The sequence below is a fragment of the Marinobacter sp. B-21 genome (genome assembly GCF_056857895.1).
Genome location: NZ_JBSXNZ010000054.1, coordinates 1 through 55,771 on the forward strand (window position 1 = coordinate 1; position 55,771 = coordinate 55,771).

55 protein-coding genes, 1 other RNA gene, 1 pseudogene and 1 riboswitch (1 of these 58 cut by a window edge) are annotated in these 55,771 nt (G+C 59.5%); of the genes and pseudogenes, 36 read left to right on the top strand and 21 right to left on the bottom strand.

Annotated elements, in window-relative coordinates:
- The first annotated feature begins 364 nt into the window (after nt 1-364).
- Complete coding sequence (locus AC13C0_RS04750) at nt 365-976, top strand: TetR family transcriptional regulator (RefSeq protein ID WP_341580729.1); 612 nt, start codon at nt 365-367, stop codon at nt 974-976.
- Here AC13C0_RS04750 and AC13C0_RS04755 read toward each other — a convergent pair.
- Together AC13C0_RS04755 and glnT are read right to left on the bottom strand one after the other, a co-directional pair.
- On the bottom strand, nt 959-1,858 hold the full coding sequence (locus AC13C0_RS04755) for a bifunctional transcriptional activator/DNA repair enzyme AdaA (RefSeq protein WP_117618491.1): 900 nt from the start codon (nt 1,856-1,858) through the stop codon (nt 959-961). The two genes, AC13C0_RS04750 and AC13C0_RS04755, sit on opposite strands and share 18 nt — an antisense overlap.
- 91 nt (nt 1,859-1,949) lie before the next feature.
- Nucleotides 1,950-3,308: a type III glutamate--ammonia ligase gene (gene glnT / locus AC13C0_RS04760; RefSeq protein ID WP_117618492.1), complete on the bottom strand. Its 1,359-nt coding sequence runs from the start codon at nt 3,306-3,308 to the stop codon at nt 1,950-1,952.
- Between the two features lie 421 nt (nt 3,309-3,729).
- A riboswitch (guanidine-I (ykkC/yxkD leader) is annotated at nt 3,730-3,843 on the top strand.
- Between the two features lie 66 nt (nt 3,844-3,909).
- Between glnT and AC13C0_RS04765 the strand changes: the two genes are divergently transcribed.
- Nucleotides 3,910-4,725 (top strand): ABC transporter permease, encoded by an 816-nt coding sequence (locus AC13C0_RS04765; RefSeq protein WP_117618493.1) that lies wholly within the window; start codon nt 3,910-3,912, stop codon nt 4,723-4,725.
- A complete protein-coding gene (locus AC13C0_RS04770; protein WP_341580730.1) occupies nt 4,725-5,510 on the top strand; it encodes an ABC transporter ATP-binding protein in 786 nt (261 codons plus the stop codon). The genes AC13C0_RS04765 and AC13C0_RS04770 overlap by 1 nt, the downstream gene beginning before the upstream one ends.
- A gap of 72 nt (nt 5,511-5,582) precedes the next feature.
- Here the strand turns inward: AC13C0_RS04770 and AC13C0_RS04775 are convergent, their stop codons facing one another.
- From AC13C0_RS04775 to pedF, 3 genes are all read right to left on the bottom strand, one after another.
- Nucleotides 5,583-7,358, bottom strand: a complete 1,776-nt coding sequence (locus tag AC13C0_RS04775) for a PQQ-dependent methanol/ethanol family dehydrogenase (RefSeq protein ID WP_341580731.1) — start codon at nt 7,356-7,358, stop codon at nt 5,583-5,585.
- 193 nt (nt 7,359-7,551) lie between these two features.
- A complete protein-coding gene (locus AC13C0_RS04780; RefSeq protein WP_117618495.1) occupies nt 7,552-8,508 on the bottom strand; it encodes a substrate-binding periplasmic protein in 957 nt (318 codons plus the stop codon).
- 75 nt (nt 8,509-8,583) lie between these two features.
- Nucleotides 8,584-9,012, bottom strand: coding sequence for a cytochrome c-550 PedF (pedF, locus tag AC13C0_RS04785; protein WP_341580732.1), 429 nt, complete (start codon nt 9,010-9,012; stop codon nt 8,584-8,586).
- Nucleotides 9,013-9,328: 316 nt separating this feature from the next.
- Here pedF and AC13C0_RS04790 point away from each other — a divergent pair, with 316 nt between their 5' ends.
- The 4 genes from AC13C0_RS04790 to AC13C0_RS04805 are packed head-to-tail and all read left to right on the top strand — an operon-like array spanning nt 9,329 to nt 13,001.
- Nucleotides 9,329-10,453, top strand: coding sequence for an ABC transporter substrate-binding protein (locus AC13C0_RS04790; RefSeq protein ID WP_341582796.1), 1,125 nt, complete (start codon nt 9,329-9,331; stop codon nt 10,451-10,453).
- A gap of 42 nt (nt 10,454-10,495) precedes the next feature.
- Nucleotides 10,496-11,473, top strand: coding sequence for a YVTN family beta-propeller repeat protein (locus tag AC13C0_RS04795; RefSeq protein ID WP_117618498.1), 978 nt, complete (start codon nt 10,496-10,498; stop codon nt 11,471-11,473).
- Entirely contained in the window at nt 11,470-12,192 is a 723-nt protein-coding gene (locus AC13C0_RS04800; protein WP_117618499.1) for an ABC transporter ATP-binding protein, read from the top strand. Before AC13C0_RS04795 ends, AC13C0_RS04800 begins: the two co-directional genes overlap by 4 nt.
- Before the next feature lie 2 nt (nt 12,193-12,194).
- On the top strand, nt 12,195-13,001 hold the full coding sequence (locus AC13C0_RS04805; protein ID WP_117618500.1) for an ABC transporter permease: 807 nt from the start codon (nt 12,195-12,197) through the stop codon (nt 12,999-13,001).
- A gap of 15 nt (nt 13,002-13,016) precedes the next feature.
- On the opposite strand, the gene AC13C0_RS04810 is transcribed toward AC13C0_RS04805, so the two are convergent.
- Genes AC13C0_RS04810 through AC13C0_RS04820 form a run of 3 tightly spaced genes read right to left on the bottom strand, consistent with a single transcriptional unit; the run spans nt 13,017 to nt 15,380 of the window.
- On the bottom strand, nt 13,017-13,691 hold the full coding sequence (locus tag AC13C0_RS04810; protein ID WP_117618501.1) for an ATP-binding cassette domain-containing protein: 675 nt from the start codon (nt 13,689-13,691) through the stop codon (nt 13,017-13,019).
- Nucleotides 13,684-14,460, bottom strand: coding sequence for an ABC transporter permease (locus tag AC13C0_RS04815; RefSeq protein ID WP_482954025.1), 777 nt, complete (start codon nt 14,458-14,460; stop codon nt 13,684-13,686). The genes AC13C0_RS04810 and AC13C0_RS04815 overlap by 8 nt, the downstream gene beginning before the upstream one ends.
- Nucleotides 14,457-15,380 carry an ABC transporter substrate-binding protein gene (locus tag AC13C0_RS04820; RefSeq protein ID WP_205422332.1) on the bottom strand — a complete coding sequence of 308 codons (924 nt, stop codon included), beginning with the start codon at nt 15,378-15,380 and terminating at the stop codon, nt 14,457-14,459. Before AC13C0_RS04820 ends, AC13C0_RS04815 begins: the two co-directional genes overlap by 4 nt.
- A 367-nt stretch (nt 15,381-15,747) precedes the next feature.
- Between AC13C0_RS04820 and AC13C0_RS04825 the strand changes: the two genes are divergently transcribed.
- Entirely contained in the window at nt 15,748-16,425 is a 678-nt protein-coding gene (locus AC13C0_RS04825) for a response regulator (RefSeq protein WP_227539531.1), read from the top strand.
- 68 nt (nt 16,426-16,493) lie between these two features.
- Here AC13C0_RS04825 and AC13C0_RS04830 read toward each other — a convergent pair whose 3' ends face one another.
- The 4 genes from AC13C0_RS04830 to AC13C0_RS04845 all read right to left on the bottom strand — a co-directional run bounded on the left by AC13C0_RS04830 (nt 16,494) and on the right by AC13C0_RS04845 (nt 22,873).
- Entirely contained in the window at nt 16,494-18,758 is a 2,265-nt protein-coding gene (locus AC13C0_RS04830) for a hybrid sensor histidine kinase/response regulator (protein ID WP_482954039.1), read from the bottom strand.
- Nucleotides 18,733-19,902 carry a nitric oxide-sensing protein NosP gene (gene nosP, locus AC13C0_RS04835; RefSeq protein WP_376788090.1) on the bottom strand — a complete coding sequence of 390 codons (1,170 nt, stop codon included), beginning with the start codon at nt 19,900-19,902 and terminating at the stop codon, nt 18,733-18,735. The genes AC13C0_RS04830 and nosP overlap by 26 nt, the downstream gene beginning before the upstream one ends.
- Nucleotides 19,903-20,142: 240 nt before the next feature.
- Nucleotides 20,143-21,255 (bottom strand): porin, encoded by a 1,113-nt coding sequence (locus AC13C0_RS04840; RefSeq protein ID WP_341580734.1) that lies wholly within the window; start codon nt 21,253-21,255, stop codon nt 20,143-20,145.
- Nucleotides 21,256-21,427: 172 nt separating this feature from the next.
- Nucleotides 21,428-22,873 (bottom strand): WS/DGAT domain-containing protein, encoded by a 1,446-nt coding sequence (locus AC13C0_RS04845; RefSeq protein ID WP_341580735.1) that lies wholly within the window; start codon nt 22,871-22,873, stop codon nt 21,428-21,430.
- A gap of 368 nt (nt 22,874-23,241) precedes the next feature.
- Here AC13C0_RS04845 and AC13C0_RS04850 point away from each other — a divergent pair, with 368 nt between their 5' ends.
- Both AC13C0_RS04850 and AC13C0_RS04855 read left to right on the top strand, forming a co-directional pair.
- Nucleotides 23,242-24,165, top strand: a complete 924-nt coding sequence (locus AC13C0_RS04850; RefSeq protein ID WP_117618518.1) for an alpha/beta hydrolase — start codon at nt 23,242-23,244, stop codon at nt 24,163-24,165.
- A 91-nt stretch (nt 24,166-24,256) separates the two neighbouring features.
- Nucleotides 24,257-25,006 (top strand): DUF8198 family protein, encoded by a 750-nt coding sequence (locus AC13C0_RS04855; RefSeq protein ID WP_117618519.1) that lies wholly within the window; start codon nt 24,257-24,259, stop codon nt 25,004-25,006.
- 20 nt (nt 25,007-25,026) lie between these two features.
- Here the strand turns inward: AC13C0_RS04855 and AC13C0_RS04860 are convergent, their stop codons facing one another.
- Complete coding sequence (locus AC13C0_RS04860) at nt 25,027-25,305, bottom strand: polyhydroxyalkanoic acid system family protein (RefSeq protein ID WP_117618520.1); 279 nt, start codon at nt 25,303-25,305, stop codon at nt 25,027-25,029.
- Nucleotides 25,306-25,430: 125 nt separating this feature from the next.
- Here AC13C0_RS04860 and ubiE point away from each other — a divergent pair, with 125 nt between their 5' ends.
- The 9 genes and pseudogenes from ubiE to AC13C0_RS04905 all read left to right on the top strand — a co-directional run bounded on the left by ubiE (nt 25,431) and on the right by AC13C0_RS04905 (nt 31,496).
- Complete coding sequence (ubiE, locus tag AC13C0_RS04865; protein WP_482954026.1) at nt 25,431-26,222, top strand: bifunctional demethylmenaquinone methyltransferase/2-methoxy-6-polyprenyl-1,4-benzoquinol methylase UbiE; 792 nt, start codon at nt 25,431-25,433, stop codon at nt 26,220-26,222.
- A complete protein-coding gene (locus AC13C0_RS04870; RefSeq protein ID WP_117618522.1) occupies nt 26,222-26,863 on the top strand; it encodes a ubiquinone biosynthesis accessory factor UbiJ in 642 nt (213 codons plus the stop codon). Before ubiE ends, AC13C0_RS04870 begins: the two co-directional genes overlap by 1 nt.
- Nucleotides 26,860-28,503: a ubiquinone biosynthesis regulatory protein kinase UbiB gene (gene ubiB, locus AC13C0_RS04875; protein ID WP_117618523.1), complete on the top strand. Its 1,644-nt coding sequence runs from the start codon at nt 26,860-26,862 to the stop codon at nt 28,501-28,503. The genes AC13C0_RS04870 and ubiB overlap by 4 nt, the downstream gene beginning before the upstream one ends.
- 27 nt (nt 28,504-28,530) lie before the next feature.
- Nucleotides 28,531-28,947 (top strand): phosphoribosyl-AMP cyclohydrolase, encoded by a 417-nt coding sequence (gene hisI / locus AC13C0_RS04880; protein ID WP_117618524.1) that lies wholly within the window; start codon nt 28,531-28,533, stop codon nt 28,945-28,947.
- 12 nt (nt 28,948-28,959) lie between these two features.
- The gene (locus tag AC13C0_RS04885) at nt 28,960-29,289 is read left to right on the top strand and encodes a phosphoribosyl-ATP diphosphatase (RefSeq protein WP_117618525.1); all 330 of its coding nucleotides are present in this window, start codon (nt 28,960-28,962) and stop codon (nt 29,287-29,289) included.
- A gap of 89 nt (nt 29,290-29,378) precedes the next feature.
- Entirely contained in the window at nt 29,379-29,612 is a 234-nt protein-coding gene (gene tatA, locus AC13C0_RS04890) for a twin-arginine translocase TatA/TatE family subunit (RefSeq protein ID WP_117618526.1), read from the top strand.
- Nucleotides 29,613-29,623: 11 nt separating this feature from the next.
- Nucleotides 29,624-29,906: pseudogene (gene tatB, locus AC13C0_RS04895) on the top strand (Sec-independent protein translocase protein TatB); the annotation flags it as partial.
- An 88-nt stretch (nt 29,907-29,994) separates the two neighbouring features.
- Nucleotides 29,995-30,780 carry a twin-arginine translocase subunit TatC gene (tatC, locus tag AC13C0_RS04900; protein ID WP_117618528.1) on the top strand — a complete coding sequence of 262 codons (786 nt, stop codon included), beginning with the start codon at nt 29,995-29,997 and terminating at the stop codon, nt 30,778-30,780.
- Nucleotides 30,777-31,496 (top strand): 16S rRNA (uracil(1498)-N(3))-methyltransferase, encoded by a 720-nt coding sequence (locus AC13C0_RS04905; protein WP_117618529.1) that lies wholly within the window; start codon nt 30,777-30,779, stop codon nt 31,494-31,496. Before tatC ends, AC13C0_RS04905 begins: the two co-directional genes overlap by 4 nt.
- Nucleotides 31,497-31,502: 6 nt before the next feature.
- Here AC13C0_RS04905 and AC13C0_RS04910 read toward each other — a convergent pair whose 3' ends face one another.
- The 5 genes from AC13C0_RS04910 to AC13C0_RS04930 are packed head-to-tail and all read right to left on the bottom strand — an operon-like array spanning nt 31,503 to nt 36,893.
- The gene (locus AC13C0_RS04910; RefSeq protein ID WP_341580737.1) at nt 31,503-32,417 is read right to left on the bottom strand and encodes a DUF808 domain-containing protein; all 915 of its coding nucleotides are present in this window, start codon (nt 32,415-32,417) and stop codon (nt 31,503-31,505) included.
- Nucleotides 32,418-32,441: 24 nt separating this feature from the next.
- Entirely contained in the window at nt 32,442-33,665 is a 1,224-nt protein-coding gene (locus tag AC13C0_RS04915; protein WP_341580738.1) for an FAD-dependent monooxygenase, read from the bottom strand.
- On the bottom strand, nt 33,658-34,941 hold the full coding sequence (gene ubiH / locus AC13C0_RS04920; protein WP_117618532.1) for a 2-octaprenyl-6-methoxyphenyl hydroxylase: 1,284 nt from the start codon (nt 34,939-34,941) through the stop codon (nt 33,658-33,660). Before ubiH ends, AC13C0_RS04915 begins: the two co-directional genes overlap by 8 nt.
- Nucleotides 34,942-34,947: 6 nt before the next feature.
- Nucleotides 34,948-36,267 carry a Xaa-Pro aminopeptidase gene (pepP, locus tag AC13C0_RS04925; RefSeq protein WP_341580739.1) on the bottom strand — a complete coding sequence of 440 codons (1,320 nt, stop codon included), beginning with the start codon at nt 36,265-36,267 and terminating at the stop codon, nt 34,948-34,950.
- Nucleotides 36,268-36,293: 26 nt separating this feature from the next.
- The gene (locus AC13C0_RS04930; RefSeq protein WP_341580740.1) at nt 36,294-36,893 is read right to left on the bottom strand and encodes a UPF0149 family protein; all 600 of its coding nucleotides are present in this window, start codon (nt 36,891-36,893) and stop codon (nt 36,294-36,296) included.
- A 260-nt stretch (nt 36,894-37,153) separates the two neighbouring features.
- Here AC13C0_RS04930 and AC13C0_RS04935 point away from each other — a divergent pair, with 260 nt between their 5' ends.
- From AC13C0_RS04935 to AC13C0_RS04950, 4 genes are all read left to right on the top strand, one after another.
- Nucleotides 37,154-37,360, top strand: a complete 207-nt coding sequence (locus tag AC13C0_RS04935; RefSeq protein ID WP_117618535.1) for a TIGR02449 family protein — start codon at nt 37,154-37,156, stop codon at nt 37,358-37,360.
- Complete coding sequence (locus tag AC13C0_RS04940) at nt 37,360-37,656, top strand: cell division protein ZapA (protein WP_117618536.1); 297 nt, start codon at nt 37,360-37,362, stop codon at nt 37,654-37,656. The genes AC13C0_RS04935 and AC13C0_RS04940 overlap by 1 nt, the downstream gene beginning before the upstream one ends.
- A 63-nt stretch (nt 37,657-37,719) precedes the next feature.
- Nucleotides 37,720-37,901: non-coding RNA, 6S RNA (gene ssrS / locus AC13C0_RS04945), on the top strand.
- A gap of 4 nt (nt 37,902-37,905) precedes the next feature.
- On the top strand, nt 37,906-38,541 hold the full coding sequence (locus AC13C0_RS04950; RefSeq protein ID WP_117618537.1) for a 5-formyltetrahydrofolate cyclo-ligase: 636 nt from the start codon (nt 37,906-37,908) through the stop codon (nt 38,539-38,541).
- Here the strand turns inward: AC13C0_RS04950 and AC13C0_RS04955 are convergent.
- Nucleotides 38,523-38,684 (bottom strand): hypothetical protein, encoded by a 162-nt coding sequence (locus AC13C0_RS04955; protein ID WP_162893715.1) that lies wholly within the window; start codon nt 38,682-38,684, stop codon nt 38,523-38,525. The genes AC13C0_RS04950 and AC13C0_RS04955 overlap by 19 nt on opposite strands.
- Nucleotides 38,685-38,953: 269 nt before the next feature.
- On the bottom strand, nt 38,954-40,489 hold the full coding sequence (gene ilvA / locus AC13C0_RS04960) for a threonine ammonia-lyase, biosynthetic (RefSeq protein ID WP_117618538.1): 1,536 nt from the start codon (nt 40,487-40,489) through the stop codon (nt 38,954-38,956).
- 151 nt (nt 40,490-40,640) lie between these two features.
- On the opposite strand from ilvA, the gene rpiA reads away from it, so the two are divergent.
- From rpiA to ppa, 3 genes are all read left to right on the top strand, one after another.
- Entirely contained in the window at nt 40,641-41,321 is a 681-nt protein-coding gene (rpiA, locus tag AC13C0_RS04965) for a ribose-5-phosphate isomerase RpiA (protein ID WP_117618539.1), read from the top strand.
- Nucleotides 41,322-41,466: 145 nt separating this feature from the next.
- The gene (locus tag AC13C0_RS04970) at nt 41,467-42,606 is read left to right on the top strand and encodes an acyl-CoA dehydrogenase family protein (protein ID WP_117618540.1); all 1,140 of its coding nucleotides are present in this window, start codon (nt 41,467-41,469) and stop codon (nt 42,604-42,606) included.
- Nucleotides 42,607-43,108: 502 nt separating this feature from the next.
- Nucleotides 43,109-43,636, top strand: coding sequence for an inorganic diphosphatase (gene ppa, locus AC13C0_RS04975; protein ID WP_117618542.1), 528 nt, complete (start codon nt 43,109-43,111; stop codon nt 43,634-43,636).
- An 80-nt stretch (nt 43,637-43,716) separates the two neighbouring features.
- Here the strand turns inward: ppa and AC13C0_RS04980 are convergent, their stop codons facing one another.
- The gene (locus AC13C0_RS04980; protein WP_482954027.1) at nt 43,717-44,769 is read right to left on the bottom strand and encodes a DUF2333 family protein; all 1,053 of its coding nucleotides are present in this window, start codon (nt 44,767-44,769) and stop codon (nt 43,717-43,719) included.
- A 360-nt stretch (nt 44,770-45,129) separates the two neighbouring features.
- Here AC13C0_RS04980 and AC13C0_RS04985 point away from each other — a divergent pair, with 360 nt between their 5' ends.
- The 10 genes from AC13C0_RS04985 to purD form a co-directional block, all read left to right on the top strand.
- Nucleotides 45,130-46,740: a diguanylate cyclase gene (locus tag AC13C0_RS04985; RefSeq protein ID WP_117618545.1), complete on the top strand. Its 1,611-nt coding sequence runs from the start codon at nt 45,130-45,132 to the stop codon at nt 46,738-46,740.
- Nucleotides 46,741-47,023: 283 nt separating this feature from the next.
- Nucleotides 47,024-47,464 (top strand): type II 3-dehydroquinate dehydratase, encoded by a 441-nt coding sequence (aroQ, locus tag AC13C0_RS04990; protein ID WP_117618546.1) that lies wholly within the window; start codon nt 47,024-47,026, stop codon nt 47,462-47,464.
- 27 nt (nt 47,465-47,491) lie between these two features.
- Nucleotides 47,492-47,953, top strand: coding sequence for an acetyl-CoA carboxylase biotin carboxyl carrier protein (gene accB, locus AC13C0_RS04995; protein WP_482954028.1), 462 nt, complete (start codon nt 47,492-47,494; stop codon nt 47,951-47,953).
- An 18-nt stretch (nt 47,954-47,971) separates the two neighbouring features.
- A complete protein-coding gene (gene accC, locus AC13C0_RS05000) occupies nt 47,972-49,318 on the top strand; it encodes an acetyl-CoA carboxylase biotin carboxylase subunit (RefSeq protein WP_117618548.1) in 1,347 nt (448 codons plus the stop codon).
- Between the two features lie 2 nt (nt 49,319-49,320).
- Complete coding sequence (gene prmA / locus AC13C0_RS05005) at nt 49,321-50,217, top strand: 50S ribosomal protein L11 methyltransferase (RefSeq protein ID WP_482954029.1); 897 nt, start codon at nt 49,321-49,323, stop codon at nt 50,215-50,217.
- A 61-nt stretch (nt 50,218-50,278) separates the two neighbouring features.
- Entirely contained in the window at nt 50,279-51,502 is a 1,224-nt protein-coding gene (locus tag AC13C0_RS05010; protein ID WP_117618550.1) for a DUF3426 domain-containing protein, read from the top strand.
- 224 nt (nt 51,503-51,726) lie between these two features.
- Entirely contained in the window at nt 51,727-52,725 is a 999-nt protein-coding gene (gene dusB, locus AC13C0_RS05015; protein ID WP_117618551.1) for a tRNA dihydrouridine synthase DusB, read from the top strand.
- A complete protein-coding gene (fis, locus tag AC13C0_RS05020; RefSeq protein WP_117618552.1) occupies nt 52,722-53,039 on the top strand; it encodes a DNA-binding transcriptional regulator Fis in 318 nt (105 codons plus the stop codon). Before dusB ends, fis begins: the two co-directional genes overlap by 4 nt.
- Before the next feature lie 78 nt (nt 53,040-53,117).
- Complete coding sequence (gene purH, locus AC13C0_RS05025) at nt 53,118-54,698, top strand: bifunctional phosphoribosylaminoimidazolecarboxamide formyltransferase/IMP cyclohydrolase (RefSeq protein ID WP_117618553.1); 1,581 nt, start codon at nt 53,118-53,120, stop codon at nt 54,696-54,698.
- 122 nt (nt 54,699-54,820) lie between these two features.
- A protein-coding gene (purD, locus tag AC13C0_RS05030; protein ID WP_117618554.1) for a phosphoribosylamine--glycine ligase crosses the window boundary here: on the top strand, nt 54,821-55,771 show its 5' portion. 336 nt of this gene lie beyond the right edge of the window; 951 of the gene's 1,287 nt are visible here — the first part of the coding sequence; it begins with the start codon at nt 54,821-54,823; its stop codon lies beyond the right edge, outside the window.

A 55,771-nucleotide genomic window follows, 5' to 3' on the forward strand; every position in this document is an offset into this window, starting at 1 on the left:
GGAGGAAAGCGCAGTTGAGTTGGGATAGAATTGGACATGGGCGAACCTTGTTTAGCTTCTTCCGAAGCGTTATTGGTGTAACTCCCATTATATCAATGGGTTGAGCAAGGTTCGCCTTTTTTTATGAATAATTCGGGCTAAGTCCGGTCATTGCTTGCCTTGATGGACAGCTGAGGGCACGATTACTCGTGCCCTTTTTTGTGAGCTTGGGAGCACGGTTGGGGGCGGATGGCCTCTCCAAAACACGCTCCTTCGGCCCATCCCTGGGGCGCTTGGGCTCCGCCATCCATGGCTCCGCACAGTTTTGGAGAGGCCATCCGCCCCCAACCCCGAGCACCCGAGTAAACCGGAGAAAAAACCACCTATGCGTCGTACCAAGGAAGATGCCGAAAAAACCCGCCAGACCGTTCTTGAAGCGGCATTAAAACTGTTCAGTCGGGATGGCTACTCACTGACCACATTAAGCCGGATTGCAAAGGAAGCGGGCTGCAGTCGTGGGCCGATTTACTGGCATTTTGAGAACAAGGACGATCTGTACGAAGCGGTGCTGGCCTATTCTCAGGAACCGCTGGAAGCACTCGTCGCAGAATGTTCAGCCATGCGCGATACCCCCATTGCGGCGATGGACCATTTTATCGAGCGCTGGCTGGGGTTGTTGGCTAACGACAGAAAGTACCGGCAGTCGTTTGAAATCCTGCTGAACAAGACCGAACTCACCGATGCCATGAGCCGCACTCTGAAACGGGAGCGGGCATTGACCGCGTCGATTATTGCCATGTTTCGGGATCTGGTTGGCCAGGCCGTTCAGCTTGGTCTGATCAAAACGGAGGAAGATCCGGAAGATCTGGGGCTGTTGAGTTATACCTACCTGATGGGTATCACCCAGACCTGGCTGTTCGCGCCGAAGCTGTTTTCATTGAAACAGGAGGCGGCATTTTTCCGACGGCAATTCTGGGTGTTACTCGGCCGTGACTGAACGCTCCTTCTCAAGCAACTGCTGTTTGCGGTCGAGGCCCCAGCGATAGCCTCCGAGCGAGCCGTCGCTTCTCAACACCCGGTGGCAGGGTATCAATATCGCGATGCGATTCCTGCCGCAGGCGGAGGCCACTGCCCGAACCGCTTTGGGTTCCCCAAGGCGCCTTGCCAGTTCTGTGTAGCTCACCACCTCGCCTTCCCGAACGCTTAACAACAGCTTCCAGACTCTTGTCTGGAAGGCAGTGCCACGAATATCGAGAGGCACGTCAGGGCGGGGTTTGTTTTGGCAGAGGTGTTCATCAAGCGCGACCATCCAGGCATCCAGTTCCGGAGACTCACTGGCCCCTGACGGGGCGAGCCGGGCTTTCGGGAATTCCTTCTGCAGTTGCTCGTGCAAGGTCTCTTCATCGTCGCCAAATTCGGCAAAGCACACACCCTTGTCGGTGGCGGCCATCATCAGCAGGCCAAGTGCAGTTTGCCTGCTGGCATAGGCGATCATTTCACCTTCGCCGCCTTTTCCATAACGCGACGGCGGCATGCCCACCTGCCGGTCCGGTGCGCCATACACCCGGCTGACCGAGCCAAAGCCGGCATCGTAGATGGCATCGGTGACGGCCTGGCCAGTTCGCAGCGCCTGTTTGAACGCGCGCATCCGGAGGGCATCCTGATAGGCCTTTGGCGATAACCCGAAGGTCTCCTTGAACGACCGTTGAAGATGGGAAGCTGACAGCCCGGCAATCTCAGCGAGATCGGCCAGCCTGAGCGGCTCATCGGGACGGCTTTCGATGTATCTGGCCAGGGCCACCATCCGGTCTGCAACCGGGGTTGCGGCTTCGGGTTCTCCAGAAGCAGGGGGCAGCGGATGGTGCTGTGATCTGGGCATGGTTCAGGTCCTGTTTATCCGTCTCTCCACTCGCCCACACTATGCCGTTATCCATCGGTCGCTGCCATCCGTTTCTTGCTGCCCTGGGGGGTCAGAACATCTTCAGGTAACGGTCGACCTCCCAGGACGACACGTGGTTCTGGTAGCTCTCCCATTCGCCTTTCTTGTAATCGACGAAACTCCTGAACATGGCTTCGCCGAAGACGTCCTTCGCCAGCGGATCGGCCTCGAACGCCTCGACGGCTTCACCGAGGTGACGAGGCAGGTACTCAATACCCTGGGCAGCAATGTCGGCATCGCTGTAGTTGTACATGTTTTCATGGTGTGGCTCGCCGGCATCCAGGCCCTCGCGAAGTCCTTCCAGCCCGGCCGCCAGGATCAGGGCGCTGCCGAGGTAAGGGTTGCAGGCAATGTCTGCAGCGCGACATTCAATGCGACCGCCCATGCTGGGAATGCGAATCATGTTGGTACGGTTGTTGGAGCCATAACACATGAACACCGGCGCCCAGGTGGAGCCGGACATGCTGCCCTGGCGAACCAGACGCTTGTAGCTGTTCACCGTAGGGGCGATCACCGCGCTGATAGCCGCGCCGTGTTTCAACACGCCGGCAATGAAATGGTAAGCAATCTTACTGATGCCACAGTTGTGCAGGTCATCATCCCTGGGCTCGAACAGGTTCTCACCGGTTTTGATGTCGGCCAGGGACATATTGTAGTGGGCACCACTGCCGGTGCGGTCAGCAAACGGCTTCGGCATAAAGCTCGCGAAAGCGCCGTGTTTGCGGGCGATTTCGTTGGCCATCATGCGGAAGAACACCAGACGGTCCGCCATGGTCAGGCCATCGGCGTATTTGAAGTCAGTTTCAAACTGACCGTTGGCGTCCTCATGGTCGAAGGAGTACACGTCCCAGCCCAGTTCGTTCATGGCGTCCACCAACTCGTCGATGATGGGCAGATTGTCCATCAGGGCGCGGGGGTCGTAGCAGGGCTTACCCAGGTTGTCCCGGTCACTCAAAGGGGCAAAGCCGCCGTCTTCGGTGTCACGAAACAGGAAGAACTCGGTTTCAATCCCAAGGTTGAAGCGGTAACCCATATCGGCGGCTGCGCTGAGCTGGCGCCGGAAGATGTTGCGTGAACAGGCTTCGAACGGCTCACCATTGAGGTACAGATTGCCCGGAAACCAGGCCAGCCGGCGATTCCATGGGCAGATGGCCAGCCCGTTCGGATCCGGCATGGAAGCGACTTCATCGTCGGAGATGTCCTGGGGCACGCCGTCCAGAGCCGCACCGGTGTACAGCTCGGAGCCCTCCATCATCTGCCCCAGGTGGGCAACGGGAACGAACTTGCCTTTGGTGACACCATGAATATCAACGTAGCTGGCGATAGCGTACTTCACGCCCGCCTCGGTGAGTTTTTCTTTCAGGGTCTTGGTGTTGGTCAGTTCTGTCATCGTTTTCCTCTCTTCAGCCCGGCGACGCGGACAGTCGGTTTGTCTTCTGGCACGTTTTTTCCTTTGATCTAACCATTCAACTTACATGCCAGTATGTATGTAAGTTGGATTATGCGCCGCTCAAACAGAGCCAGAAAAGACGGAATCTGAGGACAAAGTTATGGATTTACAGTGGATTAAAGCCGACTTCGAGGCCGGCCCGGTCCCTGCTGGAGCGAGCAGGCTCATGACAGTGCACCCCGAACCGCCCCGCACCATATTGGCGCATACTTGCTGCCAAATTCGCCCCGACTCCCCCGTTATTGCCCGCTTGATGTATCTGGCACGCCATCTGCACTGTTAAGAACAGACGGTTTTCAAAACCCCGATCCGTTCACAGCACTGTGCACAACATCGCAGACAGAGCGGCGAACACGAAAGACAAATGGGTGACTAGGGTTCCGGTCCGGGCAGGCACGCAACAGCTACCCGGATGGCTGGTCCGAGAGTTACCGACCTCTGGGAGGTTACACGGCGGGACAAAAGCCCGGGAGACCGAATCGCAAGGGATGCTGTTGCCCGCGATAACCTTGCCGTGTTGTGTGACCAGAGGAGACAACCTATGCGACTGATCAACCGCCATCCCGGACGGGCCTCGGCCACCCTGCTGGGCCTGCTGCCCTTCCTGCTGATCATGCTGATCTATAGCCTGGCCTCCCAGGAGCGCCTGGCGGAAAACCCCAACGACAAACTGCTGCCCGGCCTGGAACAGATGACCGCTGCCGTGGATCGGATGGCCTTTCAGGAGGATCGCCGCAGTGGCGACTACCTGATGTGGCAGGACACCACCGCCAGCCTCGGACGGCTGGCGCTCGGCGTTGGCATTGCCGCGTTGCTGGCCCTGGTGGTGGGCATTCTCAATGGCGTTCTGCCTCTGGTAAGGGCCAACCTCGCCCCTCTGGTTTCGGCGCTTTCGATGGTGCCGCCTCTGGCCATACTGCCCATACTGTTTATCGTGTTCGGCCTCGGAGAACTCTCGAAAGTCATGCTGATTGTCATCGGCACCGCGCCGATCATGATGCGGGATGTGGCGCAGCGGGTTCGGGAGCTGCCGGGCGAACAGCGGATCAAGATCCAGACCCTGGGCGCCAATTCCTGGCAGGTGATCACCCGGATGGCCCTGCCTCAGGTATTGCCCCGCCTGATCGACGCCGTGCGCCTTAGCCTTGGCCCGGCCTGGCTGTTCCTGATCGCGGCGGAGGCGATTGCGTCTACCGAAGGCCTCGGTTACCGGATCTTCCTGGTGCGGCGCTATCTGGCCATGGATGTGATCCTGCCCTATGTCATCTGGATCACGATTCTCGCCATTGTTATTGATCAGTGTCTGCGTTTAACCAACCGCAGGCTGTTCCCTTGGTACAACGCAGGAGGCCACTGATGAGCTTTATTACCGTCAACAATCTCTGGAAAGAGTATGGTGACCAGGTGGTCCTGGAAAACCTGAACCTGACCGTGAAACAGGGCGAATTCTGCACTCTCGTAGGCGCCTCCGGTTGTGGCAAGTCCACCTTCCTGAAAATGTTGTTGGGCCAGGAAACCCAGACCCGGGGTGAGCTATTGCTGGAGGGTGAGGCCTTCCCGGGAGAGCCGGACCGCAACCGGGGTATCGTGTTCCAGCGCTACTCGGTGTTCCCGCACCTGACCGTTCGCCAGAACGTACTGTTGGGTCTGGAGCTGGAGCAGAAGCCCTGGCTGGGCAAGCTGTTCGGCAGCGCCCGGCGTGAGGCTCTTGAAAGAGTGGATGCCATGCTGGAATCCGTAGGCCTGACGCCCTCGGCGGACAAATGGCCTCACGAACTCTCTGGCGGCATGCAACAGCGACTGGCCATTGCCCAGTCCCTGATTATGCGCCCTCGCGTGCTGTTGCTGGATGAGCCCTTCGGTGCCCTGGACCCCGGTATTCGCGGGGACATGCACGACCTGCTGCTGAGGTTGTGGCGGGAGACCGGCACTACCATTTTCATGGTCACCCACGATCTTCAGGAAGGCTTCTATCTGGGTACCCGGCTGCTGGTGTTCGATAAGATCCGCAACGACCCCCACGACCCGCAGGCGTTTGGCGCCACAATCACCTATGATCTTCCGATCGGTCAGACCGACCGCAAACTGTTTGACGACATCAACGAATCGGTTATCCAAACCGCACGGCATCAGGCGGCCTGAACGTGTGAACACAAAAGGGGCCGCCCGCGGGCAGCCCCTTTCAGACCGGCAGAACACCGGCGCTTTCCAGGATCAGTTGCTGGCAACGCGATCCTTTGGCAGCTTGAACGTCCAGACCATACCGCCCTGGTTGAAGTGCTTCACCACCCTGGCGACTTCACCACCCCAGAGCGGAACCGCACCACCCCAGCCGGAGGCCACGGAGACATACTGCTCGCCGTCCATGGTCCAGGTCACCGGGGTACCGACCACACCGGAACCGGTATTGAATTTATACAGCTCCTCGCCAGTCCTGGCATCAAAGGCCTTCAGATAACCCTCCGGGGTGCCGGTGAAGACCAGGTTGCCAGCGGTCGTCATGACACCACCCCACAGAGGTGCGGTGTTCTGGTAGCGCCACACTTCCCTGCCGGTTTTCGGATCCATGGCGCGGAGTACGCCGATGTAATCATCATTCGCCGGTTTGATGGTGAAGCCAGCACCCAGGAACGCCGCACCCCTCTTGTAGGAGACTGGCTCATTCCAGATGTCCATGGACCACTCGTTGGAAGGCACATAGAACAGGCCGGTCTCCTGGCTGTAGGCCATGGGCATCCAGTTCTTGCCGCCCAGGAACGCGGGCTGTGCAACCACGACTTCACCCTTGGTTCCTTCCATGGCGGAAGGGTCGCCAGGCCGTCCTCCCTCTTTATAGATCGGGCGGCCGGTCTTCGGATCAAGGCCTTCCGCCCAGGTGATCTTGTCGACGAACGGGAAGCCACGGATGAAATCGCCGTTCTCACGGTTCAATACATAGAAGAACCCGTTACGATCCGCGGTTGCCGCCGCTTTCACGGTCTTGCCGTTTTCCTGGTAGTCGAAGGAGATCAGCTCGTTGACACCGTCATAGTCCCAGCCGTCGTGGGGCGTGGTCTGGAAGTGCCACTTGATGCTGCCGTCATCCGGATCGATCGCCAGACGGGAAGACGAGAACAGGTTGTCACCCGGGCGCAGGTGCGAGTTCCAGGGCGCCGGGTTGCCGGTGCCGAAGAACAGGGAGTCGGTGTCCGGATCGTAGGTGCCGCCCAGCCAGGTGGCCGCGCCGCCGTGTTTCCACATATCGCCGGGCCAGGTTATGCCGGCCTTACCGCCGGAAATGCCGTTCTCGATGGCCTTGCCATCCTTGTAGACATAGCCCATGTGACCTTCAACGGTCGGACGAGTCCACAGTAAATCACCGGTATTCGGGTCGTAGGCTTCCACCTTGCCGACAATACCGAACTCACCGCCGGAAACACCGGTGATCAGTTTGCCTTTCACCACGATGGGGGCGGCGGTAATGGCGTAGCCGGCCTGGTAATCTGCCACCTTCTTGATCCACATCGGCTTGCCGGTGTCCTTGTTCAGGGCAACGAGTTTGGCATCCAGAGTGCCGAAGATAACCTTGTCGCCATACAGGGCGACACCCCGGTTAACCACATCACAACAGGGCATGATGCCATCCGGCAGGCGGGCGTCGTACTGCCAGATTTCCTCCCCGGTCCTGGCGTCGATGGCGTAGACACGGGAATAGGAGGCGGTTACGTACATCACGCCGTCCTTGACCATCGGCTGCGATTCCTGGCCACGCATTTTCTCGCTGCCGAACGAGAAACCCCATACCGGCTGCAAATACTGGATGTTGCTGGTATTCAGATCGTCCAGGGTGCTGAAGCGCTGGCCCTGGGTGCCCATACCGTAACTGACAATGTCGCCCGGCGTTTTATGATCATTGATGATGTCTTCGTCGGTGACCGCATAGGCCCCGTACGACACCGCCAGCGCCAGGGTGCTGGCGGCAATGCGAATCCCGAACTTGTTCGATCTCATGGTTGCGCTCTCCAATTCTCTTGTTTTCGGTTCTTTTGTGTTCGTTTCAGGGCGAACCGGGAACGTTTCCCGCCTCTGGTACGATTCTTCGCCTTGGCGGGAAAGCCAGCAATTGCCCCCCGGAACAGGTTTTCTCATCACTTGGTCGTACTACCTGAAAGAAATCGCTCGCCGGGGTTGGCGGGCTGCGGGATCAGAGTTCGCCCTCGGCCCGGGCGATGGCCTGCTGATCCAGAAACTCCCGGTAGTAGTCGGGCACGCTGTAGCGCAGTTCCTGGCTGGCAAACAGTTCGTTCAGCTCGCCACTCTTGACCAGCTTGTCGACAATGGCTTCCAGGGCATACCCCAACTGCCGATGGGTGTGTTTGATGGCCATACCCACATCCCACACCTGTTTGCCTATGCCGGGAAAACCATTACCCGCGGCTTTGAAACCAGCGTTTTCGGGTCTGGCCAGCTCATGATCGATTTCTGCCCGCATGCCCATCACGGCGCTGACCTCGCCCTCCCGCATGGCGCTGAACGCATCACGCACGTTGGGGTAATGCCGGACCTGCTCACGCATTCGCCCGCGCAGTCCGGAGGAAAGGTAGAAGTCCGGAAGGGTATCGATCTCCACGCCGATCGGGTGATACTGGAAAACAGCTACGGTTTCCACTGAGTCCAGCTTTTCCGGGTTAAAGGCGATCTGCCAGGTTTCCTGCTGGTAGGGACCGAACAGAACCACCTGCTCGTTGATGTATTCACCCGTGGAATCCTGCATGTAGGCATACTCCTTATCGTAAGGAACCCGCAGCATGACATCGGCCAGCCGTTGTTTGGCCAGGTAATGGCCCTTCCAGACGTTGTTACGCAGGTCGTCCCCCAGATTTTCATCCGGAGTGATCCAGTGCACTTTGAATTCGACACCCATTGCTCCGGCAATCCGTCGCCCGAGCTCGACATCAATCCCTCTGGGCTCGCCATCAACGTCATAGGAGTAGGGGGGGAAGTTTTCGTAGACACCCACTTTCAGGTAGCCGGACGCGAGGATGATGTCGTAGGTTCTCTGCGCCGGCCGGTTCAGGAGCTTGTCGCCGTCGTCAACCTCCTGGGCCAGAGCAATCTGTGTGAGAAGCAGCAAAGCCAGAATTCCAGACAGTAGTTTCATTGTTATCTCCCAACGACAACAGGCCGGCGCAGGGCCGGCCTGGGTTCAGGCATGGATAAGACGAAAGCGTTGCCATTACTCCGGCTTCGGCAGTGATTCCACATAGCTGCGAATGGCCCACATGGCGTTCTGGTCGAGGGTTTTCTTCCAGGAGGGCATACCCCGGGCAGTTCCATTACGAACACGGCCAATGAAGTACTCGTCATCCCATTCGGTGAGCTCGCGAAGATCCGGCGTCAGGCCACCCGACATAGCGCGGATACCGTGACAGCCGGCGCAGTTGCCCGCGTAGGCACTCTCGCCGATTTCAACGGCCTGGGCATTGAACTCGCCGTATTCATTGCCCTCACGGAACGGATTCTCGGTCCGCACTTCGTCACCGAGCTCCGGCAGGTTGCCCGTATCCACTTCCTGCGGTGTGACGTTGCCGTGCGCAAAGACCAGACCGGCCAGACCAAGCATGGCCGAAGCCATTAATGCTTTCAGTGAAAAGGACGTTGCCATTGGTGTTACCTCTCTTATTGGATTCCCCATGGTTGGCGATTGGATTTGTCGGATGCCAACTTGCTGACTTTCAGTCTAGGAACCCCCACGCCCGATCCGAATGCCACTTTGGAGTTTTTGACCTAGTTCCTTGGTAGTAGGCGGCAGGTGTCTGCCCGGAAAACTCCTCCTTAGGTACTGTCTGATTCCTACTTTCAGAATATTCCCGCCAGTACGTGCCTTCTCTAAACTCACACGAAAGACAACAAAAACATGGGGTACCTTCATGCCGTTTCGCCACCTGGCAGTTCTGACGGGGTTGCTGGCCGCCAGCCTTATGTCCTCGGGCGTGCCGGCAGAACCTCTCGACACAAAAATTGGCTACATCCAGTGGGTGCCGGATCAGGGCCCGGTGCTCTCGAACGTGATTCCCGAGCCAGAAGATGCGGGCCTGCGGGGCGCTGAGCTGGCCATGGACGACAACAGCACCACTGGCAGATTTCTGGGCCAGACCTACACGCTCCAGAGCACGGTGGCCAACTCCGCAGACGCGGCGATGGCCGCCTTCGCCACCATGCGCAAGACCGGGATTGAGCTGTTTGTCGTGAATGCGCCGGCACAGACCCTGAAAGCCATCACCGACAAGGCCGGTCAGAACACCCTGATCTTTAACGCCGGGGCCCGGGATGACGCCCTGCGCACACGGCAATGCCACACCAACCTGCTGCACACCATGCCCAGCTATTCCATGCTGACCGACGCCCTCGGCCAGTGGCTGAGCCAGCGGCGCTGGAAGGAAGTGTTCCTGATTACCGGGCCCACCGGGGCCGACAAAGGCTGGGCGGATGCCTTTCGCCGTTCGGCCAAACGCTTCGGCCTGGAGATTGTCGAGGATAAACCCTGGACCTTTGACGCCGATCTTCGCCGCACCGCCTCCCGGGAATTGCCGCTGTTTACCCGGGCCGATGACTACGATGCCGTGGTGGTGGCGGATGTGCGGGGTGATTTCGGTGAATACGTGCCGTTTAACACCTGGTTGCCAAGGCCGGTGGCGGGCACCCAGGGCATGATGCCGGTGGCCTGGCACCGGGTGGTGGAAAGCTGGGGAGCCGCGCAGTTGCAGAACCGGTTCAGGGAACTGGCCGGCCGTGACATGAACAGCGAGGATTACGCCGCCTGGGCCGCCGTTCGCTCCATTGGCACAGCCGTAACGGATCTCGACAGTGCGAACCCCACCGAGATCCGCAATTTCCTGTTCAGCGACAATTTCCAGTTGGCCGCCTTCAAGGGCCGAAAGCTCACCTATCGTGACTGGAACGGCCAGCTACGCCAGCCAATCCCACTGGTTCACCCCCGGGGCCTTGTTGCCCGCGCGCCCTTCGAAGGCTTCCTCCATCCCTACAGCCAGATGGATACCCTCGGTTTTGACAAGCCAGAGAGCGAGTGTCGGATTAACAACTGATCGCTTCCGCGGCCGCATCTTAAAACAACAAGGAGCTCCACCATGAAATCTCTGTTCAAGCAAACCGCCCTGGCCGCCATGATCGCCCTCTCGACACCGGCCGCACTGGCCAGCCTGGCCTACGTATCCAACGAAAAGGACAACACCCTCACGATCATTGATACCGAGTCCATGGAAGTCGTCGACACCATCGGGGTGGGCGCCCGACCCCGGGGTATTCTGCTTTCCAGGGACTACACCAGGCTGTACATCTGCGCCAGCGACGACGACACCGTGCAGGTGCTGGACCTGGCCACCCGCAAGATCATCGATACCCTGCCCTCCGGTGAGGATCCCGAGCAGATCGCCCTGCATCCAAACAACAGGCACCTTTACATTGCCAACGAGGACGACGCTATCGTCACTGTCCTGGACGTCCACTCCAAAGAGATCCTGGCCCAGATTGAGGTAGGCGTGGAACCGGAAGGTATGGCGGTAAGCCCGGACGGCAAGTGGGCGGTCAATACTTCCGAAACCACCAGCATGCTGCACTGGATCAACACCGAGACTTTCGAGATCGAAAAGAACATCGTGGTGGGCCAGCGCCCCCGCCATGTGGAGTTCAGCAGGGACAGCAAGATTGCCTGGGCCTCGGCGGAAATCGGCGGCACCGTGCACATTATCGATGTCGACACCCTGAAGCAGATCCATGAGTTATCCTTCAGGGTGCCTGGGGTCAACCAGGACCGGGTGCAGCCGGTGGGCATCGAACTGACCTCCGATGGCAAATACGCCTTCGTCGCCCTCGGCCCTGCCAACCATGTGGCGGTGGTGGATGCCAGGACCTATGACGTACTGGACTACCTGCTGGTGGGCAGCCGGGTGTGGCAGCTGGATCTGGACAAGGACGAGAAGCATCTTTACACCACCAACGGTGTCTCAGGTGACGTGTCTGTGATCGATGTGGAGGACCTGAAGGTGATCAAATCCATCAAGGTGGGCCGCTACCCCTGGGGCGTGGTGATCGATCCCACTTCATGACTATAGAAGCCCGCAACCTCAGCTTTCGCTACGGCGACAAGCCGGTGCTCAAAGAGGTCAGCTTCGCGCTGACCTCGGGCCGTTTCCATGCCCTGCTCGGGCCCAACGGCGCTGGCAAGTCCACCCTGTTCGGCCTTTTGACCCGACTACTGGCGTTGCAGCAGGGGGATATCCTGCTGGCCGGCCAGTCCCTGAAAAAGCAGCCGGCCGAGGCCATGCGCAAGATCGGGGTGGTGTTCCAGCAGAACGCCCTGGACCTGGACCTGACCGTGCGCCAGAACCTGCAGTACCACGCCGCCTTGCACGGACTGTCCCGCAAGGAAGCCCGGGCGCGGGGCGACCGGGAACTGGCGCGCTTCGGGTTGCTGGACCGGGCCAACGATGCCGTCCGCCAGCTCAATGGCGGTCACCGCCGGCGGGTGGAGATTGCCCGGGCGCTGCTCCATGAACCCTCTCTTCTGTTGCTGGATGAACCGACCGTGGGTCTGGATGTGGCCAGCCGCAAGGCACTGAACGAGCACGTGCGCACCCTTTGTGACGAGGACGGCCTGACCGTGCTCTGGGCCACGCACCTGATTGAGGAGGTTCGCGAGGACGACCGGGTGCTGATCCTGCACCAGGGCCGGTTGCTGGCCGACGGTACCGGACACGCCATCTGCCGGGCCCAAGGCACCCGGGATCTGGCGGAAACCTTCCATTCCCTGACCGGAGCCGGATAACCATGAAAGCTGCCCATTACTGGCACTGTTTTGTCGGCATACAGACTCGCGAGTGGCTGCGGTTCTGGCAGCAGCGCACCCGGTTCGCCAGTGCCCTGGTGCGCCCGCTGCTGTGGCTGGTGGTGTTTGCCGCGGGCTTCCGGGCGGTACTGGGGATTTCCATCATCCCGCCCTACCAGACCTACATCACCTACCAGACCTACATCGCCCCCGGCCTGTGCGGCATGATCATCCTGTTCAACAGCATGCAGGGGGCGTTATCCATGGTGTATGACCGGGAGCTGGGCAGCATGCGGGTGTTGCTGATGAGCCCGCTGCCCCGGCCATTTTTGCTGGTGACCAAGCTGCTGGCGATGGGGGTGGTGTCGGTCGGGCAGGTTTATGTGTTCCTGCTGCTGGCACTGCTGGTGGACGTGGAGCCGCCGTTGTGGGGGTATCTTGCGGTGTTGCCGGCGCTGGTGCTGGCCAGTCTTATGCTGGGGGCCATGGGGTTACTGATTGCCACCTGGATCAAGCAGTTGGAAAACTTTGCCGGGGTGATGAATTTTGTCATTTTCCCGATGTTTTTCCTGTCATCGGCCCTGTATCCGCTCTGGCGGATGAATGAGGCCAGTCCCTGGCTGTACTGGATCAGCCAGTTCAATCCGTTCACCCATGCGGTGGAGGCGATCCGCTTCTCGCTGTATCTGGAGTGGAACCCTGTAGCTTATGGCATTACTGCGGGGGTAACCGTGGTTCTGGTAATGCTTGCCACGGCCGGGTTCCGGCCTCAGCGGACCAAGATCCTCGGAACCTCCAAGACTGCTTGATCGGGCGGTAGTGGGCTATGGGGGACAGGCTAAATCAAGGTTACGAAGCCTCCCAAGAAGTCCATCAATCAAACCAGCCTCACCCACTGCATCATCCCACTGCAAGCGCGCCGGTTTGCCATCCAGGTACCAAAGTCGGTTTGCCAATATCTCGGCGTCACCACCATCGTGGGTAACACAGATCATCGCCATTTCGGGGTGAGCATCCAGAATGCCGGCGATCAGTTTTTTCAGCCCGCCCGCCATTACCGGATCCAGTGACGCAAAGGGTTCGTCCAGTAACAGCAAGTCCGGCTTCACCGCCAGACAACGTGCCAAGGCAGCCCTTCTGGCCATGCCAAGAGAAAGCTGATCCGGCAAGTAGTGACCGTAACCGGAGAGACCAACCTGACTTAGCAAATTTTCGGCTTCCTGCTCGGTTGCACCGACCAGACGGAGGTTGGCATTCAGGGTTCGCCACGGCAGCAGGCGGTGTTCCTGGAACAGATAACCCACCCTGAGCCTGTCGCGTCCGATGACCGCATCGTCCGGTATCGATCTGTCGAGGCCCGCAATGACATTCAGCAACGTGGTCTTGCCAATACCGGAAGGGCCGAGCAGGCAGATACGGTCGCCGGGGGCTATGGTGGTGAACACTTCCCCAAGCACAGGCTGGCCAAAATCCCGGCCGGCGATTCTGAGTTCAAGCATGGGCAGCCTCCGGCTGGCGCCAACGGCTTGAACGGCGTTCCAGGGGCTGGAGGATGGCCAGTTCGATGAGCTGCACCACGGCAATAAACGCAAGGCTGTAGGCGAGGATGGCGGCAACGTCGAAGACCTGGAAGGCCATGTACAGCTGGAAGCCAACGCCGCTGGAACGGCCGAGCAGTTCGACCACCAGGACGATTTTCCAGATCAGGGCCAGGCCACCGCGGGTGGCGGCCATCAGGTAGGGAAACAGTTGCGGCACCCAGACTTCGCGAAATCGCTGCCAGCGGGTGAAGTTGTAGACGGTGGCCATTTCTTCAAGGCGATAATTCAGACTGCGAGCCCCTTCCCGGACGGTGACGGCGACGTTGGGGACCTTGTTGATGACTACGGCCATCACGGCGGCCACTTCCACCAGGCCGAACCAGACGTACATCAGGATGATGGTGACCAGCGCTGGCAGGTTCAGCATCAACACCAGCAGGGGATCGAACAGGGCGTTGGTGGTTCGTGACCGGCCCATCACGATGCCGATGGCGGTGCCAAGAAGCATGGCGAGAACAAAGGCCACCAGGACACGCCCAAGGGTCGCACCCAGATGGTGCCAGAGTTCGCCGGAGGCGGACTCCCTTATCAGGGTGTCGAGCACATCCAGGGGCGTGGGCAGGAGTGGAGACTGGATAAACCAGGCAATCCATGCCCAGAGCAGGACAAACGAAGGCAGAACCACCCAGTAACTCCAGGCCGGCGGGCGGCCGGAGCGGGTGTTCACGGTTGTCTCCGGTAGAACAGCTCCGACGGCATCAGGTTGCCTGGGTCCGCACCGGTGAGCGCCAGCAACCGATATAGGTCAGTAATTCGCTGGTCCGTGAGAGGCGCGGGCGTGCCGGCGACAAAACCTTTGCGCAGTGCCGTGAAAACGCCCTCTTGCGGGCTGCCCATCAGGGGCCGCAACCGCTGCCAGTGGGATTTGTCCGCCGCCAGTTCGGCTTTTGCCTGCTGCAGGGACCCGGCGAAGCGATCCAGCAACGGCCCCTGGTTTTCAGCCCAGCCCGCCGGGAACACATAGCCCAGAACCGGGAGGTTCCGGTCCAGATTCATGGCGGTGAGCAGGTCGGCCATACCGAACGCGGAGCGCCAGCCGCCCTCTCCCTTCAGGCGGGCCGAAAAATGCCAGTAGGTGACGATCGCATCCACCTGGCCGCGCTTCAGGGCCTGGCTCAGCAGGGGTGGGGCGGCGAACTGGACCTCGGTGGATTGTGCCAGGTTGATCCCTTGGAGCGCGGCCACGTTCTGCAACAGTATCCAGCCTTTGCTGTCCGGCCCGCCAGCCACGCCGATGCGTTTGCCGGCCAGGTCGGCCACCGAACCGATAGCAGAGTCGCCGGCAACCACAATGTCGCCAATCCGGGAAGAGAACGGCACATAGAGATAGGGCGTGCCGGCCTGGAACCGGGACTGCGCCCACAGCAGGTCGGCCACCGCGCCGTTCACCGACTGGCTGGTGACCGCCAGGTGGGAAGCCGGTAGATTGGCAACGAGCTTCAGCTTGAGCTGGTAGCCGTTCTCGCGGTCCAGCCCCCGGTGAAGGATATGGTCCAGTTCCCAGTGCGCGGTGCCAAACTGCAGGACACTGACAGACAGCACCGGCAGCTCTTCAGGGTCACCGTCACTGCCATGGGCGGGACTCATCAGTAAGGACAGAAGCAATAGCGCGGCGATGACCACCCGGACAAAACGGGCCGCAGTCGGAAAGGATTGAAGAACTGACTTTATTGTTGGCTGTTGATTCATCCCTCCACGATACGAACCCCGCAGCCGGGCAAGAATAGTACTTTGGTGCCTGTTTTTTGGTGCGATGGTCGCATTCAACCCGGGACGAAGATCGCGTGTAATGAAATCATCACAATAATAACCAGAGGATCGGCACCGACTCCGTCGATCCCCTGCACAGGAGGCCGCCATGTTGGACGAGCTCGATGCCACACTCTCTTCCGAAAACCGCTATCATGATGCGGAAGCCAACCCCGGCAATGACAACAAACAGGTAGAGACATCCATGGAGCCGGCTTACAAGATCCTGATTGCCGACGACCACCCGCTCTTCCGCGAAGCCATCAGCAGCGTGATTGCTTCCGGCTTTGCGGGCAGCGAGATCATCGAAACCGCTGATCTGGACAGTGCCCTGGAAATCACCCGTGAAAATGACGACCTGGACCTGATCCTGCTGGACCTGAACATGCCCGGCATGCACGGGTTGACCGGCCTGATCACGCTACGTAATGAAGCGCCCACCATTCCGGTGGTGATTGTCTCCGCGGAAGAAGACAAACAGGTGGTGTTGCAGGCCATAACCTACGGCGCCTGCGGATTCATTACCAAGTCCTCTCCCCGGGCCCAGATGACCGAAGCCATCCAGCAGATCCTGAACGGCAATGTGTATCTGCCCTCCGACATCATCCGCACCGGCAAGGAAAGCAGTAACCGCCGCAGCCGGCATGAAGACAACCCGATATCGCCGGAACTGCTGAACTCCCTCACCCGCCGGCAGTTGCTGGTGTTGGAACGTATGTCCAAGGGAGAGTCCAACAAGCAGATCGCCTACAACCTGAACATCGCCGAAACCACGGTGAAGGCCCATGTCTCGGCCATTCTGCGCAAGCTTGGCGTGCATAACCGGGTTCAGGCGATTCTTTCCGCCAGTGATGTCGATTTCAGTCAGTATCTGAAGCGGTAAAATCGGGGTCAGATGAAAATGGGGTCAGATGAACTTTCATCTGACCCCATTTTCATCTGACCCCACTTTCAGTTTCCCAGCAGATGGCTTAGCGCACTGCGCAACTTCGGCGGCTTCACCGGCTTGTTCATCAGCAGGTGACCCAGCTCACGGATGTGCTGCTTGAGCTCGTTGGTGTAGTTGGCGGTAATCATCACCACCGGCGCCGGGCAGCGGCGGCGGCCGTTGATCTCCGCCACCACATCCACGCCGTTCTCATCGTTGTCCAGGTGGTAGTCCGCCAGTATCAGGTCCACCGGGCTGTTTGCCGGATCGAGCTGGCGTTCCAGGTCTTCCAGGGATACCGCCGTGACCACCTGACAGTCCCAGCCTTCCAGCAGGGTTTTCATGCCCTGGCAGATGGACTGGTCATTGTCGATCACCCAGATCCGGGCGCCACCCAGGCCGCTGTCGAAGGACACCGTGCGGTTCTGATCCGGCTCCGGTCGCGTAGGCTGCAGTCGGCCAAGGGGAACCTTGACGCTGAACACCGAACCCTTGCCTTCGATGGACGCTACCGTCACCTCATGGCCGAGCATCCGGGAGATCTTGTCCACGATGGCCAACCCAAGACCGAGACCCTTGTCGGGCTGTGAGCCTGCTGGCCGGATGCGTTTGAATTCCTGGAAAATCTCGGTGAGCCTATCTTCCGGGATACCCGGGCCGGTATCCCAGACCTGCAGCAGGATATGATCCCTGCGCCGGCGGCAGCCCAGAAGAATTCGGCCATTGCCGGTGTAGCGAATGGCGTTGGTCAGAAAATTCCTGAGAATCCGGGCCAGCAGCTGGGAATCGGATTCCACGGTGGCGGAGCTGGCGACAAAATCCAGCCGCAGGCCCTCGGCCATGGCCATTTGCCGGAACTCCCGGGCGAGGTTGTTAAGCAGGTCCCGAAGATCAAAGGCCGTCACGTCCGGCGTGATGACGCCAGCATCCAGCTTGGAAATGTCCACGAGCGTACCCAGAAGATTTTCAACGTCGTCCAGCGATGTACTCACTGAACGTACCAACCCTTCGGCCTTGGGCCCGAATGACTGTTCCAGCAGCGCACTGGTAAACAGTCGGGCGGCGTTCAGGGGCTGCAGTAAATCGTGGCTGACCGCGGCCAGGAACTTGGTTTTGGAGAGGTTGGCCCGCTCCGCCTCCAGTTTGGCATCGCGAAGCCGGGCCTCCACCGCCGCCCGCTCGCTGATTTCCTGGCGCAACTGGCTGTTCAGACCGGTCAGCGCGGCGGTGCGTTCTTTCACCCGGCGCTCCAGGTTGTCATAAGCCTGCTCCAGGGCCAGCGCGGTCTTGCGGCGGTCGGTAATATCCCGGATCAGCACGAAGAAGCCGATGATGTCGCCCTGCTCGTCGAAATTGGGCACATAGGAGCGGAGCATGTAGCGCACCTCGCCCTGTTCTCCGGCTTCTTCGAATTCAAAGGTCACGTTGTGGCCGCCCATAACCTCCAGAATGTGGGGCAGCAGGCGCTGATACAACTCGGGCGTATGCACATGATCCAGGCGCTTGCCCAGGGGCGACTCGCCTTTGCGGCCATACCAGGCTTCATAGACCTTGTTGCAGAACTGAATGGTCATGTCGGCACCGACATAGGCAATCAGTGCCGGCACATGGTCGGTGACCACACGGATCCAGCGCTCGCTTTCCTCCAGCGCCTTGATACGCCGCGCCATTTCACTGTTCTTGACGTCGGTAATGTCGGAATACAGCACCACCAGCCCACCTTCCCGGGTGGGTCTCTCGGTCATCTGAACCCAGCGACCGTTTGAGAGCAAAAACACCACGCCTTCCGAATCCGGATGACCGTGCTCTTCGACAATCAGTCCGGAGGAGACGGCCTGCTCCTTGACCTCGTTAATACGTGTGCCCGCTTCAGGCACCTCGACACCGGCCTGGCGCCAATAGCTGCGGAACCGGCTGTTGCTCTGGATCAGGCGGTGCTGCCTGTCAAACAGGACAAACCCGTCAGCAATGCTTTCGATGGCATCGTTCAGGCGCTGGCGGGTGGTTTCAGCTTCTTCCCGGGCCCGGTTCAGGGCCTTGTTACTGCCCTTCAGCTCTTCCATGGCCTGATTTAGCGCTTCGGTGCGCTCCCGTACCTGCTCGGCAAGCACCACCGAGTGCTCGAAGGCGGCGTAGGGCTCGGGCTTGTGGGCGGAACCGGACTCCACCCGGACGATCAGGGCGTCACGAATCCGCCCGAGGCGCTTATTTTCCGCCTCAAGCTCGGCAATGCGCCGGTCCCGGTCATCCCGTGCGGGACTGTCAGTCTTGCCCGGAACGGATATCAGGCTGGCCAATGACCACCCCCGTAAAGGTCTGGTTGATGTGCATGCCGTCAAACTGCTCGCCATAGGTGTTGAAGCCGATCACCTTGTGGTGGCGCAGGAATTCCGAGACCGCCTCCACCTCCCCGGTCAGCTCCGCTTCAAGTCGCCGCAGGAAGCAATCGCAGCCGATGGTCACCAGGGGCGGTCCAACCACTCGCTCGGAGGCCTCAATCTGGGTGCGCACACTGTCCAGCAGGGATTCCGGCTCCATAGCGGTCATCACGATTCCGGTTTCCACCGCACAGTAGAAGGTCAGGCTCTTGTCCGGATTCACCCGCTGGACCGAGCGTACAAAGTAATGCCCGCCGATCTTCACCCCCATGGGCCGAAGGGCGAAGACCTTGCGGTCCAGGGCATCGACAGCCACACCCACGGCTCGGGCATAGGAATCGGCGGCAGGCTCGGCATTGAGTTCGTATACGGTCCGGCTTTCCGCGCAGGCATGGGTCACCACCAGTTTCTCACTGCGTTCAACCATGTGGTGAGTGGAAAACACCCGGAAATCCAGGGGTGTGTTCACCAGCAAAACGGTGGCGGCACCGGTGTGGAACTGGCCATCATAAAACACATGGGTGTTGGCCAGGCGCTCATCGTCGCCGGCAGAACCGCCGAACTGGGGAATGGTGCCCAGCGCGGCATTGAGAGTGGCCAGAACCAGTTCTTCCCGGCTGGAAAGACCGTCGAGAAGGGTTATCGCAAAGGTATTGCCCTTGACCGGCGCCAGCTTCGCGTCTCGACACGTGGACAACAGTCCGTCGATTACGCCTTGAGCGTCCTGCAGGGTGAAACGGTCCAACTCCCGGATCAGCGCGCAGTCGATGGCAAAGTAGCGATTGTCAAAGCCAATGGCGGTAATACATCCACGGCCATAGCCCTCCGGCGTGATCTCACCGGCGGATGTACACCCACACACGCGCACGCCCTGAAAGGCATGCTCGAGGGCGGTGCCAAGACGGCTAAGATCGTATTCCGCGGAACAGAAAAACAGCACACAGCCCAGGTGTTCGTGGTTGAGCTGACTGGCAAGGTTGGTGGCGGCCAGGATCGGATCGCGAACACTGGAGCTCGCTACCCGGACCGCGGGCAGGGTCGTCGCTGGCTTCATAAACGCGGATCCCGGAAACGGATGACTTTCCACCGATTCTACGGCATCGGCAAACGCAGCCAATGCGACTTCAGTGTTTTTAATGGGCGCGCCAAAATGTTCGTAAGTCATTGATTAAATTACCTCCTGAATCAATGCCTGGTGGCGCTGCCGGTTTCCGCGGGGGCAAACCGGCACTTTAGTCTTAGGCAACCCGCTGCTGGGAAGGTTCTCCTGCCATCCCCGGGGGCCGGCGGCTCCTTAAAACATGACGATGGCGCCGAGGGCGATGGTGTCCGCCTCAGTGGTTGTTACACCCGTGCTGCGGTTGTTGTCTTCGTACCTGTTGTACTCGGCAACCAGCTTGAAGTTGCTGTTGACGTCATGGAAGAAACCGAGGGTTGTGCTTTCCGTTTCCAGGTTCAGGATTTCCGCATCCGTCTCGCCATACGACAGGACAACACGGTTGGCTCCGAATGCGTAAGAGCCCTGAACCAGGAAGCCATCAGCATCGTCTTCGGTCACGGCGCCATTACCGATCAGGACCGGGTTGTCACCTTTGGAAGTGAAGCCGGAGGCTGCCAGGGTGAGACCCGCAACCGATGCCTTCAGGCCGTAGCCAAGACCGGTGCTGTCAACGGTGGTAGCGCCGTTTTCAGCCGACTGGTAACGGCCGTTCACCCAGCCCGCCAGGGCTATGTCCTGGAGGTTGGCGTTGTAGGTGACTTCGGACTCAAAACGGGGCGCTGAGTTCTCGTCATTGGCCCCGGTCACCGTATCTGCCGGATCCAGGACACCGGCTGCCACCTTGAAGCCACTCATATCCGGCGAGCGATAGGTAATCTGGGCGGAGGGTGTCGGATACGGATAGCCGGAGCGAATGTTGCCGAAGGAAACACCGCCCTCCAGGCCCGGCGACCCGACTCCCATCAGGATCTCGTCCAGGAAAATATTGGAACGGGCGTACAGGCCAAAATCCTTGCCGATCAGCACCTGGCCGAAGTCGCCGTCTACGGTAGCGTAGAACTGCCGCACATCAATCTGCGTATCTGTCGCGGTGCCAGCATCTGCGCCCAGGCTGTCATTGATGGTGGTCCAGAACGAAGACCGTCCGCCGAGGGTCAGATCCCCCATGTCCTTGCTGAAGTTGAAGCCGATGGTGTTGGGCAGAAAGCCCATCTTGACGCGTGAATCGCGGACATCGTTCAGTTTGTCGTCACGGTTTACGTAGAAAGCATTGAAGTAGCCGTCAACGGAAAAGCTGTTGCCGTCCTGGTTGTACAGTTCAACGGCGGCATTGACGCCGGCACTGGCACCCATGGCCGCTGCCATGGCAATGGCTAACCCTGATTTTCTGACGTTGTTGTTTTTCATAGTTCCCCCGGTTGTTTTTGGAAATCTGGGATCGGAGTTCCGGGTTATCCGGACACTCCAGGCATGGTCTGTCGCCTGAATTCCATGGTCGGTTATGCGGGAGAGGGGGGGAATGCGCCCAGGGAGCAGGTTTTCTGCTCATTTGGGAGGCATCTGAAATGAAACTTTGGGATTAGTACTTGTCGGAAAAACCGTCAGAAAAGCCGCCGGAGAGGCCACCGGGAAACTGTGCCAACTCCTGCAGGCAATCGTTCAGGAAATCCTCGGGATCCGCCATCACGGCCTCGTCGGCAACCACGCCAAACTGCACCTGCCCGGCGTAGCTGACAATGCTGATGCCCAGGCCAATATTTCCGGCCTGGGGTACCCAGAACATCTGCTCGGTTATCCGGCAGCCGGCAATGTAACGGGCCTCCGCGGTACCGGGCACGTTGGAAACCACCGCACTGGCCTTGCGGTAGAACACATCGGCAACCGGCTGCCGCCAGGGTTCCGGAATAACCGTGGCACTGGCCGCCAGCCCCCAGGCAATACCGGGTTGCCAGCTCTTTTTTAGCCGGCGGGTTTCGTGTTTGATGCGGTAGAGGCGCTCCAATGGGCTTTCGCCATCCACCGGCAAGGGTACGAACACGGTGCCGAAACAATTGCCCAGCGCGCCGGGCGCCGGCTGCAGTTGTTCCGGTAGCCGGCTGCGGATATCGACCGGTACCGCGGCATGGAGAATCGCCTCGTCCAGATCTTCACCTTCAATACCCAGACGGGTCCGGACCGCCGCTGCCACGCAGCTGAGCAACACGTCATTAATGGTGACATTGGTGGCTCTGGCAATAGCGCGAAAACGGTCCAGCGGTACCGGATCAGACCAGCGGCAGTGCCGACGCCCCAGCAGCGGCCGCCTGAGATCCGTCACCGTATCTTCCGGCTCCACCAGGAATTCCGAAAATTCGTGCACCAGATTCAGACTCTTCCGGGCTACCCGCTCCAGCAATCGGCCTGCGTCCTGCCATTGATTCCCACTGGCATCATCCGGCCCTGGACCGCTACCGGGCTGCTCCGAAGACGGTTCTGTTGCCATCAACTGTCCCAACCAGGCCTTTGCCGCCGATGTCCAGCGTGCCAATTCGGCGGTTTCTGCCGCGCCGTAAATAGCAGGATGCTGCTGAGGCGATGGCGGACACAGACGATCAAAGATACCCAACAGGGACAGACCATCGGCATAGCAATGGTGAATGCGCAGCAACAGCACGGCGCCGCCCTCGGCATTCGGGGCCAGCCAGAATTTCCAGCGCGGGCGGTACATGGGCAGCGGCTGATTCAGCCGGGCCGATACCCATTCCCGGAGAGTCTCCGGCGTAAAGCGGTCCACCACCACATCAAGGTGATGCCGCACATCAAACATCGGGTCCGGCTCCCACCACCAGGCCGGTGAGCGCTTGACCGGCAGATACCGGAAACGCTCCCAGGCCATCCAGTAAACCCTGAGAAATTCCCGGAAGCGTGGCGCCGTGAGGCCATCAACCCGCACCATCACGGTGATGGTCATGGGGTTTTCCGGGCGCTCCAGGGCCAGCCAAGCCGAATCCGCAGGTAGCAGAAGGTGCGATTGCTCGTGACTCAAACCCGAACGTCCCCGGAAGAATGGTGAAGGTATGTAGCCTCTGATTCACTCCTGAATCAGAGGCTACATAAAAACCGAACCCCGCATTGTGCCAGACAAGCCCCACAGGCTCCAGAGAAGGCAATGGTTCACGCCGTTACAAAAAATTACACGTGAGTAACTATTCAGCCCTATACTGGTTATAAGCCTTAATGCAATGGTTATTAAACACCCGAATCAGTCATCGGTTGGCTCTGGGAGACCGTAAAACTGGTACCCAGCGCCAATAACTCACGGGTCCGATCGGGGTACAAATCAGGGTACAAAAGGGTTACCAGCACACTCAAATTCCAATAACAGGCCGTTGCAGTGCTGGGGGGAGAGCAGTTATGAAAGCGAGCCATGTTCGCAAGCTGATAAAACCGATTGAAAGCGCCTACTCGGAAATGTTTTCGGGGCAGGTCTACCGCGTTGGCAAAGGCGCTGTTTCCGTTCGCAACCACAGCGGCAAGGCAGAACAGACGGTTGTCGGCGTGCACGGTTTTCTGGAAAACCACTGCTACTTCACCCAGGCCTACGAAGCGCCCACCACCGAACTGATTTTGCTGACCTGCAGCAACTACCATATCCCGGTCAACGGCATTACCCCGGAAGCCCCGGACTGGGAGGTGCCGATCAGGCATCTGGAAGGCACCATTGAGTACGATGCCTGCATTCTGAACCAGGCCCTGTCCAACCTGCCCACCACCGGGAATATTCGGGTGCACGGCCATTCACGGGGCGGCGCGGTGATTCTGGAGGCCATCAAACAATGGCCGGAGCTTTTTGAAGATATGGAGGTGGTACTGGAAGCGCCGGTATTGCCCCAGGGCAAACTTCATGCTCTGGTTACCACCCTTCTGGAACCCGTCAGCCACGGCATGTGGCCCTGGCTGATCCGCCTGATCAACAACGCGCCTTCCTCGACCTACGGCCAGACCTTCTTCGGCAAGATGAACCCGCGGAAGAAGCAACTGCTGAGCAAGCTGTTCTCGGCCACCAAAGACCATCTGACCATCGTTCGCAATATCGAGAACATCATGGATTGGATGGCGCGCACCGACACCAGCATCTATAACCACGTCCGCCACGGCACCTTCCTGATTCCGGCGGTGGACCGCATTCTCGATCGCTCCTCCATGTTGGCCAGTGCCCGCCAGAGCCCGACCACCATGAGAATCGTGGAAACCGAAGCTCCGAGCCATTTCATTACGCTCGACAGCAAGGAATGGGTACCCGGTTTTGAAACACTGCCGGCGGCCGCCCAGGGGTAGCGCCCTGCCCGACCTTACTGCAAGACCTCAGCAGCTCCGCTAAACTACGCCACTTCCTCCTTTATCATCAGGTTTAGTGGAGCCAACCCCCATGTACCGTGAGCGTCTTGTCGCGACCGAAACCCGCTCTGAAAGCGCTCGCCAGCTGCAGCAGCTGTTGCTGGACTATCACGATTTCCGGCAGTTGAAAGCGGCACATCCGTTGCTGGAAAATAGCTTCCGGGTGGCCGACTGGCAGGCAGAGCGCCTGAAAGCGACCCACCTCGATCTCTACCAGCACCCCGGTTACCACCACGGCCTGGAGTTTCTGCTGACCGATCTTTACGCGCCGGCCAGGATGACCCGCCGGGATGACAACATCGACCGGGTGTTCCCCAAGATGGTGAAGTGGTTGCCGGATAACCTTCTGGACACCTTTGCCGGCCTGGTCGAGCTGAACCTGATCACCCAGCAGCTGGACCTGGAGCTGGCAGAGCTCTTCCATCGACAAGGTATACCCACCGATTCGCTAACCATCGAGTACTATTGCACCGCCTACCGGGCCAGCGAACGGCTGGATCAAAGGAAAAAGCAGATTACCCTGGTGGCGGACGTCGGCCAGCAACTTGACCGTTATGTCCGCAACCGCACTCTGGGCTGGCTGCTGTCCATGAGCCGCGGCCCGGCGGAAATGGCCGATCTCACCGATCTGCACAGCTTTCTGCACCGTGGCTACTCGGCGTTCCGGAAGATGAATGATGTAAATTTACTGATCGACCGGCTGGTCACCCGGGAGCAGCAGGTGATGCGCAACATCTTAGCTGGTCACCCCGAGCCTTTCAGTCTGCCGGGCGACCTGTAAAAGCCTCAGCCAGTGTCCCCTCAGGCCTTGATGATCTGGTCCAGCTGGGAATGAATTTCCTGCTCAATGCGCGACTTGAAAGGCCGCAGCATCATGCCCAACTCCAGATGGATATGCAGATCCGTTGGGGTGATGTTCAGGTGCCCCTTGACGCCACTGCGCTTGAATTTCAGATGGTCGCCCTCCCACTGGTAATGTACGTCGAACTGGCTGGACAGATCCTGCGCCAGGGCTTCGGCAGCCTGCCTTGCGTGTTCTTTATCCAGGGCGTGCGGGCGGTGTACGTCAATAACAGACATGAATCAGTTTTCTCTTAACTTTGGACGGATTTACAGTTTAGGGTGCGATTAAACTCACCGCCACCCTTGTAGCAACCCCGTCAACGGTTAGAATACGGGGTTCAGATTCTGACAGGACACCTCCCATGAGCGAGCAGCAAACGCCACCCCGCCAGGCCGGAAACAGCAACGGCCAGAACGACGTTACCCACTTCGGCTTCCGCAACGTGCCCAAGAGCCAGAAGGCGAGCCAGGTGGCAGAAGTATTCCACAGCGTGGCGGGCAAGTACGACCTCATGAACGATCTGATGTCCATGGGTATCCACCGTCTCTGGAAACGCTTCACCATTGAGCTTTCCGGCGTGCGACCGGGCCACCAGGTACTGGACATCGCCGGCGGCACCGGCGATCTGACCATGAAATTCTCGGATCTGGTGGGCCCCTCCGGGAAGGTTGTGCTGGCCGACATCAACGCCTCCATGCTGCAGGTCGGGCGTAGCCGGCTGACGGACCGGGGATACGCCGGCAACATCGAGTATGTCCAGGCGGATGCCGAGCACCTGCCGTTCCCGGACAACAACTTCAACGCGGTGTCCATCGCCTTCGGGCTGCGTAACGTCACCGACAAGGATCAGGCGCTTCGGGACATGACCCGGGCTCTCAAGCCGGGCGGCAAGCTGATGGTTCTGGAGTTTTCCAAGCCCACCAATCCGCTATTGAGCAAGGCTTACGATACCTACTCGTTCTCCGCACTGCCGCTGATGGGCCAACTGATCGCCGGTGACAGCGAAAGCTACAAATACCTGGCGGAATCCATCCGCATGCATCCGGATCAGGAAACGCTGAAAGGCATGATGGAAAATGCCGGCCTGGTGAACTGCAAGTACTACAACATGACCGGCGGCATTGTCGCCCTGCATGTGGGAATCAAGCCCTGATGTTTCCCGGCCCCACCGTCCTTTCTGCCGTTACCGCCATTCTGGAAAGTGCCCTGAACCGGGCACTGGAGCTGGATCCGGCCGGACATCAGGCACTGATGGAGGCATTGGCAGGGCCGGTACAGCTCAACATCACCGATCCGATTACCTTCACTTATACCCTGGACCGGGCCGGTAAGCGGGTCCGGGTTGGCAGCCAGCCGGTGGAACAGCCGGCCCTGGAGATAACCGGCAAACCCATCGCCTTTGCCGCCCTGGCAACCGGCGACGACCGCGTCTTCGCCGATGGCCGCCTTCAGGTGACCGGCGACACCGCGCTGGCCCACCAGCTACAGCGCGCCCTGAACCAGCTTGAGCCGGATTGGGAAGCCGCCATGGCCCGCCACATCGGCGATGTCCCCGCCCATTTTCTCGGCCAGCGCATTCGCGGAGCCCTGCGCTGGAGCCGGCAGGCGTTTCATTCCCTCAATGCCAGCATCGAAGAATATGTGCACGAGGAAAGCCGCAGCCTGCCGGGGCGACGGGAACTGGAAGCCACGTTTGCGGATATCGATGAACTCAGCCTGCGCACGGAGCGGCTGGAGGCCCGGCTGACCCTGATTGAAAACCACGGCAAGACTGACGAACCGGAGAACCTGTGACCCGCCTGCAACGCCTGTTCCGAATTGCCTGGGTATTCTGCCGTTACCGGCTGGACACGTTCCTGCCCCTTTCCGAGCTGCCGGCGCCTCTGAAGGTGTTTTTCCTGCTGGCTCCGTGGCACTTGTTCCCCCAACCCAAGCTTGATCGCGGCGACCGCCTGCGGCTGGCACTGGAGGAGCTGGGGCCGGTATTCGTCAAGTTTGGCCAGATACTCTCCACACGACGAGACCTGCTGCCGGATGACATGGCCGAGTCCCTGAAAACCCTCCAGGATCGGGTTCCGCCCTTTCCCAGTGACGTTGCCCGGGGCATCATCGAAACTTCCCTGGGCGCCCCGGTAGCAGACCTGTTTGCCGAATTCAGCCCGGATCCGATGGCCTCGGCCTCGGTCGCCCAGGTACACGCCGCGACGCTGCGCAACGGCCAGAAGGTCGTGGTCAAGGTATTGCGCCCCGGCATCGAAAAGGTCATCCGCCAGGATCTGGCCCTGATGTACCTGATGGCCGGGCTACTGGAAAAATACTGGTCCGAAGGCAAACGCCTGCACCCGGTGGAGGTGGTGGAAGACTACGACTCCACCATCCACGATGAGCTGGACCTGCAGCGGGAAGCCGCCAATGCCAGCCAGTTGCGTCGGAATTTCGAAAATTCCCCGCTTATTTACATCCCTTTCATTGACTGGGACTACACCCGTAAAACCGTGCTGGTGATGGAACGCGTTCACGGCATTCCCATCGCCGATACCGCCGCCCTCAAGGCGGCCGGTGCGGATATGAAAGTCCTGGCAGAGAGAGGGGTCGAGATCTTTTTTACCCAGGTGTTCCGGGACAGCTTTTTCCACGCCGACATGCACCCCGGCAACATCTTTGTGGATGTCTCCAATCCGGCCGACCCCCGCTATATTGCCATCGATTTCGGCATTGTCGGCACCCTGGCGCCGGATGACCAGAGCTACCTGGCCCGCAACCTGCTGGCCTTTTTCCGCCGGGACTACCGCCAGGTGGCGCAACTGCACATTCAGTCCGGCTGGGTACCACCGGACACCCGGGTTAACGAGTTCGAGGCTGCCATTCGTACCGTTTGCGAGCCCATCTTCGAGAAGCCCCTGAAAGACATTTCGTTCGGTCACTTCCTGCTGCGCCTGTTCCAGACCGCCAGGCGGTTCAACATGGAAGTGCAGCCCCAACTGGTACTGCTGCAGAAAACCCTGCTGAACGTCGAAGGCCTGGGCCGCCAGCTCTATCCGGAGCTGGACCTCTGGAGCACGGCCCAACCGTTCCTGGAAGCCTGGATGCGCAGGCGCATTGGCCCGTCCGGACTGATCAAGTCATTGCAATCACACTTGCCGTCCTGGCTCGAGCAGTCGCCGGAAATGCCTCAACTGGTGCACGACGCGCTGCTGCAACTGCGACATGCCGGCCCCACAGAGCAGCAGAATCGGGCTACACTGGAACTGCTCCGGGAACAGCAGGTCCGTACCGAGCGGCGCTGGCGCAGAACCGCTGTGGCCGCATTACTGGTTGCCGGAGCACTGGCCGGCACCCAACCCGAGTCCCGGCAGTGGGTTGAAGCGCTGCCCGCCTGGGGTTGGGCACTGTTCGCCATTGCCGGCGGGCTGGTGCTCCGGGGCGGCCGATAACCGATAAAGATTTCAGGATTCACAAAAATGCAAGATTACTCCGATAACGTCGAGACCCCTGACTGGCTGGACACCGTCCGCTGGACACCGGACGGCCTGGTGCCGGCCATTGCCCAGGACGCTGAAACCGGCGACATCCTGATGATGGCCTGGATGAACCGGGAATCCCTCAGGCTGACCGCCGAGGAGGGCCATGCGATTTATTGGTCCCGTTCCCGGGGCCAACTCTGGCGTAAGGGCGAAACGTCCGGCCATGAACAGGTGATCCGGGACATCCGGCTGGACTGCGACGAGGATGTCATCCTGCTGAAAGTGGAACAAAAAGGTGGTATCGCCTGCCATACCGGAAGGCGAAGCTGCTTTTACCGGTCCCTGAAAGAGGGTCAATGGGTCAGCGTTGACCCGGTGATCAAAGACCCGGACGCCATTTACGGCAGCAACTGAGGAGCACGGACAGTGAGTGATGTACTGGAAAACCTGGCCAGGGTTCTGGAAGCCCGAAAGGAAGCGGACCCGGAAACCTCCTACGTTGCCAGCCTCCATGCCAAGGGTCTGAACAAGATCCTGGAAAAGGTGGGAGAGGAGTGCACGGAAACCCTGTTGGCGGCCAAGGACGCAGAACACACCGGTGAAACCCGGGATGTGGTCTATGAAACCGCAGACCTGTGGTTCCATAGCCTGGTGATGCTGTCCGGCTTCGGACTCGGCCCAAAGGATATTCTGGACGAGCTGGCCAGCCGGTTCGACCTGTCAGGGCTCGAAGAAAAAGCGTCACGGAACAAGTGACCGGGAGTACCCCTAACGGGGATTTCCGCGAACCGGTTCTGGTAACGTACAATGTCACGGAACAGAAACATTAAAACGAGGACCCCGTAATGGGTATCAGCATCTGGCAATTACTTATCGTACTCGGCATTGTCATTCTGTTGTTCGGAACCAAGAAACTGCGCAACATCGGCAGCGACCTGGGTGGCGCCATTCGCGGCTTCAAGAAGTCCATGAGCGACGAGGACTCCAAGACCGAGAATCCGGACTCCCTGGAAGGCAAGACCGAAGAGCAGCCGCAACCGGCGGCTGAAGATAAGCCCCGGGACAAATCCCACAGCTGAGACCTGGCTGAATGTTCGATATCGGCTTTCTTGAGCTACTGGTCAGCGGCGTCATTGCGCTGTTGGTGCTTGGCCCCGAACGGCTGCCCTCAGCTGCCCGCGCTGCCGGGCGCTGGGTGGGTGGTGCCCGGCGCATGGTCAGCCAGTTCACCTCGGAACTGGACCGGCAGCTAAAAGCTGACGAACTCCGTGAAGAACTTCGCAAGGCGGGGGATGTTGGCCTGGACGACGTTCAGAAAACCGTGCGCGGCGCCCTGGATGAAGCCAAAAAATACGAGCACATGATCCTGCCCGGGAACGAAACCAAAACGCCCGGGAGCGCCGCCGCCGAAAACACCACCGATCAACCAGAAACCCCGCAAAGTCCGCCGGATAAACGTTCATGAATGCAAAGCCAGACGGCAATCAGATGCCTCCGGAACACCAGGAAATGCCTCTGATTGAGCACTTGCTGGAACTTCGCAATCGCCTGCTGAAAATGGTTCTGGCGGTGGTTATCTGCTTTGCAGCGATCTACCCGTTCGCCAACGAACTGTATCTGTGGTTGTCCGAACCCATCCGTTCGCTGCTGCCGGTCGGCCAGACCATGATCGCAACCGACGTCACCTCGCCCTTCTTCGCGCCCCTGAAGCTGGCGCTTGTACTGTCGGTGTTTGCCGCCATCCCCATTATTCTCTACCAGCTCTGGAGCTTTGTAGCCCCGGGGCTTTATGCCCATGAGAAGCGGCTGGCCTTTCCGCTGCTGTTTACCTCGGTGCTGTTGTTTTACCTGGGTGCCGCTTTCGCCTATTACGTGGTGTTCCCCCTGGTGTTCGGTTTCTTCACCGCCATCGGCCCGGAAGGCATTGTTGAACTGCCCGACATCAGCAGCTACCTGAATTTTGTCCTGAAAATGTTCTTCGCCTTCGGTGTGGCCTTCGAGATTCCCATCGCCACCGTCCTGCTGATTCTGACCGGGGCCACCACACCGGCGGACTTGGCGGCCAAACGCCCCTATGTCGTGGTCGGCTGCTTCATCATCGGCATGCTGCTGACCCCGCCGGATATCATCTCCCAGACTCTGCTGGCCGTGCCCATGTGGATCCTGTTCGAGATCGGGATCCTGTTCGGCCGGTTGGCAAAACGGGAAATGGCGGAACCGGATACCGACGAGCCTGCCAGCGAATGAACCTGGCGTTACTGTTCGACGAAGACTTCGTCGGCCCTGACCGGGTGATCCTGCGAGGACGCCGCCTCGCCCATTTGCAGTCCGTTATCAAGGTGGCTGCCGGTGACTCGGTGCCCGTTGGCCGGGCTGATGGCAACATGGGGACCGGCGAGGTTCTGAGACTCACGGATACCGAAACAGAACTCCGGGTGACACTGGATCATACGCCGCCCGCTCCCCTTCCTCTCACGCTGATCCTGGCCATGCCCCGGCCAAAGATGTTCCGGCGGATCCTGCAAACCTGCGCCACCCTGGGCGTAAAGGACATCTGGCTGATCAACAGCTATAAAGTGGAAAAAAGTTTCTGGCAAACCCCATGGCTGTCTGAAGCACAGGTGAGGGAAAACCTCACCCTGGGGCTGGAACAGGCAAAAGACACCCGCATGCCCCGGGTGCAGATCCGCAAGCTGTTCAAGCCCTTCGTGGAAGATGAATTGCCGGCTCTGCTGGAAGGCAGGCAGGCTCTGGTGGCTCACCCCGGAACCAGCACGCCCTGTCCGGTTCACCTGAACCAGCCAACTGCCCTGTGCGTTGGCCCGGAGGGTGGCTTTACCACTTATGAAGTCGGCAGACTGGAAGAGGCCGGGTGCCAGGGCATCCATCTTGGCCCCCGGATTCTGCGCGTGGAAACCGCTGTAACGGTTCTGGTCAGCCGACTGTTTGACGCCTGCAGGTGAGGCCGGTCAGGCTGACCGTGCCTGCCACCACCGGGCCAGCGGAGTAATCAGCGCCACCAGAACCGCCCCGGCCAGAACACCGAACAGGCCGTTGGCAGCGGTGGGAATCAGTGCCCCGGCCATGCCGCCAAAACCCTCGGCAAAGCGATGAATGGCATCGTAAACCGGCGAAAAGCCATGGATGAGAATACCGCCGCCGACCAGGAACATGGCCAGAGTGCCGAGCACCGACAGCGTTTTCATCAGATACGGCGCCAGCCACAGTATCCCCTCACCCAGCCGCTGTAAGATCGGGTTGCCTGTCTGGCTGAGGTACAGTCCTCCGTCGTCCAGCTTGACGATACCTGCCACCAGGCCATAAACGGCGACGGTGATCATGATGGCGACCACCGCCAGAACCATGAACTGCATACCAATAGTCTGGGTGGTTACGGTGCCCAAAGTGATGGCAATAATCTCGGCGGAGAGAATGAAATCGGTCCGGATGGCGCCCTTGATTTTGTCCTTCTCGACCGCGCGAAGGTCCGCCTCAGGGCTCTTCAGGGCCTCATGCAGTTCCTTCTTGCGCTTCTGATCCTCCTCCCGGTGCAGGAACTTGTGCACCAGTTTCTCGAAGCCCTCAAAACACAGGAACGCACCCCCAAGCATCAGCAGGGGCGTGACCAGCCAGGGCATGAAGAAGCTGATCGCCAGGGCCGCCGGCACCAGTATCGCCTTGTTGATCATCGAGCCCCAGGCCACGGCCCACACCACCGGCAGTTCCCGGGCCGGTTTTACCCCAGTCACCTGCTGGGCGTTGAGTGCCAGATCGTCACCCAGAACACCCGCCGTTTTTTTCGTTGCGGCTTTGGTCATCAGGGCAACATCGTCCAGCACGGAGGCGATGTCATCGATCAGTACGAGTAAACTGCTTCCTGCCATTAAACATTCCTTTGTTGATGCGTTTCAGGCATTTAGGCCCATGGCCTCGGCGGCAATCCGGTTCTTGACCGGCCCCAACTGATTGAGCCAGCGCATGCCGGTGTTCCGTAACCAGCGCACCGGCAGTTCGTCGCGACCAAACAGCAGCCTGAATACTTCCATCGTGGCCATCATGGTGAGATTTTCACCTTTCCGGCGGCGCTGATAGCGCTCCAGAACCAGCTCGTTGGCCGGGTTCAGACCGGCCTTCCGGGCCCGTGACAGCTCGTCCAGCAGGGCGCGGACATCACCATAACCCAGGTTGGCACCCTGCCCGGCCAGCGGGTGAATGGTGTGGGCGGCGTCCCCCACCAGGGCGAAACCGGGGGCAATGTAGTTCTTGGCGTGGCGCTGGCGAAGCGGAAAGGCAAACCGGCGGGAAACCGCTTCAACCGCCCCCAGCTCCCGCTCAATGGCCCGCTCAAGCTCAGCCGTGAAATCAGCGTCGCCAAGCGCCATCAGCCGACGGGCCTCCTCGGTGTCCTGGGACCAGACAATGGAACAGAAATGCTCATCTCCGGATTCGGTCAGCAGGGGCAGGAACGCCAGTGGCCCGGTCAGTGAAAACCGCTGCCAGGCAGTAAACCGGTGGCTCTGGCTGGTGCGCACCGTGCATACAATAGCCTGCTGATCGTAGTCCCATTCCCGGGTTGGCAGGCCCAGCCACTGACGCAAGCGGGAGTTGGCGCCGTCGCAGCCCACCACCAGATGGGCAGCCAGCGCACGGCCATCCTCCAGTTCAACCGTCAAGTCGTCGGACCCACGCCGGCAGCCGGTCATGATCGCGCCTTCAATCAGCTCAACCGGGCTTTCTTCCAGGGCTTCGAACAGAGCCCGCACAATGCTCCGGTTCTCGATGATAGTTCCCAGGGCCCGAGCCTGGAGTTCCGCCGCCTCGAACTCTATACGCCCGGTTCCATCACCATCCCAGACGGTCATGCTCTGGTATGGGCAATGGCGGCCGGCGGTAATGCCGGACCACACCCCGAGTTGCTCCAGCAGTTGCTGGCTGGCAACCGAAATGGCACTGACCCGGGGCTCAAAATCCGCCACGGTTTCGGCCGGACCAGGCGCCTGAACCAGTGTTTTATGCTCAGCCCCCTCAACCAGGCCCACATGCCAGCCCTGGCGGGACAGGCCCAGGGCCAGGGCCGAACCGATCATGCCACCACCGGCCACCAGGATATCGAAGGTTGTTGAGTCACTCATGGCGCGTCCCGCCCCTGTTTAACCTGCCCGGACGGCTTATCACCGCCCGGCGTCCGCCCAGCCCCATGGCCTTGCGGGCAAACCAGCGTTTTGCTCCAGGCAGAAGATCAAGACCCACCAGCCCCGCATCCCGGGCGGCGGTGATCGGTGGCATCGACTGCCCAAACACCCGCACCAGTGAATCCGAGAACCGGACCGTCTGCTGCCAGTCCTGCCGATGCCGCGCCTGATACCGCCTGAGCACATCCAGGTCGCCAATGGATTTGCCCTGCTCTGTCGCCAGCCGGAACTGCTCTACCAACGTCATCAAGCCCCGCAGGGCGAGATTGAAGCCTTGCCCCGCCACCGGATGAAGCGCGTGGGCCGCATTGCCCACCAGAGCAACCCCGGGGCGGACGGGTTCGTCCACCGTGGTCAGCGTCAGCGGGTAATGATGGCAGCTGCCGATTCGGGTAAACCGCCCCAGGCGCCAGCCGAACCGTTCCTGCAGCCGCCGGCATTTGTCGGTATCCGGCAGCTCCAGAACCTCGGCCAGGGCCTCGTCGTTCAGAGTCCATACCAGCGCAGACTGATGGCCGGCGCAGGATGGGGAACCGTGGGGCAACAGCGCCATGGGGCCCGCATCGGTGAATCGCTCAAAGGCAGTAAAGCCATGATTATCACTGGTGGAGATGTTGGCGATCAGGGCATTCTGGCCATAACTGTGGTGACTGGGCTGGAAGCCGAGTTTCTCCCGCAATCCGGAGCGTCCGCCATCCGCCACCACCAGGCAGCGGGCAGTCAGCTCACGGGTGCCGTTGTCATCAGAGGTCAGTTGCACCCGAACGCCCTCGGGCATTGGCGTCATATCCGTGACTTCCGCCGGCGCCTGCCACTGAACATTGGTTTCCAGCAGCTCCCGCATCAGGCAAAGGCCCATCCAGCGGTTATCGGCGACGTAACCCAGGGCTTCCTGCCCGTGCTCGGAGGCGTGCAACCGGGTCGCCCCGAAATGGCCCCGGTCAGACACATGAATGTGGTGGATCGGCGTCGCATGTTCTGCCAGCCGGTGCCAGAGCCCAAGCTCCTCGAAGATCAGCCGGGAGCCCCAGGCCAGTGCCGTGGAACGGGCGTCGTAACTGGGCTGGTAACTCTCGGGCAGGGCATCAGGCGAGAGCGGGAACGCCTCCACCACGGTCACCCGCAGCGAGGGCACCATCCGGGCCACCGCCAGAGCGAGCGTTGCCCCGGCAAGGCCACCGCCGGCAATGATCAGATCGGTATCGGGCTTGGTCACAGGTTGTCAGTCCGCCATCAGGGCTTCAATGTCGGCGATGGTTTTGGGAGCCGCATCGGTCAGAACCCGGCAACCGCCCTTGGTCACCACCACGTCGTCTTCAATACGGATGCCAATGCCCCGCCACTTCTCATCCACATTGGTATTGTCCGGCGCGATGTAGAGCCCTGGCTCAACCGTCAGCACCATCCCGGGCTCCAGCTGGCGCCAGGCATCGCCCACCTTGTAATCCCCCACATCATGCACATCCATTCCCAGCCAGTGGCCGGTGCGGTGCATGAAGAAGGGCTTATAGGCTTCGTTGGCGATGGCGTCTTCCACCGTGCCGGACAACAGGCCCAGATCGATCAGGCCCCGGGTCAGCACCTCCAGCGCCGCCTCATGGGGCCGGTTCCAGTGGTTTTCCGGAGAAACCGCCTCAATGGCCTGGTACTGCGCCGCCAGGACCACCTCATACAAGGCACGCTGCTCGGTGCTGAATTTGCCGCTGACCGGGAAGGTCCGGGTAATGTCCGAGGCGTAGCACTGGTACTCGCAGCCGGCATCAATCAACACCAGGTCGCCTTCTTTCAGCGGCGCGCTGTTCTCGATGTAGTGGAGGATGCAGCCGTTGGCTCCGCCGCCGACAATCGAAGGGTAAGCCGTTGATCGGGCACCGTGTTCCATGAAGGTGTGGATCAGTTCGGCTTCCAGGTTGTATTCGAAGCCGCCTTTTCGGGCCCGCTTCATGGCCCGGCAATGAGCCTCGGCGCTGATCTCGCCGGCCTTGGCCATGACCTTGATTTCATTGGCGCTTTTGAAAAGCCGCAGGTCGTGAAGCAGATGCTCCAGAGCCACAAACTCACCGGGCGGGTGGGCACCACTGCGGACCTTGCTGCGAATCACCTTCACCCAGTCCATCACCCGGGCGTCGAAATGATCGTCCCTGCCCAGCGGGTAGTAGACCCGGCTGCGACCTTCGATCATGCCCGGCAGGATGTCATCAATGTCGGAGACCGGAAACGCATCGTCCAGGCCATAACGCTCAATGGCCCCCTCCGGGCCCACCAGAAAACCGTCCCAAAGCTCTTTTTCCGGATGCCGCTCCTTGCAGAACAGGACCGACTCGCCATGTTCCCGCCCCGGGATCAGGGCCAGTACCGCCTCTGGCTCACCAAAACCGGACAGGTAATGAAAATCGCTGTCCTGGCGAAACGGGTGCAGCACGTCCCGGTTGCGAACACGCTCCGGCGCCGCCGGAATAATGGCAATGCTGTCCGGCGCCATCCGCTCCATCAGCTTGCGACGGCGCTCGGCAAACTCCTTCAGAGGTATCATGGAGGTCATACACTCTCCTGCAGTCGTTGGCCTGCTCAGTGCAGGGTCGGCGATTCAGACGCCGGCTTTTCCGGGGCATTGAACTCGGTAAACACCGCCAGCGCCCCCAGCCGGATGTATTCGGTAATCTCCAGTAGCTGTTGCTCGCTTTCATCGTCCGCTTCCTCGTCGTCGGAAAGCTGGCTGATTGCTACCATATCCTCAATCAGCTCGCGAATCTCGTCCGGAGCCTGCCCCAAAGCCTCCCCGGCAGCCAGCGCCATTCCTTCCAGAAATCCCCGCACCCAGGCGACCAGGGCCTCAAGGCGCTGCTCAATGGCGTAATCATCGTCAGGCAATAGAGGATGGAAACTCATGTCGGCCGATTTCAAGAGCCCCAGAGCCTGATCGTAGGCCTTATTCATGAACGGGGCGAGGTCGCCGGACTCCTCGGCAGCGCTCTCGGGCAACCCCATGTGCTCGCACACCATCGCCAACCAGTCCAGTTCTTCAATACGGGATCCGGCAGCCAGCCGCCCACACAGGGCTCCATGCAATTCGGAGGGATGGCTGAACGCCTTGTGGGCGGTAAAGACATTGGCCCAGCGCTCAAATTCAGCGGCGCGGGCAGCACCGGAAGTGTCGGATTCTGACATGAAACAGGCGGATCCTGTGTTGTTGAATGAAGTGCCTATCCTAGCATTCAGGGGATGCCAAGGCACTTCCCGTCGGATGGCCCGATGATACCCCACTGGAGAACACGCCTGAACCCGACAGCAGACGCCCGGATTCGCAGAGGCGGCTGATCAGTGATCTGCATCACGCAGGGGCTGCAATGACAAGCCTGTAAATTGACCGACTTACCATCCACACTTATAGTTGGCTTTAATAACCTCAAACCACTGCTGGGCACCTCATGGAACAGTCCGAAGTACAGGCATTAGCGGACAAGCTGGACAGGCTGATAGAGCACTGCCAGAAACTGGAGCGGGACAACGCCACACTGCGGGTGCTGCAGGATGACTGGAACCGGGAACGGGTCCAGCTGATGCAGAAGAACGATCACGCGAAGCACAAGATCGAAGCCATGATCGGCCGCCTTCGGGCACTGGAGCATCACTGATGGCACGGCAATCCACCACCGTTGAGGTGAAGATCCTCGACAAGGAATATCTGGTCGCCTGTCCTGAGGAAGAACAGGACGCACTGATCAGGGCCGCAAGGCACCTGGATAGCAAAATGCGGGAAATCCGCGCAGGCGGCAAAGTATTCGGCACCGAGCGCATTGCTGTCATGGCTGCCCTGAACATGACCCATGAATTGCTTGAACGCGACACCATGTCCGACGCCACCAGCACACTGCTCAGGGCCATGGACAACAAACTCGACGGTGCCCTCGGTGACGGCTCGGGCCATTAAAATCCGCACAGAATGCATGACAGGTGTTGCAATCGGCCCCGACCCTGCCCGTATAATGGGATCAACTTCCTGGGCTGTTCGCTATGGTCGGATACGTCCTCGAGCCGATGCGCATTACCCAGGTGGCTACTTCAGGGCATTGTGAGCACGTCCCCGTCAGGGGAAAGCCTAATATGTCACAGCGGCCACCGACCTTGAACTCTGGGTTCAAGGGCAACATCCGATAACGGCAGCCCGGGAAGCTTTATTTTGAGCCAGTTTATCGCCCCCCAACCGTTTGAATACCATCCGGACACCCTTTCGCGCAGTGACCTTCGCAAACGCCTTCGGCAGCACCGGCGCGCGCTTAGTTTCGAGCAGCAGCAACAAGCCGCCGAGTACCTGGCCCTGAACCTGCTGAAGAATCCCGACCTGCACCGCGCCCGCCACATTGCCATCTATCTGCCCAACGACGGCGAGATTGACCCGCATGTCTACCTGGACATTGCCCTGCGCAAGGGCATCCGCTTCTATCTGCCCGTACTGCACCCGATTCACGAAGGCAGACTGGTGTTCAGTCCCTATTACGACGGCGTGGAGCTGACCGCCAACCGTTTCGGCATTCCCGAACCGGCGTTCAGCAAAGGCCTTCGGCGCCCGGCATGGGCACTGGATGCGGTGCTGTTTCCGTTAGTGGGTTTTGATGAGAACGGCGGAAGGCTGGGAATGGGCGGGGGATTCTACGACAGGACGTTTGCCTTCAGCCGGATACGACCACGACTGGCCCCAAAACTGATCGGTCTGGCCCATGATTTTCAGAAAGTAGAAAAGCTGCCAGTAGAACCCTGGGACGTGCCCCTGCACAGCGTGGTTACCGATAAACGGCGTTACCGATTCACCGGCTGACTAATGACCTGAACAGAGCCTACAAGGCTGTTGGCCCTGCCATTTTTGTCTTCTGAGGTGTGGATGGATGTGAAACCGGTTATCACAAGGCCGATGGCAAAAATCAGCACAATGGCTTTGATGATGTCAGGCTTGCCGCCCATGGCTTCAGTTCCTCAAAATGCAGTTTTGAAAGTGTCGGGAAATCAGTGAGCTATTCTTGACTTCAAGAATCAGAAGAAAGACTAACACCTATCTGCACTTTTACAATTTTTGACAGATTAAAATTAGGTAAGCTTTGTGCACGGCGGCCGGCCAGGGTCTGGTAGGGCTTTCCAAAACACGCTGTAAATACGTCCCTGTACGCTTGGCTCCGCCATCCATGGCTCCGCACAGTTTTGGAAAGCCCTACCAGCCCCTGACCTACTCTACGTTAGCTCGATCGTGCATTTCCTTGCCCAAGAAACAGCTGGTAAGCCTCATTGTCCGTCATGTTTTCATAGCGGAAGCCGACCTTGTCCAGCATTTTCTCGAAATCCTGCACTTCGTCATCTTCCACCTGAGCCCCCAACAGAACACGGCTGTAGGCTGCGCCATGGTTTCGGTAGTGGAACATGGAGATGTTCCAGCGGGTGCCCAGTGACATCAGGAACTTCAGCAAAGCGCCGGGGCGCTCCGGAAACTCGAACTGGAAAACCTTTTCGTTGGTAATGGTCGGCGCGTGGCCGCCCACCATATGGCGAATGTGCTGCTTGGCCAGGTCGCTGTCGGTCAGGTCGACCACGGAATAGCCATTCTCCCGCAGGTCCTGAACCAGGTCTTCACGGCCGTGGCCACCCGCTGCGATCTGGATGCCCACGAAAATCGTGGCATTGGTGGCGTCGGCATACCGATAGTTGAACTCGGTGATGCTGCGTTTGTGCAGGGCATTGATAAAGGTCTTGAACGCCCCCGGCTTTTCCGGAATGGTCACGGCCAGGATGGCCTCGCGCTTCTCACCGACTTCCGTGCGCTCGGAAATGTAGCGCAGGCGATCAAAGTTCATGTTGGCACCGCTCAGGGTGGCAATCAGGTTTTCGTCCTCAATCTGCTCCCGCTCGATGTACTTCTTGATCCCGGCCACGCCCAGCGCACCGGCCGGTTCGGCAATAGAACGGGTATCCTCAAACACATCCTTGATGGCGGCACAGATTTCGTCGGTGGATACGGTGATCACCTCGTCCACGTGGTCCTTGCAGATCTCCCATGGGTACTTGCCGATCTGCTTGACCGCCACGCCGTCGGCGAAAATACCGACTTCGTCCAGCACCACCCGCTTGCCCGCCTTCATGGCCGCCTGCAGACAGTTGGAATCCTCCGGCTCGACGCCAATTACTTTGACCTCGGGACGCAGATATTTGATGTACGCCGCCATGCCGGCAATCAGTCCGCCACCGCCAACACAGATGAAAATGGCATGGATCGGCTTGCTGAACTGCCACATGATTTCCATGGCCACCGTGCCCTGGCCGGCGATCACATCCGGATCGTCATAGGGCGGGATGTAGGTGTAGCCGTGTTTCTGGACCAGTTCCTGGGCATGGGCAGCGGCTTCATCAAAGGCATCGCCCTTCAGTACCACCCTGGCACCGTGGTCCCGCACTGAGCGCACCTTGATCTCAGGCGTGGTCTGGGGCATCACAATCACAGCCTTGATGCCAAGCTTTTTCGCCGCCAGAGCCACACCCTGCGCATGATTGCCAGCCGAGGCACAGATCACGCCCCTGGCCTTCTGCTCTTCGGAAAGCTGGGCAATCCGGTTATAGGCGCCGCGAATCTTGAAGGAGAACACCGGCTGAAGATCTTCACGCTTGAGCAGAATATTATTGCCAAAACGCTTGGACAGACTACGGGCTTCAGTGAGGGGTGTTTCAATGGCCACGTCATAGACGCGCGCATCGAGAATCTTCTTGATGTAGCGTTGCGGCATAGCAATTCCGGCTTTTGGTTGGTTTGCGGTTGATGGTCGGCTGGGAAAAACCCACAGTGTAGAAAGTTTGCACGCCAGCCGTCTATAAGCAGAGCGCTCTTAAGCGCTATAATGCGTGCAAATCCCATCTGATTTGCAGCCGGAGCCTCCCATGACCCAGGACGAACTGAAAAAAGCCGTCGCCAAAGCCGCCCTTGATTACATCGCCCCTCGTCTGGATAGCGACAGCATCATCGGCGTTGGCACCGGGAGCACCGCCAACTTCTTTATCGACCTGTTGGCCGAGCTGAAAACTGAATTTGACGGTGCCGTCGCCAGCTCCGAAGTCACCGCCGAGCGCCTGAAAAGCCATGGCATTCCGGTCTATGACCTCAACAGTGCCGGCGAACTGGAGTTTTATGTTGACGGTGCTGACGAAACCAACGAGCGCCTGGAGCTGATCAAGGGTGGCGGTGCCGCCCTGACCCGGGAGAAGATCGTGGCGGCGGTCGCCAAAACCTTCATCTGCATCGCAGACGACTCCAAGATGGTCGGTATTCTGGGCAAATTCCCGCTGCCGGTGGAAGTCATCCCCATGGCCCGCAGCCATGTTGGCCGGGAGATCGTCAGACTCGGGGGCGATCCGGTTTACCGGGAAGGCGTAGTGACCGATAACGGCAACATCATCATCGATGTTCACAACATGGACATTTCCCGCCCGATCCAGATCGAGGAAAAGCTCAACAACATCGTGGGCGTGGTCACCAACGGCCTGTTTGCCCGCCGCCCGGCTGATTTGTTGCTGCTTGGCACCAAAGACGGGGTGAAGAGCATTCCCCGCAAGGGCGCCTGAGCCTCCCCTACCTGGATTACGCAACAGAGCTGGCCTTTCGGGCCAGCTTTTTTATTGCCCCACGGAAGGCAAACCAAGCGCTTGCTTGGGTTCAGGAATTACGCGACACTGCTTGCCATTGATTCCGATCAGGGGGGACTCGACCATGTCCGATTACTTCAACGAAACTCACGAACAGGTGCGCCAGACTGCCCGCAAGTTCATCGATACCCATGTGCTGCCCCATATCGATGACTGGGAAGAAGCCGGCGAATTCCCGCGAGCGCTCTACAAAAAAGCCGGCGATGCGGGCCTGCTGGGCATCGGCTTCCCGGAAGCCCTGGGCGGCATCGGCGAAGGGGACATCTTTCTGAAGGTGGCCGTGTCCGAAGAACTCATGCGCTCCACCTCTGGCGGACTCGTTGCCGGCCTCGGCTCCCTGGATATCGGCCTGCCCCCGGTCGCCAAGTGGGCAAAGAAAGAGGTCCGCGAGCAGATTGTTCCGCCGGTACTCCGGGGCGAGAAAATCTCTGCCCTCGCCGTTACCGAACCCGGTGGCGGTTCGGATGTGGCCAGCCTCAAAACCAGGGCCGTTCGCAGTGGTGACCACTACATGGTCAACGGCAGCAAAACCTTCATCACCAGCGGCATGCGCGCCGACCATTACACCGTCGCCGTCCGCACCGGGGGCGAGGGCCACGGTGGCATCAGCCTGCTGCTCATTGACCGGGACATGCCCGGGTTCTCCACCGGCAGGAAGCTGCGGAAAATGGGCTGGTGGGCCAGCGACACCGCCGAACTCTTTTTTGAAGACTGCCGTGTCCCCGTCGACCGACTGATCGGCGCCGAAAACGCCGGTTTCATCGCCATCATGAGCAACTTCCTGGCCGAGCGCCTGAGTCTGTCCATCATGGCCTACATGACCGCCCAACTCGCCTATGAGGCAGCCCTGGAATACGCCCAGCAGAGGCTGGCTTTTGGCCGCAGCATCGCCGGCTTCCAGGTAACCCGCCACAAACTTGTGGACATGGCCACCCAGATTGACGTGGCCCGGGAATACACCTACCGCTGCGCTGCCCTGATGCAGGCCGGCAAGAACCCCATCAAGCAGGTAGCCATGGCCAAGAACTTCTCCGTGGACGTCTGCGAAAAGGTCACCCGGGAAGCCGTGCAACTGTTCGGCGGCATGGGCTACATGCGGGAAACCGTCGTCGAGCGCCTTTACCGGGACGCCAAAATTCTTTCTATCGGCGGCGGCACGACCGAAATCATGAAGGAACTGATTGCCAAGCAGCTCCGGCTCTAGGTTTCGTGGTGTGGAGGCGCATTTGAACCTTGTAGCCCGAGACTTTCGAGGAAGGGGTGTGTCAGGGGCCTCTCCCAAAACACGCTCCTTGCGGCACATCCCTGTGACGCTTGGGCTCCGCCATCCATGGCTCCGCACAGTTTTGGGAGAGGCCCCTGACACACCCCTACGGGATTCAGAGCATGCTTATCCCACAATTCGCATGCGTCGATTCCCGGCCTATCACCAAAGTTCGGGCGGCTATCTGCCAGGACCTTCCGAAAACGTGGAGCGCCAAGGATGGCGCGACCGAGCCCTACAGGGACGTATTTACGGGCGTTTTTCGGAAGGTCCTGGCAGATAGCCGCATGCACAAATGCCAGATACCCAGACAGGAGCCGCTTCAAAGTCCGGCCCGACCAAGGTTTAGTTTCGAACTGCAGGAGACTCCCGTATAATTGCGTCCACTTTTTAACCGCAGTTAGCAGTTAAACGTACCTTAACGTACCAGGAAGGATCGCACATGCAATTCGACAACATCCCCTCAGGTAAGAACCCGCCTGAAGACATCTACGTTGCTATCGAAATCCCGGCCAACAGCTCACCGGTCAAGTACGAACTGGACAAAGACATGGGCGCCCTGCTGGTCGACCGCTTCATGGCTACCCCGATGTTCTACCCGGCCAACTACGGTTTCATCCCGCACACCCTGGCCGACGACGGCGACCCCCTGGACGTGTTGGTAGTAACCCCCTACCCGGTTCAGGCAGGCTCCGTGATCCGTTGCCGCCCGGTTGGCGTGCTGAACATGGAAGACGAAGCCGGTGGTGATGCCAAGCTGGTTGCCGTGCCCCACGACAAACTGACCACCACCTACCATAACGTTCGGGAAATCACCGATCTGCCCGAGCTGCTGCGCGATCAGATCAAGCACTTCTTCGAGAACTACAAGACACTTGAGCCGGGCAAGTGGGTCAAGGTTCAGGGCTGGGACAACGCCGAAGCTGCCAAAAAAGCCATCGTGGATTCCGTGAACGCCTACAAGGGCTGATCCGGTAATTCCAGGGCACAAAAAAACCGGGACGCGATGCCCGGTTTTTTTATGCTTGCCCACCCGGGACAGGTCATCAATCACCCCCGGGAAAGCAGATCTCGCATATCACTGATTGCCGCGCTGGCCCGGGAGAGATAGGCGGCCATGGTCAGTGAGTGATTGGCGAGTACGCCAAAACCGCTGCCGTTCAGTACCACCGGGCTCCACATTGGCCCCTGGGCACCCTCCAGCTCAATGATCACCTGTTTCATACTGGACATGGCATTTTTGTCCTGCAGCACCTTCCGGAAGTCCACCTCAATGGCACGGAAGATATGCAACAGGGCCCAGGAACTTCCCCGGGCTTCGTAGAGAACATCATCAATCTGGGTCCAGGGCGTCTTCACATCAATGCCCACTGCCTCTTCCTGCAGTGGGTTATCCATATCCATATTGGCCACTGCATCAGATACCGAGGCCTTGCCGACACTCTCGCCCAGTGTTCTTGAGAGGCTGCCGATTCTGGTTTCAAGGTCCGCCAGCCAGTTTGCCAGATTGTCCGCCCGAGCGTAGAACTGGGCATTGGCCTGCTCCGGACTCGACAGCCGGTTGAGGTAACGCTTCAGGGCTGCGATACCGCGACGGTATTCCGCTTCGGTAGACGGGATGGCCCAGCTTCCGCTGTCAAAATGAAACTGCGGCTCGGCAATGATCAGGTCCGGATCCTCTGCGGACTGGCTCTGGGATCGGGCGATATCGCGGCGCATGGCCCGGGACAGGTCCCGGAGCTGCACCAGCACGCCGAACTCCCAACTGGGCATGTTATCCAGCCAAACGCCAGGCGGGAATATATCGTTGGAGATATAGCCGCCGGGCTTTTCAAGCAGGGTTTCTGCGATCCGGATCATGGTCACCGTGGTCGCGAAACCCGTCACCGGTTCACGCTCCATGGAATTGGCTACAGAGCGGGTATATTCACGAACTGAAAACGCGTCGGGCTCGCTGCTCCAGTACATGCCGAGGACGACCGAACCCAGGAGGTACACCACCAGCAAAGCCAGAATGAGTTTGCCAATAACACCGCTGCCCCCGGCATAATCCTGAACATCGTCTTTCCTGCCCCTGAAGTACTGTCTGATTTTGCCTGGCATATGACTTTTAATCCCCTGTCTGTTGATTGTCAGCGGCAAACGGCCGGCCAGGATGGTAACCCATGGCTCCGTCGATACCCAGCGTACAGAGTACCGAGTATTCCGCCGCAGTTTCCACTCCTGTGGGAGCATGGCCCGGCCGGCGATCTGCCCATCCCGGTGATTCGGATAATGAATCGACAGATACCGCCCGCTGGCCAGGTGATTGTGACCTGCACCGCAGAGTTGACAAACATTTACAGTGCGCAACCTACGCCGACAACATTAAACACTATAGACTCTGCAAAAGGACTAAGGTTGAAAAATTGTCCGCACCGGGGAAGGACGACCAATAACGAAAAAGAGACAGGCCGGAGCAGCATGAACGACGAAAGCCAGAAAGAAAAACTCAGGCAGCATTTCGCACGCCGTGTAACAACCCAGGCCCGGGTTGTTCTGGATACCTGGCAAAAGATTCACGAAGACGGTGAGAAGGCCGCGGCTCATCGCGGGGAGTTCGCCGCCGCCACGGACAAACTGGTCCGTTACGCACAACGTTTCGAAATGGTCAGCCACGCCGAAGCGGGCCAGACCATCCTTGAGCTGATCAACCACTGGGAGGCCGGTTCAGCGCTGGACGAGACTCTGGAACGGAAACTCCAGGATGCCATCGAAGCCCTCTCCCAAAGCACGCTGCGCCGGACGGACCGCAACAATCCCGAAGTGCCTCACCAGTTCCGTCGCACTCCGGTTTACATTGCCCTGACCCACCAGGAGATGGCAGCCCGCCTCATCCGTCAGCTGGAGTTTTTCGGCTTCCGGGCCTCAGCCTTTGCCAGTCCCGAAGATCTGACCGAAGCCTGCGCACTGCACAAGCCGGAAACCATTCTGGTGGATGTTAACTTTGGCGGCACGCCCAATGCGGGCATCGCCACCATTGAACATCTGCAGGAACGTCACGACACGCCCATCCCGATCATCTTCGTGAGCGACGAGGACGGTTCCATCGAGACCCGGCTGCAGGCTTCCCGCTGTGGCGGCGAGGAATTCTTCTATCCGGCGGTTGATCCCGGCCAACTGATCGAGAAGATCGAAACCTACACCCATGGCAATACAGTGGAGCCCTATAAGGTACTGGTACTGGACGACTCCCGGGCCCAGGCCAAATACATGGAGACGGTGCTGAAAAAAGCGGGCATGACCGCCCACATCATCACCGACCCGATGCAGATTATTCATGGCCTGGAGGAATTTTCTCCGGAGATCATCATCCTGGATATGTACATGCCAGGCTGCACCGGCATGGAAATCGCCCGGGTAATCCGCCAGCAGGACCGCTTTCACAGCGTACCCATCATTTACCTGTCGGCGGAAGAAGATGTCAGCAAGCAGCTCCACGCAATGAGCCTGGGCGGTGACGACTTCCTCACCAAACCGATCGATCCCAAACACCTGATTGCGACCATTCATAACCGCGGGCGGCGCGCGCGTTCACTGCTGGCGCTGATGATCCGCGACAGCCTGACCGGGCTGTTCAACCACACTCACACCCTGCACCTGCTGGACCAGGAAATTGTCAGGGCGCGGCAGAAAGGCCAGCCTCTGTGCTTTGCGATGATCGACATCGACTATTTCAAGAAGGTGAACGACACCTTTGGCCACCCGATTGGAGACCGCGTGCTGCGGAGCCTGTCGATGTTCCTCAAGCAGCGCCTGCGCAAAACCGATCACATTGGCCGCTATGGCGGTGAGGAATTTGCCATCATCCTGCCCAACACCCGCCCAAGCGATGCGCGGAACGTGCTCAACGAAATTCGCGAACGCTTCTCGGAACTGCAGCGGCCAGCGGGGGACAGGGAGTTCAATGTTACCTTCAGTTGTGGCATCGCGGACTGGAATGAAGATACCTCCCAGGCCCTGTGCGAGCGCGCGGACCGGGCGCTCTACACCTCCAAGGAACATGGCCGCAACTGCGTTACCCTGGCGGATTGACCATCCAGCCCCGCCCCTGCCCCGCCGGGCAAGCTTCAGCCCTTGCCCGGCGCCTGCCATTTATGAAACCAACGTCGTATAGAAGTTCTTACCAACGTTCACGACAATGACTGTCATCAACGGAAAGATCCCGTTTCGCTTCATTTGCCGTCTTTTTACGACCAATGGACAACAGGGAAGATTGTCAAAAAGTGTTGATCTGAGGGAAACAAGCACGCACCATTGAGGGAACTTGCCGTTAATTTCGGCGATCCTGTTAAAAGACATCAAGGCAGACAGAACCATGTCGACAATTCTCGTGCTCCATGGCCCCAACCTCAACATGCTCGGCAGCCGAGAGCCAGAGGTCTATGGTTACGAGACACTGGCCGATATTGACGACCGGCTGCGGTCGCGGGCGGCAGAGCAAGGCCACCACCTGCTGCACCTGCAGTCAAACGCCGAATACGAACTGATTGAGCGGGTTCACGAAGCCCGGGCGGAAGGCGTGGATTTCATTATTATCAATCCTGCGGCTTTTACCCACACCAGCGTTGCCCTCAGGGATGCCATGCTGGCTTCGGGGATCCCCTTTATCGAAGTGCATCTTTCCAACGTGCATGCGCGGGAACCCTTCCGGCATCACTCCTATTTCTCGGATATCGCCAAAGGCGTTATCTGTGGGCTGGGCAGCCAGGGGTACGACCTCGCACTTCAGGCCGCCCTGAAACGCATTCACCGATAGACCTGACAAAACGGGACTGGACTGACTATGGATATTCGCAAAATCAAGAAACTGATCGAGCTGCTTGAGGAATCTGATGTCGAGGAGCTGGAGATTCATGAGGCCGACGATTCGGTGCGCATTTCTCGCCGCCGCGAGCCGGCCGCCGGCACCCACTACATGAGCCATTATCCGGCCCCCGCGCCGCAGGCGGCCCCCGCTCCAGCGGCCTCTGCACCGGCCGCGGAAGAACCATCAGCGCCGGCAGCTCCGGCCGGCCACACCCTGAAATCCCCGATGGTGGGCACGTTCTATCGCTCCCCGTCTCCCACTGCCAAGGCATTTGTGGAAGTCGGCCAGACCGTCAACGTGGGTGATGTGGTCTGCATCGTGGAAGCCATGAAGATGATGAACCAGATCGAGGCTGACAAGAGCGGAACCATCACGGAGATCCTGGTCGAGAATGGCCAGCCGGTCGAGTTTGACCAGCCCCTGGTCGCCATTTCCTGAACGGGGTAATAGTTACTCATGGCCATGTTAGAGAAAGTACTGATCGCAAACCGGGGTGAAATTGCCCTCCGGATTCTGCGCGCCTGCAAGGAGCTGGGCATCAAGACCGTGGCAGTGCACTCCCAGGTCGACCGTGATCTGATGCACGTACGCCTGGCAGACGAGTCTGTCTGTATTGGCCCCAACAGTCCGACCGACAGCTACCTGAACATCCCGACAATTATCAGTGCGGCAGAAGTCACCGACTCCGTGGGCATTCACCCCGGCTATGGTTTTCTTGCCGAGAACGCCGATTTCGCCGAACAGGTCGAGAAAAGCGGATTCCGTTTTATCGGGCCCAAGGCCGAGACCATTCGCCTCATGGGTAACAAGGTGTCTGCCATCAACGCCATGATCAAGGCGGGCGTTCCAACCGTGCCGGGATCAGACGGCCCGCTCGACGAAGACGAAGAACGGACACTCCGTATTGCCCGGGAAATCGGATACCCAGTGATGATCAAGGCCGCGTCCGGCGGCGGTGGTCGCGGTATGCAGGTGGTCCACTCGGAAGCGGCCCTGCTCAAGGGTGTCCAGATTACCCAGAGCGAGGCCAAGAATGCCTTTGGCGATCCGACGGTGTACCTGGAGAAATTCCTGGAAACACCCCGGCACGTGGAGGTTCAGGTGCTGGCCGACATGCACGGCAACTGCATTCATCTGGGCGACCGTGACTGCTCCATGCAGCGCCGGAACCAGAAAGTCATTGAAGAAGCTCCGGCTCCGGACGTCAATCCGGAATCCCGGGAGCGCACCCTCAAGGCCTGCACCGATGCCTGCAAGGAAATTGGCTACGTTGGCGCCGGTACCTTTGAGTTCCTGTACCAGGACGGGGAGTTTTATTTCATCGAAATGAACACCCGGGTTCAGGTTGAGCACCCGGTCTCCGAAATGGTGACGGGCGTGGACATTGTCCGCGAACAGCTGCGTATTGCCAGCGGTCTGCCGCTGCAATACACTCAGGATGATATCCGCATTTCCGGGCACGCCATCGAGTGTCGGATCAACGCGGAAGACCCGAAAACCTTCGTACCGAGCCCGGGCAAGGTCACACACTTCCACGCGCCTGGCGGTAACGGTGTGCGGGTTGATTCGCACCTTTACAGTGGCTACACGGTACCGCCGTTCTACGATTCACTGATCGCCAAACTGATCACCTGGGGTGACGATCGCGAGATCGCACGGCGGCGCATGAAGAACGCGCTGGACGAACTGCTGGTCGAGGGCATCAAGACCAACCAGTCCCTGCATCGAAAACTGGTACGCGATGGTGGTTTTAAGCAGGTAGACTTCACCATCCACTACCTCGAGAAACTGATGCGGGATTAATCATGCCCTGGATACAACTCCAGATCCCGGCTGATCCGGATAACGCGGATCAGCTGGAGGATCTGCTCATGGAGATGGGCTGTGACGCCGTCTCCATGGAAGATGCCGCCGACCAGCCCCTGTACGAGCCGGACCCCGGCACTACCCCGCTCTGGAGCCAGACCACCGTCGCCGGATTATTCGAATCCGACCGGGATATCGAGCAGCTTTGCGCCGATATCCGCGATGCCTGGCACCAGCAAACCCAGCAGGCGCTCCCGGAAATCGAAGTGACACTGGTTGAAGACAAGGACTGGGAACGGGCCTGGATGGGCGATTTCCAGCCCCTGAAATTCGGTGAACGGCTCTGGATTGTTCCCAGCTGGCACGAGGCTCCGGACCCGGACGCCGCCAATCTGATGCTGGACCCCGGCCTCGCCTTTGGGACCGGCACCCACCCGACGACTGCCCTCTGCCTGGAGTGGCTGGACGGACAGGATGTGCAGGGCAAGCAGGTCATCGATTATGGCTGCGGTTCGGGCATTCTTGGCCTGGCTGCCCTGTTACTGGGCGCAGACCATGTGATTGGTGTCGATACCGACCCCCAGGCCCTGGAGGCCAGCCGGGGAAACGCTCGCCGGAATGGCGTCGACGACAGCAAGCTGGACCTCTATCTGCCGGAGGACGAGCCCGACACCCAGGCGGACGTCATGCTGGCAAACATCCTGGCCCAGCCACTGATCGGCCTTGCGCCCCATCTCGCGGCACGGACCAGACAGGGCGGAGATCTGGTACTGTCCGGCATCCTGTCTCATCAGGCCCGGGAAGTGATGGCGGCCTACCAGCCCTGGTTCGTTATGGACGAACCCGAACAGAGGGAAGAATGGATACGCCTCACAGGGCGGCGTAACGACAGGTGACGAATACGGTCTTAACGACTAAACTCCGACACTCGTAGCCCAGTCGCTTTCAGGAAGAAGCATGACCCAAAGCAGCCTGCAGACACAGTGCCCGAATTGCCAGACCCGTTTCCGGGTAACCGACGAACAGCTTGGCATTGCCAAGGGCAAGGTGCGCTGCGGGAACTGCATGAGCGTATTCAACGCCATCGAGCACCAGGTCATTCCCGCCACCGGCCAGAGAGCCGGGACCTCAACCGCCCCTGAAAAGCCGTCACCCAAGTCACCACCATCGGACTCCGCCGGCGTCAGCGAGGAAGAGTTCGTCTTCGCCGACAACCCTGAAGAAGACGCGGCAGAAGGCCGTTATGCCGGCACCAAACTGACCTTTTCCGACGACGAACTCAGCGACAGCTTCCGGAGCTTCGACGAACGCGAAGCGACGGACTACAAGGATGCCGACACCGACACCTCGAACGAAGATGTGGATGAAAGCTGGGCAGAAGCCATCCTGAAAGACGACGAACCAGCGCGCCGGGAACAGACACCTGCCCCCCGCTCCGAACCGAAGCCTGAGCCGGTGCCCAAACCGGAACCAGAGCCCGAACTGAGCCTTGAAGAAGAACCGGTATTCGAACAGGCCCAGCCACCCTCACCGGCCCGCCCCGAACCCGCCAGCGCCAGTGATCCCTTCGACGACTTTGTTGGCGAGTCCGGCTTTGATTTTGATGAGCCAGATCGCCCGGGGGACTCGTTCCATGCCGAGCCACCCTTCAGGGACCTCCGACGAGATCCCGTCGGCGTTGACCCGGGCAGGGGTGGCGGCATCCGGACCCTGGTCTGGAGTCTGATTGTTCTGGGACTGGTGGGGGTTCTGGTCGCCCAGGTGACCTGGTTCCAGTTTGATCGCCTGTCGGCCATCCCGGAGCTGCGACCGTTTTACGAGAAGGGCTGCGAACTGGCAGGCTGCGAGCTCAAACCGCTGATTAACGTCGATGCCATCCAGAGCCGGAAGCTGGTGGTAAGGACCGACCCGGATAACCGCTCCCAGCTTGTTGTTGATGCCGTAATTATCAATCGCGCCGACTTTGAACAGCCGTTTCCGGTCATTGCCCTGACTTTCTCCAACCTGAACGGCGATGTGGTTGCCCAAAGCGTGTTCACACCTGGAGAATACCTGGCCGGGGAAGGCAAAGAACTGGACGCCATGCCGACTGACACGCCCGTTCGAATCGCCATCAGCATCCGGGATCCTGGCCGCGATGCCGTGAACTATAACATTCTGTTCCGCCCCGACTCACCCTGACGCAGCAGGCAGGTATTTACTCGGCAGGCATTGCCGGCGGCCATCGCGCAGAACAAAAGTCAACCAGAAAGAGCGAAAAATAATCAGTTTTTTCGCCATCAAGCCCCTTCAATCAAAGTGCCCCCGGCGGTATCATTAGCGCCCTTCGGATGCTGGATCGGTCATTAATTGAACAACCGCTCAGGTCCGGCCTTGCTAAACCCGCTGTGACACGGACTCAGATCATGCTGCCAATGGCAAAAATCGGGCCGTACACCTTGCCCAATCCATTGATTGTTGCGCCCATGGCTGGCGTAACAGACCGCCCGTTCCGGCTGCTGTGCCGGAGACTCGGTGCCGGCCTGGCAGTGTCGGAAATGGTTATAGCGGACAGCAAGCTCTGGCATACGCGCAAGTCCATGACACGCCTGAACCACGAAGGCGAACCGGAGCCACGCTCGGTGCAGATTGCCGGCGGTGATCCACAAATGCTGGCCGACGCCGCGCAACAGAACGCCCGGTTCGGAGCCCAGATCATCGACATCAACATGGGTTGCCCAGCCAAGAAAGTCTGTAACAAGGCGGCGGGCTCGGCACTGATGAAAGATGAAGTGCTGGTCCGCGATATTCTCGAGGCGGTGGTCAACGCAGTCGATGTTCCTGTGACTCTGAAAATGCGTACCGGCTGGGACCGGGACAATCGCAATGCTCTGGTTGTTGCCCGGATGGCCGAGGGCGCTGGCATACAGGCCGTGGCCATCCATGGCCGGACCCGTGCGGATAAATACGAGGGAAACGCGGAGTACGACACCATCGCCGAGGTAAAATCCCGCATTGGCATTCCGGTGTTTGCCAACGGTGACATAACCTCACCGGAAAAAGCGCGGGATGTGCTCCGACACACCGGCGCCGATGGCTTGCTGATCGGCCGTGCGGCCCAGGGCAGCCCCTGGATCTTCCGGGAGATTCAGCATTTCCTGGAAACCGGTCGCCATATGCCCGCCCCGGCACTGGACGAAGTGGAGGAGATCCTGAGCGAACATCTGCAGGCCCTGCACAGCTTCTATGGCGAGACCATGGGTGTGCGCATTGCCAGAAAACATGTGGGCTGGTATCTGCAGTCCCACGATCCGGGTAAACAGTTCCGTAAAGGCTTCAACGCCATCAATGATGCGCTGGAGCAGAGAGACACGATTCAACGGTATTTTGCAGGCTTACGAAATGGAGAGGTATTCGCAGCATGAGCGCTGAGACTTTGGCAAACGACAACCTGAGCACCCCGGCCAACGATGACACCCATCAGTTGCAGACGGTGAACAACAGCGGCAACAGTGTCACCCTGCGTGACAGCGTTGAGGTTGCCCTGAAAAACTACTTCGCCCAGCTGGATGGCGCTCCGGTCACCGAGGTCTATCAACTGGTCCTTTCCGAGGTGGAAGCCCCGCTGCTGGAACAGGTGATGAAGTACACCCGCAACAACCAGACCAAGGCTTCCACCATGCTTGGGCTGAACCGAGGGACCCTGCGCAAGAAGCTGAAGCAGTACGGTCTGCTATAATCCAGACATTCTTAAGGAGCCTCCCGGACACCATTCGCGAGGCCCTTATTCGTTCATCTCCAGCGAAGAAAGTGACCCATGGCACATCAGGCTAACACCTCCGTCCGTCGCGCGCTGATCAGCGTGAGTGATAAAACCGGCATCGTCGATTTCGGACGTGCCCTGACCGAACGCGGCGTCGAGCTGCTCTCCACCGGTGGCACCTACCGGCTTCTGAAAGAAAACAGTATCCCGGTAACGGAAGTCTCCGATTACACCGGTTTCCCGGAGATGATGGATGGCCGGGTAAAAACCCTGCACCCGAAGATCCACGGCGGCATCCTTGGCCGGCGGGGCACCGACGATGTCGTTATGTCCGAGCATGGCATCAGCCCCATCGATATGGTCGTGGTGAATCTTTACCCCTTTGAGGAAACCGTGGCGAATCCGGATTGCGATCTGCCAACGGCCATAGAGAATATTGATATCGGCGGCCCGACCATGGTTCGCGCTGCCGCCAAAAACCATAACGACGTCGCCATTGTGGTGAATGCGTCCGATTACAGCCGGGTTCTGAAAGAGCTGGATGCCAACGATGGCCAACTGAGCTACAGCACCCGTTTCGATCTGGCGGTCAAGGCGTTCGAACATACCGCCGGTTACGATGGCGCCATCGCCAACTACCTGGGCGGCCGCACGCCGGACAACGACAACGCCGATTTCCCGCGCACCTTCAACGCCCAGTTCGTGAAGGTCCAGGACATGCGTTACGGTGAAAACCCGCACCAGCGCGCGGCTTTCTATGCCGAGCGCAACCCGAAGGAAGCCTGCGTGGCCACGGCCAGGCAGTTGCAGGGCAAAGAACTGAGCTACAACAACGTGGCCGATACCGATGCCGCCCTGGAATGTGTGAAACCCTTCGCGGACCCGGCCTGTGTGATCGTCAAGCACGCTAACCCCTGCGGCGTTGCGATCGGCGCCGACATTCACCAGGCCTACGATCTGGCCTTCGCCACCGACCCCACTTCGGCCTTCGGCGGCATCATTGCCTTCAACCGGGAGCTGGACGCGGAGACCGCGAAAGCCATCATCGACCGCCAGTTTGTGGAGGTGATCATCGCCCCCACCATCGCCCCCGAGGCCGTGGAGCTGGTGTCTGCCAAGAAGAACGTGCGTCTGCTGGCCTGTGGCGAGTTTGACGGCGACCGCGCGCCCGCCATGGACTTCAAACGCGTGACCGGCGGCCTGCTGGTGCAGGACCGGGATCTGGGCATGGTGGCTATGGAAGACGTCAAGGTGGTCACCGAACGCCAACCGTCCGAGCAGGAGCTCAATGACCTGCTGTTTGCCTGGGAAGTGGCGAAATACGTCAAGTCCAACGCCATTGTCTACGCCAAAGCCGGGCGCACCATCGGTGTCGGCGCCGGCCAGATGAGCCGCGTTTACAGTGCCAAAATTGCCGGCATCAAGGCGGCCGATGAAGGCCTGGAAGTGAAAGGCTCCGTGATGGCCTCAGATGCCTTCTTCCCGTTCCGGGACGGCATTGACGCCGCCGCCGCCGCAGGCGTTACCGCTGTTATCCAGCCGGGCGGTTCCATGCGCGATCAGGAAGTGATCGACGCGGCAAACGAGCACGGCATCGCCATGGTCTTCACCGGTATGCGCCATTTCAGGCATTAATACGTGAACATGGGGTCAGAACCACAATTCTGACCCCGAACCGACTCGTGAACATAGGAAAGTGGGGTCAGAAGAAAGCCTTCTTCTGACCCCGGGTTAACCGGCTTCAAGGTAGAAAACTCATGAATATTCTTGTAATCGGCAACGGCGGACGTGAACACGCCCTGGCCTGGAAAGCCGCCCAGTCCCCAAAAGCGGATCGCGTGTTTGTGGCACCCGGTAACGCCGGCACCGCCCGGGAAGCCGGCCTGGAAAACGTCGACATCGACGTGATGGATTTGGACGGCCTGGCCAACTTCGCGGCGACCAACAATGTAGGGCTCACCATTGTCGGCCCAGAAGCTCCCCTGGTAGCGGGTATCGTGGATAAATTCGAACAGCGGGGCCTCAGGGTCTTCGGCCCGAGCGCAGGTGCTGCCCAATTGGAAGGCTCGAAAGCCTTCACCAAGGATTTTCTGGCGCGCCACGACATCCCGACCGCGGGCTACGGCAATTTCACCGACGTCGACGAAGCCCTGGCCTATGTGCGCCAGCAGGGTGCCCCGATTGTGGTCAAGGCTGATGGCCTGGCCGCCGGTAAAGGCGTGATTGTTGCCATGACCCTGAAAGAAGCCGAAGACGCGATCCGGGACATGCTTGCGGGCAATGCCTTTGGTGATGCCGGCAGCCGTGTGGTGATTGAGGAATTCCTCGAAGGCGAGGAAGCCAGCTTTATCGTGATGGTGGACGGCGAACATGTGCTGGCTATGGCCACCTCCCAGGATCACAAGCGCGTCGGCGATGGCGACACCGGTCCCAATACCGGGGGTATGGGCGCCTATTCACCGGCGCCGGTGGTGACCACCGATGTTCACCAGCGCATCATGGACGAAGTGATCTATCCGACCGTGCGCGGCATGGCGGCCGAAGGTCATCGCTACAAGGGCTTCCTCTATGCCGGCCTGATGATCGATACCAGCGGTGCCCCGAAAGTCATCGAGTTCAACTGCCGCTTTGGCGACCCGGAGACCCAGCCGATCATGCTGCGGATGAAGTCCGACCTGGCTGAACTGTGCAATGCCGCCATCGATGGC

Excerpts from the sequence above, each read along its gene's own strand:
- prmA (WP_482954029.1), top strand. The coding sequence starts at position 49,321 with ATGCCCTGGATACAACTCCAGATCCCGGCTGATCCGGATAACGCGGAT.
- fis (WP_117618552.1), top strand. The coding sequence starts at position 52,722 with ATGAGCGCTGAGACTTTGGCAAACGACAACCTGAGCACCCCGGCCAAC.
- AC13C0_RS04755 (WP_117618491.1), bottom strand. The coding sequence starts at position 1,858 with ATGCCCAGATCACAGCACCATCCGCTGCCCCCTGCTTCTGGAGAACCC.
- AC13C0_RS04915 (WP_341580738.1), bottom strand. The coding sequence starts at position 33,665 with ATGAGTGACTCAACAACCTTCGATATCCTGGTGGCCGGTGGTGGCATG.
- AC13C0_RS04805 (WP_117618500.1), top strand. The coding sequence starts at position 12,195 with ATGAAAGCTGCCCATTACTGGCACTGTTTTGTCGGCATACAGACTCGC.
- AC13C0_RS04910 (WP_341580737.1), bottom strand. The coding sequence starts at position 32,417 with ATGGCAGGAAGCAGTTTACTCGTACTGATCGATGACATCGCCTCCGTG.
- AC13C0_RS04750 (WP_341580729.1), top strand. The coding sequence starts at position 365 with ATGCGTCGTACCAAGGAAGATGCCGAAAAAACCCGCCAGACCGTTCTT.
- AC13C0_RS04955 (WP_162893715.1), bottom strand. The coding sequence starts at position 38,684 with ATGGGCGGCAAGCCTGACATCATCAAAGCCATTGTGCTGATTTTTGCC.
- ilvA (WP_117618538.1), bottom strand. The coding sequence starts at position 40,489 with ATGCCGCAACGCTACATCAAGAAGATTCTCGATGCGCGCGTCTATGAC.
- AC13C0_RS04860 (WP_117618520.1), bottom strand. The coding sequence starts at position 25,305 with ATGTCTGTTATTGACGTACACCGCCCGCACGCCCTGGATAAAGAACAC.
- AC13C0_RS04850 (WP_117618518.1), top strand. The coding sequence starts at position 23,242 with ATGAAAGCGAGCCATGTTCGCAAGCTGATAAAACCGATTGAAAGCGCC.
- AC13C0_RS04825 (WP_227539531.1), top strand. The coding sequence starts at position 15,748 with ATGGAGCCGGCTTACAAGATCCTGATTGCCGACGACCACCCGCTCTTC.
- AC13C0_RS04765 (WP_117618493.1), top strand. The coding sequence starts at position 3,910 with ATGCGACTGATCAACCGCCATCCCGGACGGGCCTCGGCCACCCTGCTG.
- rpiA (WP_117618539.1), top strand. The coding sequence starts at position 40,641 with ATGACCCAGGACGAACTGAAAAAAGCCGTCGCCAAAGCCGCCCTTGAT.
- AC13C0_RS04985 (WP_117618545.1), top strand. The coding sequence starts at position 45,130 with ATGAACGACGAAAGCCAGAAAGAAAAACTCAGGCAGCATTTCGCACGC.
- nosP (WP_376788090.1), bottom strand. The coding sequence starts at position 19,902 with ATGAAGCCAGCGACGACCCTGCCCGCGGTCCGGGTAGCGAGCTCCAGT.
- AC13C0_RS04820 (WP_205422332.1), bottom strand. The coding sequence starts at position 15,380 with ATGAGTCCCGCCCATGGCAGTGACGGTGACCCTGAAGAGCTGCCGGTG.
- AC13C0_RS04905 (WP_117618529.1), top strand. The coding sequence starts at position 30,777 with ATGAACCTGGCGTTACTGTTCGACGAAGACTTCGTCGGCCCTGACCGG.
- pepP (WP_341580739.1), bottom strand. The coding sequence starts at position 36,267 with ATGACCTCCATGATACCTCTGAAGGAGTTTGCCGAGCGCCGTCGCAAG.
- accB (WP_482954028.1), top strand. The coding sequence starts at position 47,492 with ATGGATATTCGCAAAATCAAGAAACTGATCGAGCTGCTTGAGGAATCT.
- ubiE (WP_482954026.1), top strand. The coding sequence starts at position 25,431 with ATGAGCGAGCAGCAAACGCCACCCCGCCAGGCCGGAAACAGCAACGGC.
- pedF (WP_341580732.1), bottom strand. The coding sequence starts at position 9,012 with ATGGCAACGTCCTTTTCACTGAAAGCATTAATGGCTTCGGCCATGCTT.
- AC13C0_RS05010 (WP_117618550.1), top strand. The coding sequence starts at position 50,279 with ATGACCCAAAGCAGCCTGCAGACACAGTGCCCGAATTGCCAGACCCGT.
- AC13C0_RS04970 (WP_117618540.1), top strand. The coding sequence starts at position 41,467 with ATGTCCGATTACTTCAACGAAACTCACGAACAGGTGCGCCAGACTGCC.
- ppa (WP_117618542.1), top strand. The coding sequence starts at position 43,109 with ATGCAATTCGACAACATCCCCTCAGGTAAGAACCCGCCTGAAGACATC.
- accC (WP_117618548.1), top strand. The coding sequence starts at position 47,972 with ATGGCCATGTTAGAGAAAGTACTGATCGCAAACCGGGGTGAAATTGCC.
- AC13C0_RS04795 (WP_117618498.1), top strand. The coding sequence starts at position 10,496 with ATGAAATCTCTGTTCAAGCAAACCGCCCTGGCCGCCATGATCGCCCTC.
- AC13C0_RS04775 (WP_341580731.1), bottom strand. The coding sequence starts at position 7,358 with ATGAGATCGAACAAGTTCGGGATTCGCATTGCCGCCAGCACCCTGGCG.
- hisI (WP_117618524.1), top strand. The coding sequence starts at position 28,531 with ATGCAAGATTACTCCGATAACGTCGAGACCCCTGACTGGCTGGACACC.
- AC13C0_RS04840 (WP_341580734.1), bottom strand. The coding sequence starts at position 21,255 with ATGAAAAACAACAACGTCAGAAAATCAGGGTTAGCCATTGCCATGGCA.
- AC13C0_RS04770 (WP_341580730.1), top strand. The coding sequence starts at position 4,725 with ATGAGCTTTATTACCGTCAACAATCTCTGGAAAGAGTATGGTGACCAG.
- AC13C0_RS04790 (WP_341582796.1), top strand. The coding sequence starts at position 9,329 with ATGTCCTCGGGCGTGCCGGCAGAACCTCTCGACACAAAAATTGGCTAC.
- dusB (WP_117618551.1), top strand. The coding sequence starts at position 51,727 with ATGCTGCCAATGGCAAAAATCGGGCCGTACACCTTGCCCAATCCATTG.
- purH (WP_117618553.1), top strand. The coding sequence starts at position 53,118 with ATGGCACATCAGGCTAACACCTCCGTCCGTCGCGCGCTGATCAGCGTG.
- AC13C0_RS04935 (WP_117618535.1), top strand. The coding sequence starts at position 37,154 with ATGGAACAGTCCGAAGTACAGGCATTAGCGGACAAGCTGGACAGGCTG.
- AC13C0_RS04800 (WP_117618499.1), top strand. The coding sequence starts at position 11,470 with ATGACTATAGAAGCCCGCAACCTCAGCTTTCGCTACGGCGACAAGCCG.
- AC13C0_RS04870 (WP_117618522.1), top strand. The coding sequence starts at position 26,222 with ATGTTTCCCGGCCCCACCGTCCTTTCTGCCGTTACCGCCATTCTGGAA.
- AC13C0_RS04810 (WP_117618501.1), bottom strand. The coding sequence starts at position 13,691 with ATGCTTGAACTCAGAATCGCCGGCCGGGATTTTGGCCAGCCTGTGCTT.
- glnT (WP_117618492.1), bottom strand. The coding sequence starts at position 3,308 with ATGACAGAACTGACCAACACCAAGACCCTGAAAGAAAAACTCACCGAG.
- AC13C0_RS04780 (WP_117618495.1), bottom strand. The coding sequence starts at position 8,508 with ATGAAACTACTGTCTGGAATTCTGGCTTTGCTGCTTCTCACACAGATT.
- aroQ (WP_117618546.1), top strand. The coding sequence starts at position 47,024 with ATGTCGACAATTCTCGTGCTCCATGGCCCCAACCTCAACATGCTCGGC.
- AC13C0_RS04940 (WP_117618536.1), top strand. The coding sequence starts at position 37,360 with ATGGCACGGCAATCCACCACCGTTGAGGTGAAGATCCTCGACAAGGAA.
- AC13C0_RS04980 (WP_482954027.1), bottom strand. The coding sequence starts at position 44,769 with ATGCCAGGCAAAATCAGACAGTACTTCAGGGGCAGGAAAGACGATGTT.
- AC13C0_RS04930 (WP_341580740.1), bottom strand. The coding sequence starts at position 36,893 with ATGTCAGAATCCGACACTTCCGGTGCTGCCCGCGCCGCTGAATTTGAG.
- tatA (WP_117618526.1), top strand. The coding sequence starts at position 29,379 with ATGGGTATCAGCATCTGGCAATTACTTATCGTACTCGGCATTGTCATT.
- tatC (WP_117618528.1), top strand. The coding sequence starts at position 29,995 with ATGAATGCAAAGCCAGACGGCAATCAGATGCCTCCGGAACACCAGGAA.
- AC13C0_RS04855 (WP_117618519.1), top strand. The coding sequence starts at position 24,257 with ATGTACCGTGAGCGTCTTGTCGCGACCGAAACCCGCTCTGAAAGCGCT.